Annotated in this window: 58 protein-coding genes (2 of these 58 cut by a window edge); 45 read left to right on the forward strand and 13 right to left on the reverse strand. The window is 54.4% G+C overall.

The window, feature by feature from the left end:
- The 9 genes from NA624_RS17685 to hisP form a co-directional block, all read left to right on the forward strand.
- Positions 1 to 117: the 3' portion of an APC family permease gene (locus NA624_RS17685; RefSeq protein ID WP_000072512.1), read on the forward strand. The gene continues 1305 nt to the left of window position 1, outside the view; 117 of the gene's 1422 nt are visible here — the last part of the coding sequence; its start codon lies off the left edge, out of view; it ends in the stop codon at positions 115 to 117.
- A 1-nt stretch (position 118) separates the two neighbouring features.
- On the forward strand, positions 119 to 1222 hold the full coding sequence (locus NA624_RS17690; RefSeq protein WP_000281907.1) for an alanine/ornithine racemase family PLP-dependent enzyme: 1104 nt from the start codon (positions 119 to 121) through the stop codon (positions 1220 to 1222).
- Between the two features lie 63 nt (positions 1223 to 1285).
- A complete protein-coding gene (locus NA624_RS17695) occupies positions 1286 to 2692 on the forward strand; it encodes an amino acid permease (protein ID WP_000380365.1) in 1407 nt (468 codons plus the stop codon).
- A gap of 26 nt (positions 2693 to 2718) precedes the next feature.
- On the forward strand, positions 2719 to 3288 hold the full coding sequence (locus tag NA624_RS17700) for a UbiX family flavin prenyltransferase (protein WP_000825685.1): 570 nt from the start codon (positions 2719 to 2721) through the stop codon (positions 3286 to 3288).
- 288 nt (positions 3289 to 3576) lie between these two features.
- Positions 3577 to 4359: a lysine/arginine/ornithine ABC transporter substrate-binding protein ArgT gene (argT, locus tag NA624_RS17705; RefSeq protein ID WP_000754418.1), complete on the forward strand. Its 783-nt coding sequence runs from the start codon at positions 3577 to 3579 to the stop codon at positions 4357 to 4359.
- 237 nt (positions 4360 to 4596) lie between these two features.
- On the forward strand, positions 4597 to 5379 hold the full coding sequence (gene hisJ / locus NA624_RS17710) for a histidine ABC transporter substrate-binding protein HisJ (protein ID WP_000731868.1): 783 nt from the start codon (positions 4597 to 4599) through the stop codon (positions 5377 to 5379).
- Between the two features lie 182 nt (positions 5380 to 5561).
- Positions 5562 to 6248 carry a histidine ABC transporter permease HisQ gene (locus NA624_RS17715; protein ID WP_000965498.1) on the forward strand — a complete coding sequence of 229 codons (687 nt, stop codon included), beginning with the start codon at positions 5562 to 5564 and terminating at the stop codon, positions 6246 to 6248.
- Positions 6245 to 6952, forward strand: coding sequence for a histidine ABC transporter permease HisM (gene hisM, locus NA624_RS17720; RefSeq protein WP_000569756.1), 708 nt, complete (start codon positions 6245 to 6247; stop codon positions 6950 to 6952). Before NA624_RS17715 ends, hisM begins: the two co-directional genes overlap by 4 nt.
- A 13-nt stretch (positions 6953 to 6965) precedes the next feature.
- Positions 6966 to 7739, forward strand: a complete 774-nt coding sequence (gene hisP, locus NA624_RS17725) for a histidine ABC transporter ATP-binding protein HisP (protein WP_001293591.1) — start codon at positions 6966 to 6968, stop codon at positions 7737 to 7739.
- Between the two features lie 51 nt (positions 7740 to 7790).
- Here hisP and NA624_RS17730 read toward each other — a convergent pair whose 3' ends face one another.
- Entirely contained in the window at positions 7791 to 8684 is an 894-nt protein-coding gene (locus tag NA624_RS17730; RefSeq protein WP_001166272.1) for a TIGR01777 family oxidoreductase, read from the reverse strand.
- Positions 8685 to 8809: 125 nt separating this feature from the next.
- A complete protein-coding gene (gene yfcG / locus NA624_RS17735) occupies positions 8810 to 9457 on the reverse strand; it encodes a GSH-dependent disulfide bond oxidoreductase (RefSeq protein WP_000566563.1) in 648 nt (215 codons plus the stop codon).
- Between the two features lie 142 nt (positions 9458 to 9599).
- Between yfcG and yfcF the strand changes: the two genes are divergently transcribed.
- The 3 genes from yfcF to yfcD are packed head-to-tail and all read left to right on the forward strand — an operon-like array spanning position 9600 to position 11462.
- A complete protein-coding gene (yfcF, locus tag NA624_RS17740; protein ID WP_000043010.1) occupies positions 9600 to 10244 on the forward strand; it encodes a glutathione transferase in 645 nt (214 codons plus the stop codon).
- Between the two features lie 55 nt (positions 10245 to 10299).
- Positions 10300 to 10851 (forward strand): phosphodiesterase, encoded by a 552-nt coding sequence (gene yfcE / locus NA624_RS17745; protein WP_000772458.1) that lies wholly within the window; start codon positions 10300 to 10302, stop codon positions 10849 to 10851.
- 56 nt (positions 10852 to 10907) lie between these two features.
- Positions 10908 to 11462, forward strand: coding sequence for an NUDIX hydrolase YfcD (gene yfcD / locus NA624_RS17750; protein ID WP_000230214.1), 555 nt, complete (start codon positions 10908 to 10910; stop codon positions 11460 to 11462).
- A gap of 5 nt (positions 11463 to 11467) precedes the next feature.
- Here the strand turns inward: yfcD and NA624_RS17755 are convergent, their stop codons facing one another.
- Positions 11468 to 12487 (reverse strand): LacI family DNA-binding transcriptional regulator, encoded by a 1020-nt coding sequence (locus NA624_RS17755; protein WP_000026949.1) that lies wholly within the window; start codon positions 12485 to 12487, stop codon positions 11468 to 11470.
- A 252-nt stretch (positions 12488 to 12739) separates the two neighbouring features.
- Between NA624_RS17755 and NA624_RS17760 the strand changes: the two genes are divergently transcribed.
- From NA624_RS17760 to NA624_RS17780, 5 genes are all read left to right on the forward strand, one after another.
- The gene (locus NA624_RS17760; RefSeq protein ID WP_000901810.1) at positions 12740 to 13183 is read left to right on the forward strand and encodes a PTS sugar transporter subunit IIA; all 444 of its coding nucleotides are present in this window, start codon (positions 12740 to 12742) and stop codon (positions 13181 to 13183) included.
- Positions 13184 to 13263: 80 nt separating this feature from the next.
- The gene (locus tag NA624_RS17765) at positions 13264 to 13536 is read left to right on the forward strand and encodes a PTS sugar transporter subunit IIB (RefSeq protein WP_000699818.1); all 273 of its coding nucleotides are present in this window, start codon (positions 13264 to 13266) and stop codon (positions 13534 to 13536) included.
- A 20-nt stretch (positions 13537 to 13556) separates the two neighbouring features.
- On the forward strand, positions 13557 to 14948 hold the full coding sequence (locus tag NA624_RS17770) for a PTS ascorbate transporter subunit IIC (protein ID WP_001522266.1): 1392 nt from the start codon (positions 13557 to 13559) through the stop codon (positions 14946 to 14948).
- Positions 14945 to 15775, forward strand: a complete 831-nt coding sequence (locus tag NA624_RS17775; protein ID WP_001103256.1) for a transketolase — start codon at positions 14945 to 14947, stop codon at positions 15773 to 15775. The genes NA624_RS17770 and NA624_RS17775 overlap by 4 nt, the downstream gene beginning before the upstream one ends.
- On the forward strand, positions 15768 to 16721 hold the full coding sequence (locus tag NA624_RS17780) for a transketolase family protein (RefSeq protein ID WP_000593026.1): 954 nt from the start codon (positions 15768 to 15770) through the stop codon (positions 16719 to 16721). Before NA624_RS17775 ends, NA624_RS17780 begins: the two co-directional genes overlap by 8 nt.
- A gap of 48 nt (positions 16722 to 16769) precedes the next feature.
- On the opposite strand, the gene yfcC is transcribed toward NA624_RS17780, so the two are convergent.
- The 3 genes from yfcC to ackA all read right to left on the reverse strand — a co-directional run bounded on the left by yfcC (position 16770) and on the right by ackA (position 21931).
- Positions 16770 to 18290, reverse strand: coding sequence for a putative basic amino acid antiporter YfcC (gene yfcC / locus NA624_RS17785; RefSeq protein ID WP_000117932.1), 1521 nt, complete (start codon positions 18288 to 18290; stop codon positions 16770 to 16772).
- Between the two features lie 217 nt (positions 18291 to 18507).
- Positions 18508 to 20652 carry a phosphate acetyltransferase gene (gene pta, locus NA624_RS17790; protein WP_000086690.1) on the reverse strand — a complete coding sequence of 715 codons (2145 nt, stop codon included), beginning with the start codon at positions 20650 to 20652 and terminating at the stop codon, positions 18508 to 18510.
- Positions 20653 to 20728: 76 nt separating this feature from the next.
- A complete protein-coding gene (gene ackA, locus NA624_RS17795; protein ID WP_000095689.1) occupies positions 20729 to 21931 on the reverse strand; it encodes an acetate kinase in 1203 nt (400 codons plus the stop codon).
- A 339-nt stretch (positions 21932 to 22270) separates the two neighbouring features.
- Between ackA and yfbV the strand changes: the two genes are divergently transcribed.
- The 4 genes from yfbV to NA624_RS17815 all read left to right on the forward strand — a co-directional run bounded on the left by yfbV (position 22271) and on the right by NA624_RS17815 (position 25876).
- Positions 22271 to 22726, forward strand: coding sequence for a terminus macrodomain insulation protein YfbV (yfbV, locus tag NA624_RS17800; protein ID WP_000106617.1), 456 nt, complete (start codon positions 22271 to 22273; stop codon positions 22724 to 22726).
- Between the two features lie 82 nt (positions 22727 to 22808).
- Complete coding sequence (locus NA624_RS17805) at positions 22809 to 23303, forward strand: YfbU family protein (protein ID WP_000426135.1); 495 nt, start codon at positions 22809 to 22811, stop codon at positions 23301 to 23303.
- Complete coding sequence (locus tag NA624_RS17810; protein ID WP_001555201.1) at positions 23296 to 23973, forward strand: sugar phosphatase; 678 nt, start codon at positions 23296 to 23298, stop codon at positions 23971 to 23973. The genes NA624_RS17805 and NA624_RS17810 overlap by 8 nt, the downstream gene beginning before the upstream one ends.
- Before the next feature lie 76 nt (positions 23974 to 24049).
- On the forward strand, positions 24050 to 25876 hold the full coding sequence (locus NA624_RS17815; RefSeq protein WP_001012861.1) for an SLC13 family permease: 1827 nt from the start codon (positions 24050 to 24052) through the stop codon (positions 25874 to 25876).
- A gap of 91 nt (positions 25877 to 25967) precedes the next feature.
- Here the strand turns inward: NA624_RS17815 and yfbR are convergent, their stop codons facing one another.
- A complete protein-coding gene (gene yfbR, locus NA624_RS17820; protein WP_000813882.1) occupies positions 25968 to 26567 on the reverse strand; it encodes a 5'-deoxynucleotidase in 600 nt (199 codons plus the stop codon).
- A 93-nt stretch (positions 26568 to 26660) separates the two neighbouring features.
- Positions 26661 to 27875, reverse strand: a complete 1215-nt coding sequence (alaA, locus tag NA624_RS17825; protein WP_000074540.1) for an alanine transaminase AlaA — start codon at positions 27873 to 27875, stop codon at positions 26661 to 26663.
- A gap of 931 nt (positions 27876 to 28806) precedes the next feature.
- Here alaA and lrhA point away from each other — a divergent pair.
- From lrhA to nuoN, 15 genes are all read left to right on the forward strand, one after another.
- Positions 28807 to 29745: a transcriptional regulator LrhA gene (lrhA, locus tag NA624_RS17830; protein ID WP_000606292.1), complete on the forward strand. Its 939-nt coding sequence runs from the start codon at positions 28807 to 28809 to the stop codon at positions 29743 to 29745.
- Positions 29746 to 29824: 79 nt separating this feature from the next.
- A complete protein-coding gene (locus NA624_RS17835) occupies positions 29825 to 29977 on the forward strand; it encodes an STM2329 family putative cytoplasmic protein (RefSeq protein ID WP_001121022.1) in 153 nt (50 codons plus the stop codon).
- Between the two features lie 394 nt (positions 29978 to 30371).
- Positions 30372 to 30815, forward strand: coding sequence for an NADH-quinone oxidoreductase subunit NuoA (gene nuoA, locus NA624_RS17840; protein ID WP_000062993.1), 444 nt, complete (start codon positions 30372 to 30374; stop codon positions 30813 to 30815).
- Positions 30816 to 30830: 15 nt separating this feature from the next.
- The gene (nuoB, locus tag NA624_RS17845) at positions 30831 to 31493 is read left to right on the forward strand and encodes an NADH-quinone oxidoreductase subunit NuoB (RefSeq protein ID WP_000386728.1); all 663 of its coding nucleotides are present in this window, start codon (positions 30831 to 30833) and stop codon (positions 31491 to 31493) included.
- 86 nt (positions 31494 to 31579) lie between these two features.
- Entirely contained in the window at positions 31580 to 33382 is a 1803-nt protein-coding gene (gene nuoC, locus NA624_RS17850) for an NADH-quinone oxidoreductase subunit C/D (protein WP_000247855.1), read from the forward strand.
- A 2-nt stretch (positions 33383 to 33384) separates the two neighbouring features.
- Entirely contained in the window at positions 33385 to 33885 is a 501-nt protein-coding gene (nuoE, locus tag NA624_RS17855; RefSeq protein WP_000545038.1) for an NADH-quinone oxidoreductase subunit NuoE, read from the forward strand.
- A complete protein-coding gene (nuoF, locus tag NA624_RS17860; RefSeq protein WP_000800048.1) occupies positions 33882 to 35219 on the forward strand; it encodes an NADH-quinone oxidoreductase subunit NuoF in 1338 nt (445 codons plus the stop codon). Before nuoE ends, nuoF begins: the two co-directional genes overlap by 4 nt.
- A 30-nt stretch (positions 35220 to 35249) precedes the next feature.
- On the forward strand, positions 35250 to 37976 hold the full coding sequence (nuoG, locus tag NA624_RS17865) for an NADH-quinone oxidoreductase subunit NuoG (RefSeq protein WP_001528469.1): 2727 nt from the start codon (positions 35250 to 35252) through the stop codon (positions 37974 to 37976).
- Positions 37973 to 38950 carry an NADH-quinone oxidoreductase subunit NuoH gene (nuoH, locus tag NA624_RS17870; protein WP_000118515.1) on the forward strand — a complete coding sequence of 326 codons (978 nt, stop codon included), beginning with the start codon at positions 37973 to 37975 and terminating at the stop codon, positions 38948 to 38950. Before nuoG ends, nuoH begins: the two co-directional genes overlap by 4 nt.
- A gap of 14 nt (positions 38951 to 38964) precedes the next feature.
- Positions 38965 to 39507 carry an NADH-quinone oxidoreductase subunit NuoI gene (gene nuoI / locus NA624_RS17875; RefSeq protein WP_000172747.1) on the forward strand — a complete coding sequence of 181 codons (543 nt, stop codon included), beginning with the start codon at positions 38965 to 38967 and terminating at the stop codon, positions 39505 to 39507.
- A gap of 10 nt (positions 39508 to 39517) precedes the next feature.
- Entirely contained in the window at positions 39518 to 40072 is a 555-nt protein-coding gene (nuoJ, locus tag NA624_RS17880; protein WP_000393522.1) for an NADH-quinone oxidoreductase subunit J, read from the forward strand.
- Positions 40069 to 40371: an NADH-quinone oxidoreductase subunit NuoK gene (gene nuoK / locus NA624_RS17885; RefSeq protein WP_000612687.1), complete on the forward strand. Its 303-nt coding sequence runs from the start codon at positions 40069 to 40071 to the stop codon at positions 40369 to 40371. The genes nuoJ and nuoK overlap by 4 nt, the downstream gene beginning before the upstream one ends.
- Entirely contained in the window at positions 40368 to 42209 is a 1842-nt protein-coding gene (gene nuoL, locus NA624_RS17890; RefSeq protein ID WP_001056582.1) for an NADH-quinone oxidoreductase subunit L, read from the forward strand. The genes nuoK and nuoL overlap by 4 nt, the downstream gene beginning before the upstream one ends.
- Before the next feature lie 76 nt (positions 42210 to 42285).
- The gene (gene nuoM / locus NA624_RS17895) at positions 42286 to 43815 is read left to right on the forward strand and encodes an NADH-quinone oxidoreductase subunit M (RefSeq protein ID WP_000926430.1); all 1530 of its coding nucleotides are present in this window, start codon (positions 42286 to 42288) and stop codon (positions 43813 to 43815) included.
- A 6-nt stretch (positions 43816 to 43821) separates the two neighbouring features.
- Complete coding sequence (gene nuoN / locus NA624_RS17900) at positions 43822 to 45279, forward strand: NADH-quinone oxidoreductase subunit NuoN (protein WP_000156669.1); 1458 nt, start codon at positions 43822 to 43824, stop codon at positions 45277 to 45279.
- A 140-nt stretch (positions 45280 to 45419) separates the two neighbouring features.
- On the opposite strand, the gene NA624_RS17905 is transcribed toward nuoN, so the two are convergent.
- Together NA624_RS17905 and rbn are read right to left on the reverse strand one after the other, a co-directional pair.
- Positions 45420 to 46424, reverse strand: coding sequence for a chemotaxis protein (locus NA624_RS17905; protein WP_000368564.1), 1005 nt, complete (start codon positions 46422 to 46424; stop codon positions 45420 to 45422).
- Between the two features lie 65 nt (positions 46425 to 46489).
- On the reverse strand, positions 46490 to 47407 hold the full coding sequence (gene rbn / locus NA624_RS17910; RefSeq protein WP_000419094.1) for a ribonuclease BN: 918 nt from the start codon (positions 47405 to 47407) through the stop codon (positions 46490 to 46492).
- 60 nt (positions 47408 to 47467) lie between these two features.
- Between rbn and NA624_RS17915 the strand changes: the two genes are divergently transcribed.
- The 9 genes from NA624_RS17915 to pmrD all read left to right on the forward strand — a co-directional run bounded on the left by NA624_RS17915 (position 47468) and on the right by pmrD (position 55750).
- Positions 47468 to 47929: a GNAT family N-acetyltransferase gene (locus NA624_RS17915; RefSeq protein ID WP_000568155.1), complete on the forward strand. Its 462-nt coding sequence runs from the start codon at positions 47468 to 47470 to the stop codon at positions 47927 to 47929.
- Positions 47930 to 47983: 54 nt separating this feature from the next.
- The gene (gene elaB / locus NA624_RS17920) at positions 47984 to 48289 is read left to right on the forward strand and encodes a stress response protein ElaB (RefSeq protein WP_001522308.1); all 306 of its coding nucleotides are present in this window, start codon (positions 47984 to 47986) and stop codon (positions 48287 to 48289) included.
- Positions 48290 to 48390: 101 nt separating this feature from the next.
- Complete coding sequence (gene menF, locus NA624_RS17925) at positions 48391 to 49686, forward strand: isochorismate synthase MenF (RefSeq protein WP_000555675.1); 1296 nt, start codon at positions 48391 to 48393, stop codon at positions 49684 to 49686.
- Positions 49687 to 49771: 85 nt separating this feature from the next.
- Entirely contained in the window at positions 49772 to 51442 is a 1671-nt protein-coding gene (menD, locus tag NA624_RS17930; RefSeq protein WP_000116398.1) for a 2-succinyl-5-enolpyruvyl-6-hydroxy-3-cyclohexene-1-carboxylic-acid synthase, read from the forward strand.
- Positions 51439 to 52197, forward strand: a complete 759-nt coding sequence (gene menH, locus NA624_RS17935) for a 2-succinyl-6-hydroxy-2,4-cyclohexadiene-1-carboxylate synthase (RefSeq protein WP_000979134.1) — start codon at positions 51439 to 51441, stop codon at positions 52195 to 52197. Before menD ends, menH begins: the two co-directional genes overlap by 4 nt.
- Positions 52198 to 52211: 14 nt before the next feature.
- Positions 52212 to 53069, forward strand: a complete 858-nt coding sequence (gene menB / locus NA624_RS17940; RefSeq protein ID WP_000640013.1) for a 1,4-dihydroxy-2-naphthoyl-CoA synthase — start codon at positions 52212 to 52214, stop codon at positions 53067 to 53069.
- The gene (gene menC, locus NA624_RS17945; protein WP_001255555.1) at positions 53069 to 54031 is read left to right on the forward strand and encodes an o-succinylbenzoate synthase; all 963 of its coding nucleotides are present in this window, start codon (positions 53069 to 53071) and stop codon (positions 54029 to 54031) included. The genes menB and menC overlap by 1 nt, the downstream gene beginning before the upstream one ends.
- On the forward strand, positions 54028 to 55395 hold the full coding sequence (menE, locus tag NA624_RS17950) for an o-succinylbenzoate--CoA ligase (RefSeq protein WP_000144653.1): 1368 nt from the start codon (positions 54028 to 54030) through the stop codon (positions 55393 to 55395). Before menC ends, menE begins: the two co-directional genes overlap by 4 nt.
- Before the next feature lie 97 nt (positions 55396 to 55492).
- Complete coding sequence (gene pmrD / locus NA624_RS17955; RefSeq protein WP_000455132.1) at positions 55493 to 55750, forward strand: signal transduction protein PmrD; 258 nt, start codon at positions 55493 to 55495, stop codon at positions 55748 to 55750.
- On the opposite strand, the gene arnF is transcribed toward pmrD, so the two are convergent.
- The 3 genes in view from arnF to arnT are tightly spaced (each overlapping or abutting the next) and all read right to left on the reverse strand, a layout consistent with a single transcriptional unit that may run on beyond the window.
- Positions 55745 to 56122, reverse strand: coding sequence for a 4-amino-4-deoxy-L-arabinose-phosphoundecaprenol flippase subunit ArnF (arnF, locus tag NA624_RS17960; RefSeq protein WP_000538694.1), 378 nt, complete (start codon positions 56120 to 56122; stop codon positions 55745 to 55747). The genes pmrD and arnF overlap by 6 nt on opposite strands.
- The gene (arnE, locus tag NA624_RS17965; RefSeq protein WP_000580688.1) at positions 56122 to 56457 is read right to left on the reverse strand and encodes a 4-amino-4-deoxy-L-arabinose-phosphoundecaprenol flippase subunit ArnE; all 336 of its coding nucleotides are present in this window, start codon (positions 56455 to 56457) and stop codon (positions 56122 to 56124) included. Before arnE ends, arnF begins: the two co-directional genes overlap by 1 nt.
- Positions 56454 to 56812, reverse strand: partial view of a lipid IV(A) 4-amino-4-deoxy-L-arabinosyltransferase gene (gene arnT / locus NA624_RS17970; RefSeq protein ID WP_000978043.1) — the 3' portion only. It continues 1288 nt past the right edge of the window; only the last 359 of its 1647 coding nucleotides appear in the window; the start codon falls outside the window, past its right edge; it ends in the stop codon at positions 56454 to 56456. The genes arnE and arnT overlap by 4 nt, the downstream gene beginning before the upstream one ends.

Consider the following 56812-nt stretch of genomic DNA (forward strand, 5'->3'; position numbering starts at 1 on the left):
TTCCAGTACGCCGGGAAAATTATTGGCGGAGCCGTGCTGGCGGTTGTCGTCGCGGAGTACATTTACCATCGGGCGCAGAAACGTAATGCCCGTTTAAGCATGGCGGGAGGAAAATAAAATGTATATGCCAGTTCTGGAAATAAATCTACGCAAGCTGGAAGAAAACGCCCGCACGGAAAAAGCTCTGCTGGCAAGCAGCGGTATTGACGTGATGGCTGTCAATAAAGTTTTTGACGGCTGCGTGGAAACCGCGCAGGCGGTGTTCAACGGCGGAATTACCGTTATTGCTGAATCACGAACCTATAATTTGAAAAAAATACGCGAGACAGGATGTACGACCTGCCTGTTACGCAGCCCGTGTCTGAGTGAAATCGAAGATGTGGTGCGCTACGCGGATATTAGTTTAAATAGCGAGCCGGTGGTATTACGGGCATTATCGCAGGAAGCCCAACGCCAGGGGAAAACGCATCAGGTATTACTGATGGTGGATATGGGCGATTTACGCGAGGGTATCTGGTTTGGTGAATATCAACGCATTCTTGAGACCGTGACTCTGATTACTGGTCTGCCCGGTCTGGAATTATATGGACTGGGCACCAACTTTAATTGTTACGGCACCGTGTTGCCAACGGTAAAAAATGGCGAGGATTTTCTGGCGCTGGCCGCCCGGCTGGAAGCCGACAGCGGTATTCCTGTCCGGCGGCTTTCTGCGGGAAACTGCACCAGCTATCACCTGCTGGATAAAGGTATCTGGCCGCAGGGGCTGAATCATCTGCGCATCGGCGGACTGCATGAATTCGGCATTGAATATGTGGACATGAAATACCTGAATGAATTTCACCACTCCGCAAAACCGGTCGATAAAGCCTGTTCCGATATGTATATCCTGGAAGCGGAAATCATCGAACTGAACAGTAAACCGACCGTCCCGGTCGGGGAGCTGGGCGTCGATGCCTTTTTGCAAAGTAAAACCTTTGTCGATCGTGGCATACGCCGACGCGCATTGCTGGCGTTTGGTCGTCAGGATGTGCCATCGGATAACTGTGTGCCATGCGACGACGCTATCACTATCTTAGGGCAAACCAGCGATCATACGCTGGTGGATATTGAAGATTGTCGTCAGTCGCTAAAAGTAGGCGATGTGGTTCGCTTTGAGCTGGATTATACGGGCCTGTTAATGGCCTGCCAGACCAAAGGCGTCGCCTGGAGGTTTACGCGTTAACGCATAACCGCCGCGGCTATGTCGCGGCGGCATCTTTGACCTCACGAAAGACAGGGAGTAACGATGGATACCCTGCAACAATCTTCGCCAGCAGAGCCTGAAGGCGGTCTGCGGCGTAACCTGAAGAAACGGCATCTGCTGATGATGTCGCTGGGCGGCACGATTGGCACCGGCTTATTTATCGGCATTGCCGAGCCGTTAAGCAGCGTCGGGCCGGCGGGAACCTTACTGGCCTATCTGTTTGCCGGAACCATTATGCTGGCGACGATGATGTGTCTTGGCGAATTATCATGCGCCTTTCCTCACTCCGGTTCATTTCAACATTACGCGCTGATGTTTATGCCGTCACCTTGCTGGAGCTATACCATTGGCTGGCTTTACTGGTTTAGCTGGGTCTTTTCCCTTGCGGCCGACCTCACTGCCGCAGGGTTTATTGCTCACCAGTTTTTCCCCGCGGTTCCGGTATATATGTTCTGCCTGGCGATTCTGCTCATCCTGACAGCCATCAATCTCACCTCCGCAAAAAGTTTTGGCGAATGCGAATACTGGCTTTCGGCCATTAAGGTCTTCGCGATCGTGCTGTTTATCTGCGCGGGCGGAGTCATGATCTACTCGCTAATGGGCCATAGTGACTGGCACCCGACGTTAAAAACAGACGGAATGTGGTTTCCCCACGGTTGGGAGCAAATTGTGGTCTGTATGACGATCGTGATTTACTCCTTCCAGGGGGTGGAACTGGTAGGAAATGCGGCAGGGGAGACCGAATCGCCGCACATTATTTTACCGAAGGTGATCCTGGGGATCGGTCTCAGAATCATTTTATTTTACGGCCTGGCGATTGCGGTGCTGGCGCTGGTCTATCCGTATGAACTGACGCCAAATGGACAAAGTCCCTTTGTATGGGTATTCTCCCACGCGGGCATTCCGGGGGCGGATACGCTGATGACGCTGGTGATCTTTTCCGCCGCGGTTTCTGCCGCTAACTCGGCCATTTACGCCAGTTCGCGTATGCTGTGGTCTATGGCGGGCGATCGCTTTGCGCCAGCCTGCTTTGGTAAAACGAACGGCGGCGGCGTGCCGGTGTATGCTATTTTAATCACGGCCTTGCTGGCGTTGGTGTCGTTGCTGACCCGCTATATTCCCGCACAGCAATTTTATTTATATCTGATCGCCAGTACCGGGCAGGTGGGTTGCCTGGCATGGATAACCATCGGATGGTGCCAGTATCGCTTCCGACAATCGGTGCGTAATGGAACGTACGCCAGCGATTTGCTACGCTATCGATCGCCGCTTTTCCCCTGGACGGCCCGATTTGTCATTATCACCAATTTTGCCATTATGGTCGGCACCTGGTTTAGTGAGCAAGGGGTAGTGATAATGTTGGTTGAGCTGGCTTTTATGATAGGGATTCTTTTGTCATGGTATCTCTTCAGACCCACTTTGAGCCGATTACGTAACACAGTGGGATGAACGGCGCTCGTAAACGGTAAGAGAACATGAAACGACTCATTGTAGGAATTAGCGGCGCCAGCGGAGCGATTTATGGCGTGCGCTTATTACAAATTTTGCGCGATGTCGATAGCGTGGAAACGCATCTGGTGATGAGCCAGGCGGCCCGGCAAACGCTGGCGCTGGAGACCCATTTTTCGCTGCGCGAGGTGCAGGCGCTGGCCGATGTGACGCACGATGTGCGCGACATTGCCGCCAGCATTTCCTCGGGCTCTTACCCGACAGCGGGAATGGTTATCTTGCCTTGTTCGATTAAAACGCTGTCGGGGATTGTCCACAGTTATACTGACGGACTGCTTACCCGCGCGGCGGATGTGATATTAAAAGAGCGGCGACCTCTGGTGCTGTGTGTGCGCGAAACGCCGCTGCATATCGGGCATTTGCGTTTAATGACCCAGGCCGCTGAGATAGGCGCGGTGATTATGCCGCCGGTTCCGGCTTTTTATCATCTTCCTCAGACGTTAGATGATGTTATAAATCAAACGGTTAACCGAGTTTTGGATCAGTTTGATATCCCCCTTCCGCACGATCTTTTTGTTCGCTGGCAGGGCGCATAGCGTTGTCTGTTTAGCGTGCATTATTGTCCCTGTTGCCCTGTTTCAGGGCAATTTTGTAACCGCGATCATATCCTCAACATTTAATTCGTTAAAAGCCGTCGAAACGCTGCGGTTCAACCGTCATACCTGCTATCTTCAACATCAGGACAATATTGCAACGTTTTATTAACAAATTTAACGTCGAATCGTTTTGCTGACGTGAAAATGGCATAAGACCTGCATGAAAAAGTCTGCAAACACACAACACCACGTAAAACATAAGAAAATAACGCTACTTGAGGGGTATGTATGAAGAAGACCGTTCTCGCTTTGTCTTTGCTGATAGGTCTGGGCGCGACGGCGGCCAGTTACGCCGCGCTTCCGCAAACGGTTCGTATTGGAACAGATACCACCTACGCGCCTTTCTCATCGAAAGATGCCAAAGGCGACTTTATTGGCTTTGATATCGATCTCGGTAATGAAATGTGTAAGCGTATGCAGGTGAAATGTACCTGGGTCGCCAGCGACTTTGATGCGCTTATTCCCTCACTAAAAGCGAAAAAAATTGATGCCATTATTTCATCGCTCTCTATCACCGATAAACGCCAGCAAGAAATTGCGTTTTCCGACAAACTTTACGCGGCGGATTCACGCCTGATTGCGGCAAAAGGGTCTCCCATTCAGCCGACGCTGGAATCGCTGAAAGGCAAGCATGTCGGCGTGCTGCAAGGGTCCACGCAAGAGGCTTACGCCAATGATAACTGGCGCACTAAAGGTGTGGATGTGGTGGCTTATGCCAACCAGGATCTTATCTATTCCGATTTAACCGCCGGTCGTCTGGATGCCGCATTGCAGGATGAAGTCGCCGCCAGCGAAGGATTCCTGAAGCAGCCAGCGGGCAAAGAGTATGCGTTTGCCGGTCCTTCCGTGAAGGATAAAAAATATTTTGGCGACGGGACGGGGGTTGGGCTGCGCAAAGACGATACCGAGCTAAAAGCCGCGTTTGATAAAGCGCTGACCGAACTGCGCCAGGACGGAACTTACGACAAAATGGCCAAAAAGTACTTCGATTTTAATGTCTACGGCGATTGAGAAAAGGGGATAACGCGCCGCGATGGGGAACTATCACGGTGCAAAATAGATGTTTTGCACCTTTTTGGTGCATAAGCCGTTGCGGAACAGGCACATAAATGCATACTTAATCGATTTTTATGCAAAATAAACCGGCTGACAAGGTAGAATGCTTTGCCTTGTCGGCCTGATTAATGGCACGATAGTCGCATCGGATCTGTAAAGATCTCCTGGAAAGACAGTCTGTTGAGGATAGTTATGAAAAAACTGGCGTTATCCCTTTCTCTGGTGCTGGCATTTTCCAGCGCTACCGCAGCATTTGCCGCTATTCCACAAAAGATTCGTATCGGTACCGATCCAACTTACGCACCGTTTGAATCCAAAAATGCACAAGGTGAATTGGTCGGCTTTGATATCGATCTGGCCAAAGAGCTGTGCAAACGTATCAACACACAGTGTACGTTCGTGGAAAACCCGCTGGATGCGCTGATTCCGTCTTTAAAAGCGAAGAAAATTGATGCCATCATGTCCTCGCTGTCCATCACTGAAAAGCGCCAGCAGGAAATCGCGTTTACCGACAAGCTTTACGCCGCTGATTCCCGTCTGGTGGTGGCGAAGAACTCTGATATTCAGCCGACCGTCGCGTCGCTGAAAGGCAAGCGCGTCGGCGTGCTACAGGGGACGACGCAGGAGACCTTCGGCAATGAGCACTGGGCGCCGAAAGGGATTGAGATCGTCTCTTACCAGGGGCAGGACAACATTTATTCCGATCTGACGGCGGGTCGTATTGATGCAGCGTTCCAGGACGAGGTCGCGGCCAGCGAAGGTTTCCTTAAACAGCCCGTCGGAAAAGACTATAAATTCGGCGGCCCGGCGGTGAAAGATGAGAAGTTATTCGGCGTAGGAACCGGTATGGGGCTGCGCAAAGAGGATAACGAGCTGCGCGAAGCGCTGAACAAAGCCTTTGCTGAAATGCGTGCTGACGGTACTTACGAAAAGCTGGCGAAAAAGTACTTTGATTTTGATGTTTATGGCGGTTAATCACCGTCGGTGCAGATAAAGCCCAAAGAATGTTGACTGTCTGCATTGCCTGATGGCGCTGTGCGTGTCAGGCCTACGGGGAGCATCGTAGGCCGGGCAAGGCGCAGCCGCCATCCGGCGTGATGTGAGGCAAAAATGCAAAAGAGACTTCTTACTTCACCACACACAACAGGACAGGCTGCATGTTGTACGGGTTTTCAGGCGTAATTTTACAGGGCGCGATCGTCACGCTGGAACTGGCGCTCAGTTCCGTTGTGCTGGCCGTGCTTATTGGTCTCGTCGGCGCGGGGGCGAAGCTTTCGCAAAACCGGGTAACGGGGCTTATTTTTGAAGGGTACACCACCCTGATTCGCGGGGTGCCGGATCTGGTCTTAATGCTGCTGATATTTTACGGATTGCAAATCGCGCTTAACGTGGTGACCGATTCGCTGGGTATCGACCAGATAGATATTGATCCGATGGTGGCCGGTATTATCACCCTTGGTTTCATCTACGGCGCCTATTTTACCGAAACCTTTCGCGGCGCGTTTATGGCGGTGCCGAAAGGCCATATCGAGGCGGCGACGGCTTTTGGTTTTACCCACGGGCAAACCTTCCGGCGGATTATGTTCCCGGCGATGATGCGTTACGCCCTGCCGGGGATCGGCAATAACTGGCAGGTGATACTCAAAGCGACGGCGCTGGTGTCGCTGCTGGGCCTGGAAGATGTCGTCAAAGCCACGCAGCTTGCCGGTAAAAGCACCTGGGAGCCTTTCTATTTTGCCGTGGTCTGTGGACTTATCTACCTGGTATTTACCACCGTTTCCAATGGTGTGCTGCTCTTACTTGAGCGTCGCTATTCCGTGGGCGTGAAGAGGGCCGATTTGTGATTGAGATCATTGAGGAGTACTGGAAATCCCTGCTGTGGACGGATGGCTATCGTTTTACCGGCGTGGCGATTACGCTGTGGTTGTTAATTTCATCGGTGGTGATGGGCGGTCTTCTGGCGGTGATTCTGGCGGTAGGCCGCGTTTCCAGTAATAAATTCATCCGTTTTCCCATCTGGCTGTTTACGTATATTTTTCGCGGCACGCCGCTGTACGTACAGCTACTGGTGTTCTATTCGGGGATGTATACGCTGGAGATAGTCAAAGGCACCGATCTTCTTAACGCGTTTTTCCGCAGCGGACTGAACTGTACCGTACTGGCGCTGACGCTGAATACCTGCGCGTACACCACGGAAATTTTCGCGGGGGCGATTCGTTCGGTACCGCACGGTGAAATTGAAGCGGCACGGGCCTATGGCTTCTCGTCATTTAAAATGTATCGCTGCATTATTTTGCCGTCGGCATTACGCATCGCCTTGCCTGCCTACAGCAACGAAGTGATTTTAATGCTGCACTCTACGGCGCTGGCGTTTACCGCGACGGTGCCGGATTTGTTGAAAATCGCCCGCGATATTAACTCAGCGACTTACCAGCCGTTTACCGCGTTTGGCATTGCCGCCGTGTTGTATTTACTCATTTCGTATGTCCTGATAAGCCTGTTCCGTCGGGCGGAAAGACGCTGGTTGCAGCACGTGTCCTCTAAATAATTCGAGTAACATGATGTCAGAAAATAAATTACACGTTATCGATTTGCACAAACGCTACGGCGGTCATGAAGTGCTGAAAGGGGTATCGCTGCAGGCCCGCGCCGGAGATGTGATTAGCATCATCGGCTCGTCCGGCTCCGGTAAAAGTACTTTTTTGCGCTGTATTAACTTCCTCGAAAAACCGAGCGAAGGCGCGATTATCGTGAACGGTCAGAACATTAATCTGGTGCGCGACAAAGACGGGCAGCTCAAAGTGGCGGATAAAAATCAGCTACGCTTGTTGCGTACCCGCCTGACGATGGTGTTTCAGCACTTTAACCTCTGGAGCCACATGACGGTGCTGGAAAATGTGATGGAAGCGCCGATTCAGGTACTGGGATTAAGCAAGCACGACGCGCGCGAGCGGGCGTTGAAATATCTGGCGAAGGTGGGGATTGATGAGCGCGCTCAGGGCAAATATCCCGTCCATCTCTCCGGCGGCCAACAGCAGCGCGTTTCTATTGCGCGCGCGCTGGCGATGGAACCTGACGTTTTACTGTTCGATGAACCCACTTCGGCGCTCGATCCTGAACTGGTCGGCGAAGTGTTGCGCATCATGCAACAACTGGCGGAAGAAGGCAAAACGATGGTGGTGGTCACGCATGAAATGGGCTTCGCTCGCCATGTCTCTTCGCACGTTATTTTTCTGCATCAGGGGAAAATTGAAGAAGAGGGCGATCCGGAGCAGGTGTTCGGCAATCCGCAAAGCCCGCGTTTACAGCAATTCCTGAAAGGCTCGCTGAAATAAAAGAGGCCCGGCGGCGCATCGCTTACCGGGCAGGATACGGCGCTTTGGGAACTAGCGAATCACATCCGCCAGCGCCTCTTCTAAATCATACCAGCGAAATGCGAATCCGGCGGCTTCAAGCCGTTTTGGCAGCGCCCGCTGTCCGCCCAGCACCAGCACTGACGACTCTCCCATCAATAAGCGAATTGCCGTCGCCGGAATGCGAATAATCGCCGGACGGCGCAGCGCGCGACCCAGCGCATGAGCAAAATGCTCATTATGGACGGGATACGGCGAGACCATATTGAAGGGACCGCGAAGATCGTTATCCAGCAGCCACAGGATGCCGTTGACCATATCGTCGATGTGAATCCAGGCCAGATATTGTCGACCATTACCCACCGGACCGCCGAGCCCGAGGCGAAACGGCGGAACCATTTTCCCCAGAATCCCGCCTTGCGGCGCCAGGACAACGCCGGTACGCAGCAGGCAGACGCGGGTCTGGTCGCTCTGCGCACGACAGGCAATCTGTTCCCAGCGGGCGCAAAGTTTATGCGTAAATTCGTTGTGCGGCGGCTCATCTTCAGTGACGACAGCGTCGCCCAGATCGCCGTAATAGCCCGTGGCGGAGCCGGATATCAACACCGAGGGCGGCGTTGCGCTGGCATGAATTAAATCCACCAACTTTTGCGTGATAGCCCAGCGGCTTTGGCACAACCGTTCTTTTTGTTGCGACGTCCAGCGCTTGTCGGCAATCGGTTCGCCCGCCAGATTGATGATGGCATCAATCTCATTGAGGTGCTCACGTTCCGCCAGCCCTTTCCATAATGTCACTCTGGAATCGAGAATCTGACGCGCGTTATCGGGATTGCGCGTAACGACCGTCACCTGATGCCCCAGTGTTAGCAGCCGGGGAATGAGATGACGCCCTATCAGGCCCGTACCGCCGGTAATCAGAATCTGCATATGACCTCCAGAGTAGGGAGGATTTCCTCTTCCCTAATGTCAGGTTTTTAATACGAATAAGGGTGCCGGACGCAGGTTTTTTCCGTGTATACACCTCTACATCATACATGATGTATGCTACCGCGTTACGCTTTCGTACTGTTACAGTGCAGTTGCGCTTGTAACAGTGCGCGCGCTGTCGCAGGACGCGTGCGAATGCGTTCAAACCAGTTATACACCGCCGGGTAGGTATCAAGATCGATTCGCTGACGCTGATGTGCGTTAACCCACGGCCAACTGGCGATATCCGCAATACTGTAGTGGTCGCCGCCCAGCCACGGGGAGGTTTCCAGGCGTTTATTCAGGACGTTGTATAAGCGTTGCGTTTCAACCTGATAGCGTTCAATCGCATAGGGGATGGCCTGCGGCGCAAAATGGTTAAAGTGATGATTCTGGCCCAGCATCGGCCCTAACCCGCCGACCTGCCAGAACAGCCATTGCAGTGTGGTATGGCGTTCACGCAGCTCCCCGCTAAGCAGTTTGCCGCTTTTTTCCGCCAGGTAGAGAAGAATTTCACCGGATTCAAAAAGACTAAGCGGTTGACCGCCGTCTGCCGGGGCGTGATCGACGATGGCAGGAATTTTATTATTGGGAGAGATAGCCAAAAAATCAGGGCGAAACTGATTGCCCTTGCTGATATCTACTTTTAGCAAACGATACGCCAGCTCCGCCTCTTCCAGAAACAGCGTTATTTTATGCCCGTTGGGCGTGGGGGCGTAGTAAAGGTCAATCATTTTGGCTCCTGCATGTGCGTAAAGAGTCTGGGCTGAATTAAGTATAGAAAGCCTCCTGATGTGTGTGAGTTTTCATCAGGTGACAGCAGGCGAAAGACGCTATATTTTGGGAAGAAACTTAATACGCCCTCAAGAGGACATTATGAGTAAGCCTGTTATTGTGCTGTGGTCGGATGCGAACTTTTTCTCTCCCTACGTCTTGTCCGCTTGGGTGGCATTACAAGAAAAAGGGCTTTCCTTTACTCTGAAAACCCGCGATCTGGACCAGGGAGAACATCTGCAACCTGGCTGGCGGGGATATGCGCTGACGCAGCGCGTACCGGTGCTTGAGGCCGACAATTTTGAGCTGAGCGAGTCGTCCGCTATTGCGGAATACCTGGAGGAGCGTTTCGCGCCGCCGCAGTGGGAGCGTATCTACCCGCACGATTTACAAAAACGCGCCCGCGCGCGACAGATTCAGGCGTGGCTACGCAGCGATTTACTGCCGCTTCGCGAAGAACGGCCTACCGACGTGGTGTTTGCCGGGGCGAAAAAAGCGCCGCTAAGCGAGGCTGGAAAAGCCAGTGCGGCAAAACTGTTTGCGACGGCTGAAGCGCTATTGGGGCAGGGGACGCAAAATTTATTTGGTGAATGGTGCATTGCCGATACCGATCTGGCATTGATGATCAATCGTCTGGCGCTGCATGGCGATGACGTGCCGGCATCGCTGGCGGCATATGCGACATTCCAGTGGCAGCGTGCTTCCGTACAGCGTTTTATTGCGCTTTCCTCGAAGCGTTCAGGCTGAAAATCTATTCATATTCCAGTATCATAACGCCGTTTTTCACAACGAGGAGTGAGCGATGAAACTGATGTTCGCATCGGACATTCATGGTTCTTTACCCGCCACGGAACGCGTGCTTGAGCGGTTCGCGCAAAGCGGCGCGCGTTGGCTGGTGATATTAGGCGACGTCCTTAACCACGGGCCGCGAAATGCGCTGCCTGAAGGCTATGCGCCCGCCCAGGTCGCCGAACGCCTGAACGCGGTGGCGACGCAAATCATTGCCGTGCGCGGCAACTGCGATAGCGAAGTGGATCAGATGCTGCTGCATTTCCCGATAACTGCGCCGTGGCAGCAAATATTGACGCAAGAGAGGCGGCTATTTTTAACGCATGGGCACCTCTTCGGGCCGACGAATCTGCCCGCTCTGCATACTGGCGATGTGTTGGTCTATGGTCATACGCATCTGCCGGTGGCGCAACAGCAGGAAGGACTGTATCACTTTAATCCTGGGTCAGTGAGCATCCCGAAAGGCGGGTATGCGGCAAGCTACGGTATTCTGGATGATAATGTGTTGAGCGTAATCGCACTCAATGATCAAAGTATCATTGCGCAGGTTGCAATTAACTCGTAATTTACCTCACAAACGTAAATGCGCCGTAAGAGCGCCAGAAATAAGAAGGTTTCCTGATGGTGGAACAGCGTCGTTTGGCAAGTACGGAATGGGTGGATATTGTGAATGAAGACAATGAAGTCATTGCACAGTCCAGCCGGGAACAGATGCGTGCGCAACGCTTACGGCATCGTGCGACGTATATCGTCGTTCATGATGGTATGGGTAAAATTCTGGTGCAGCGTCGTACCGAAACAAAAGATTTTTTGCCCGGTATGTTAGATGCTACCGCAGGCGGCGTGGTCCAGGCTGATGAGCAGCTACTGGAATCTGCCCGCCGCGAAGCGGAAGAAGAGTTGGGTATTGCAGGCGTGCCGTTTGCCGAACACGGTCTGTTTTACTTTGAAGACCCACATTGCCGGGTTTGGGGCGCTCTGTTTAGCTGCGTTTCCCACGGGCCTTTCGCGCTTCAGGAAGATGAAGTCAGCGAAGTGTGTTGGCTGACTCCGGAGGAGATCACCGCGCGCTGTGATGAGTTTACGCCGGACTCGCTCAAAGCGCTGGCGCTGTGGATGACCCGCAACGCCAAAAACGAAGCCGCGCTCCAGGAGAAACCGGAAGAGACGGAATAAGCGTTTTAGCAGCTTTCCCGCATACATAAACTGGAGGCGATGGATTTTCGATCGCTCCAGTTTCCCTGATTTAACCTTTCCAACAGCGCCCGTCCGGCTTCACTGCCAATCTTACGGTGCGGTACGGCCATGGTGGTTAACGGCGGCTGGCAGACCCGGCTGACATCGCTATCGCCAAACCCGACCACCGCTAAATCGTCCGGAACTTTGATCCGCCGTCGTTGGCACTCGTATAACGCGCCGCAGGCCAGCTCATCCGATACGCATACCAGCGCGTCCAGCTCCGGCCACGCCAGTAAAAACTCCGGCAGTTGCGACGCGCCGGTAGAAAAATTGGGCGGCAAGGCGGCATTAATCACCCGGTTTGGCGACATATGGTGGCGAAGCATCGCTTTGTACCAGCCGTGCAGATGTTGCTGAAAAATCCACTGCTCCTGATTGGCGCATAGCAGCCCGATATTCTGATAACCGCGCTGAATCAGCATTTCCGTCAGCTCATACATTGCCGCAACGTTATCAATACCGATATTCATATCAATAGGATCGCTGCGAATCGCGCCCATCTCCATCACCGGGATAGAGGCATTTTTCAGCCACTGGCGCACGGTAGTGCTATGTTCGACGCTAAGCAGAATCGCCGCGGCAATGTTGGAGGCCAGCAGCGTTTCGAGCAGCTTCTCCTCTTGTTCCACGCGATGCTGCGATTCCGCCAGCATAATCTGGTAGCCAGCGGGCTGTAAAATTTGTTGCAGCCCGGCGAACATTTCAGAACACCCCGCTTCCGCAAGGTTCGGTACGACCATCGCGATGGTGTGCGAGGAGGCAGACGCCAGCGCGCTGGCGGCGAGATTAGGCATATAGCCCAGCTCATGCACTGCCGCTTCGATTTTTTCCCGGAGTTTATCAGAGACCTGTTCCGGCGTGCGTAAGGCTCGTGATACGGTCATCGTGCCTACACCGGCAAGTTGGGCTACATCGGCGATAGTCACTTTACCGGTACTGCGCCGTTTACGGGGTATCGACATACAAATTCCTGCGTCATTACAACATGTTGAGATGCTTTTTTATTGTCGTTCTTTGCTTCGCATAATTGGCAGTATACGCCTTAAATCCGCTTTTTTGCTGTGATTTCACACCATGATTTTAATTTGATAGCGCTATCACAATTCTGAGTAATAGTCGCTGGTAGCGCTATCTTTGTGATAACGATCGCAGCTAATATCGAATGGCTTGAATAAAGTTTGTTCATAATTTCATACACCGTGGGGGCGAATAACATGCTGGGAACCTGGTTATCTGACGCAACCATCACGCTACAGGAGAGCGTGGAAACGTGGCCGCAGGCGCTGGAAATTTGCGGCAAACCCCTGCTGGACGCAGGTGTTATCGCACCGGAATACATTACGGCGATTGTTCAGCAGCACCAAAAGCTTGGGCCGTATTATGTATTAGCGCCAGGGTTAGCGATGCCGCATGCGAGGCCGGAAGAGGGGGCGAAAGGGTTAGGTTTATCGTTACTGAAACTACAGCGCGGCGTTTCATTTGGCGCAGACGAATTCGATCCGGTTGACATCATTATTATGCTGGCGGCGCCTGATAAGCACAGTCATATCGAAATGATATCGGCGCTGGCGGAATTATTTTCCAGTGATGTAGATATGGAAAAATTACATCAGGCAAAAAACCTGGAGGACATTAAAACGATTATTGACCGTTTCTGATTTTATTCCATTTTCTTGCGGTAAATAACATTACGCCCGTGCGTGATGCAGACCAACTCTACTTTTAAAAGGTGACAATAATGAAAATCATGGCAATTTGCGGTTCCGGCCTGGGTAGTAGTTTTATGGTAGAAATGAACATTAAAAAAGTATTAAAGAAACTCAATATTGACGCTGAAGTGGAACACTCCGATCTCTCATCGGCCACGCCCGGGGCCGCCGATCTTTTTGTAATGGCCAAAGATATTGCGGCCAGCGCTAGCGTACCGGAAAGCCAACTGGTGGTGATCAATAACATCATCGACATCAACGAACTGGAAACGCAGCTGCGCGCATGGTTCGCTAAACAATAATTATTGCTGGCGAGGTGGATATGTTTATCCTTGAAACGCTGAATTTTGTTGTTGATATTTTAAAAGTGCCATCGGTGCTTGTAGGGTTAATTGCGCTGATTGGTCTGGTGGCGCAGAAAAAAGCGTTTTCTGATGTGGTAAAAGGCACGATTAAAACTATTTTAGGTTTTATTGTGCTTGGCGGTGGCGCAACCGTACTGGTGGGTTCATTAAACCCGCTAGGGGGTATGTTTGAACACGCTTTTAATATTCAGGGCATTATTCCTAATAATGAAGCGATAGTTTCAATCGCGCTGGAAAAATATGGCGCGTCCACGGCGTTAATTATGGCATTTGGTATGGTGGCCAATATTGTCGTGGCGCGCTTTACGCGTCTTAAATATATCTTTTTGACCGGGCATCACACCTTTTACATGGCCTGTATGATTGGCGTAATCCTGACCGTGGCGGGGTTTGAGGGCGTAGGGCTGGTCTTCACCGGATCGCTGATCCTGGGGCTGGTGATGGCCTTCTTCCCGGCGTTGGCCCAACGTTATATGAGGCGGATTACCGGTACCGATGACATTGCGTTTGGTCACTTCGGTACCCTGGGATATGTGCTTTCCGGCTGGATTGGCAGCCTGTGTGGTAAAGGCTCCCGCTCCACGGAAGAGATGAACCTGCCGAAAAACCTCAGTTTTTTACGCGACAGTTCTATCTCGATTTCGCTGACCATGATGATTATCTATCTGATCATGGCAGTCAGCGCAGGGCGTGAGTATGTCGAAGCGACGTTTAGCGGCGGGCAAAACTATCTGGTGTACGCCATCATCATGGCAATCACCTTCGCCGCCGGCGTATTCATCATTCTGCAAGGCGTCCGTCTGATTCTGGCGGAAATTGTTCCGGCCTTTACCGGATTTTCAGAAAAACTGGTGCCAAACGCGCGTCCGGCGCTGGACTGCCCGGTGGTGTATCCCTATGCCCCTAACGCGGTACTGATTGGCTTCCTGTTCAGTTTTCTCGGTGGGCTGGTGGGGTTGTTCCTGCTTGGACAGATGAAGCTTGTGTTGATCCTGCCAGGCGTTGTGCCGCACTTCTTTACCGGCGCGACCGCAGGCGTCTTTGGCAATGCCACCGGCGGTCGCCGCGGGGCGATGATCGGCGCATTTGCTAATGGTCTATTAATCACTTTCCTGCCAGTGCTGTTACTGCCGGTTCTCGGCGCGATCGGCTTCGCCAATACCACGTTCTCGGATGCTGACTTTGGCGTAATCGGTATTTTGCTGGGTAACCTGGCGCGTTATCTGTCGCCGATGGCTATCACGGGGCTGGTGGTGGCGCTATTCGCGCTACTGGTGGCGTACAACGTGTTGGCCAAAAACAAAAAAGCGACTGCCGAAGTGCAGGAAAATAGCGGAGCGAAAGAATGAACGTAACCGAAATCACCCAACTGGCGCGCGACATTCGCGTCGCCACGCTCAAATCCTTAAACCATCTTGGCTTTGGTCACTATGGCGGCAGCATGTCGGTAGTGGAAACTCTGGCGGTTCTGTACGGCGCGGTGATGAAAATCGACCCTGCCGACCCGGACTGGCCGGAGCGCGATTACTTCGTGCTGTCGAAAGGCCATGCGGGCCCCGCGTTGTACAGTACCCTGGCGATTAAAGGCTATTTCCCGCTCGAAGAGCTGAATACGCTTAACCAGAACGGCACCCGTCTTCCCAGCCATCCGGATCGGCTAAAAACGCGCGGCGTGGACGCCACGACCGGCTCACTGGGACAGGGCATCTCTATTGCGGGCGGAATGGCTTTGTCGCATAAACTGGCGCGGCGACCCAACCGGGTATTTTGCATTGTCGGTGATGGGGAGCTCAATGAAGGGCAGTGCTGGGAGGCGTTTCAGTTTATTGCCCACCATCGTCTGAATAATCTGACCGTTTTCATTGACTGGAACAAACAGCAGCTTGACGGTGAGCTGGAGGAGATTATCAATCCATTCGATCTGGAAGGGAAATTCCGCGCGTTTGGTTTCGATGTCGTCACTGTCAAAGGCGATGATATCGCCGGACTACTGGCGGTGGTTCAGCCTGTGCCGCCCGCCGATGCCCAGCCACGGGTTGTGATCCTTGACAGCATTAAAGGGCAGGGGGTGCCATGCCTGGAGCAGTTAACGAATTCTCACCACTTACGCCTGACGGATGGCATGAAGCAGACGCTCAATGAGGCCATTCATCAACTGGAGGTCATGCATGATTAAGCTTGCGCCCGCAGGGCTTAAAGACGATATCGAAATGCGCAAAGTTTACGCCGGTTTTGTCGCCGGGCAGATTGAGGCCGGAAGCCCAATTATTGCGCTTGAGGCTGATTTAATGAGCTCAATGGCGATGGACAGCGTGGCGCGTGACTACCCGCAGCATGTCATTAACTGCGGTATTATGGAGGCGAATGTGATTGGCACTGCGGCGGGGCTGGCGCTGACCGGTCGTAAACCGTTTGTGCATACCTTTACCGCTTTTGCCAGCCGTCGCTGTTTTGATCAGCTCTTTATGGCGCTGGATTATCAGCGTAACAACGTCAAAGTGATCGCCTCCGATGCCGGAGTGACAGCGTGCCATAACGGTGGCACCCATATGTCTTTTGAAGATATGGGCATTGTTCGCGGGCTGGCGCACTCCGTAGTACTGGAGGTGACGGATGCGGTGATGTTCGCGGATATTTTACGCCAGCTAATGGACCTGGACGGTTTTTACTGGCTGCGTACCATCCGTAAGCAGGCGCGGAGTATCTATGCGCCAGGCTCTACCTTTACCATTGGCAAGGGCAACGTACTGCGCGAGGGCGATGATATTACGCTTATCGCCAACGGCATTATGGTGGCGGAGGCGCTGGAGGCGGCGCGCCAACTGGAGCAGGAAGGCGTGAGCGCCGCAGTCATTGATATGTTCACCTTAAAGCCTATCGATCGCATGTTGGTGAAAAACTACGCGGAAAAAACGCGGCGTATCGTCACGTGTGAAAACCACAGCATCCATAATGGACTGGGGTCAGCGGTGGCGGAAGTGCTGGTGGAAAACTGTCCGGTGCCGATGCGCCGTGTTGGCGTCAAAGAGCGTTATGGGCAGGTAGGAACGCAGGATTTCTTACAACAAGAGTACGGACTCACCGCCGAAGCGATTGTAGAAGCCGCGAAATCACTGCTTTAATCATGGCGATATTGCCGGATGGCGCTGATGCTCATCCGGCATTTTGGATCAATGATATCCCATCATCTGCGCGCCAATGACGACCACGCTGGACATAATAAACAGTAGTCCCAGCAGCGACGCCCCCACTTTCAGCCAGTTGCGAAAATCGACCCGGCACACGCCCAGCGTGGCCATCAGCGAGGCTGATGTCGGATAGATAATATGGCTGAAGCCATCGCCAAACTGGAAGGCCAGAACAGTCACCTGACGGTTAACACCGACCAGATCGCCGAGCGGCGCCAGTAATGGCATGGTTAACGCCGCCTGACCCGAACCGGACGTGACAAAGAAATTAAATACCGCCTGGAAGAGCAGCATAAACCAGGCGGCGATAGCATTATTAAGCCCGCTGATGCCATGCGCGATACTGTTAAGCAGCGTATTGAGCACGCTGGGTTCCCCGGCTTCGCCGTTGCCGACCAGCAGCAGAATGCCTTTGGCAAAACCCACCAGCAAGGCGGGCGCGATCATCATCCTCGCCCCTTCGGTGAATGAGGACGCCATCACGTTGACCGTCATACCGTTGAGGCGGAAGATAACGCCGATGAGGCCGATCACCACGCCCATGGTGAAAAACTGGCTGGCGATCTCCGGAATAAACCAGGCGTGGACAATCACACCCCAGACGACCCAAATCATTACGCCGGTCAGGACCAGCAGTACCAGCCAGTCACCGAAGGTGAAAGGGCGCTGGACGACTTCATCCTGCTGTTCGCGGAAATAGCGATCGGATTCGTGGACGCGGGAAAGCAGCGGATTCTTTTTCACGCGTGAGGCGTAGACCAGCGTAAAAACCAGCCCAATCAGCGTGGCGACAATCCAGACCACAATACGCAGCCCGGAGCCGGAAAGTACCGGCACGCCGGCAATCCCCTGGGCGACGACTACGCAGAAAGGGTTCATCCACGAACTGGCAAAGCCAATTTGGGTGGCGATATAGGTCACCAGGACGGTGGTAATGCTGTCATAGCCCAGCCTGACCATCAGCGGGGCTATGATAATTGCAAAGGCGACCGCCTCTTCGCCCATGCCAAATACGGCGCCCCCTAACGAAAAGAGGACAAATAGCACCGGAATAAACAGGACTTCGTTGCCCCGCGTGTGGCGAATAAGCGCCAGAATGCCGTTATCCACGGTGCCGGTACGCATCACGATGCCGAATGCGCCGCCAATCACCAACATAAACATAATGATGCCGACGGCCGTGCCGAATTTCGATCCGGATGTTAACCCTTCAAACGGAAAATTCATCAGTCCTGGTCTTTCATCGCCGGTAGTGAAAAATTGTACGCGATGATACTGCGCTTCCCCGGCCTCATTGGTCACAATGCGAAAAGAGTGCGGGTCGACGACTTTGCGGGTTTTTGTCTGGCCATCGACCTGATACTGCACTTCCTGGCTATCAAACATCCCAACGGGGACGACCCAGGTGGCGATACTGGTTAAAATGGCGACAAAAAAGATGATGACCAGCGTATCGGGCATTGCCCATTTTCTGGCTGTTTTTGATTCTGTAACGACAGACATGACAGACTATCCCTGTTGCAAAGCAAAGAGGCTAAGTATGAGAAGAAGGGAATAGTTATTCATTGATGCAGCGCAGTTAAGCAAAAAATTCCGCTTTGCAGGGTAAATAGCAGAATGCCGGATGGCGATGCTAACGCGTCTTATCCGGCCTACAACGGTATTTCACCTGTAGGCCGGACAAGGCGTTCACGCCGCCATCCGGCATTAGCTTTTACTGTTACTGCTGCTGTTGAGAAGCCTGGATCGCCGTCAGGGCGATGGTGTAGACGATATCGTCAACCAGCGCGCCACGGGACAGGTCGTTCACCGGCTTGCGCATACCCTGCAGCATCGGCCCGATGGAGATCAGGTCGGCAGAACGTTGCACCGCTTTGTAGGTGGTGTTACCGGTGTTCAGATCCGGGAAAATGAACACGGTAGCGCGACCCGCAACCGGCGAGTTCGGCGCTTTGGATTTCGCGACGTCAGCCATGACCGCGGCGTCGTACTGCAACGGACCGTCGATCATCAGGTCAGGACGTTTTTCCTGCGCCAGACGCGTCGCTTCACGTACTTTCTCTACGTCGCTGCCTGCGCCAGAGGTGCCGGTGGAGTAGGAGAGCATTGCCACACGCGGTTCGATGCCGAAGGCAATGGCGGAATCCGCAGACTGAATCGCGATTTCTGCCAGCTGCTCTGCAGTCGGGTCTGGGTTGATTGCGCAGTCGCCGTAAACGTAAACCTGCTCCGGCAGTAGCATAAAGAACACAGAAGAGACCAGGGAGCTACCCGGCGCCGTTTTAATAAGCTGCAGCGGCGGACGGATGGTGTTGGCGGTGGTATGAACCGCGCCGGAAACCAGACCGTCGACTTCGTCTTGCTCCAGCATCAGCGTGCCGAGCACCACGTTGTCTTCCAGCTGCTCGCGGGCAACCGGTTCGGTCATGCCTTTGCTCTTACGCAGCTCAACCAGGCGAGCGACATAGCTTTCACGCACCACTTCCGGATCGACGATTTCAATACCTGCGCCCAGCTCAACGCCCTGAGATGCCGCGACGCGGTTGATTTCATCCGGGTTGCCCAGCAGTACGCAAGTGGCGATGCCGCGTTCAGCGCAGATTGCCGCCGCTTTGACGGTACGCGGTTCGTCGCCTTCCGGCAGCACTACGCGTTTACCGGCTTTACGCGCCAGCTCAGTCAGTTGGTAGCGGAACGCCGGCGGAGAGAGACGACGGCTACGCTCGGAAGTGGCGGTCAGCGACTCGATCCAGTCAGCGTTAACGTAGTTCGCGACGTATTCCTGAACTTTCTCAATGCGCTCATGGTCATCAACCGGGACTTCCAGATTGAAGCTTTGCAGGCTCAGTGAAGTCTGCCAGGTGTTGGTGTTCACCATAAAGACCGGCAGACCGGTGGCGAATGCGCGTTCGCACAGTTTAGAAATGCGCGCGTCCATTTCATAGCCGCCGGTCAGCAGCAGGGCGCCGATTTCTACGCCGTTCATCGCGGCCAGGCAAGCTGCGACCAGTACGTCCGGACGGTCAGCGGAGGTCACTAACAACGAGCCTGCGCGGAAATGTTCCAGCATATGCGGAATACTACGCGCGCAGAACGTGACGGATTTAACGCGGCGGGTTTTGATATCGCCTTCGTTAATGATGGTGGCGTTCAGGTGACGCGCCATATCGATAGCGCGGGTCGCAATCAGGTCGAAGCTCCACGGCACCGCGCCCAGAACCGGCAGCGGGCTGGATTCCTGCAGTTTAGCTGGATCGATTTTGATCACCTGTGCTTTGGAAGAGTCGTCAAAGATCTCCGACAGATCCGGGCGAGTACGGCCTTGTTCATCAACCGGCGCATTCAGTTTGTTGATGATAACGCCGGTGATGTTGGTGTTTTTCGCGCCGCCGAAGCTGCTGCGCGTCAATTCGATACGCTCGTTCAGCTGTTCTGGCGTGTCGGTCCCCTGAGACATGACAAAAACGATTTCCGCATTCAGCGTTTTCGCGATTTCATAGTTCAGAGACTGAGCGAACTGATGTTTACGGGTCGGAACCAGACCTTCAACCAGCACCACTTCCGCGTCTTTGGTATTCGCATGGTAGTTCGCGATGATCTCTTCCATCAGCACGTCTTTCTGGTTGCTGGAGAGCAGAGATTCAACGTGGCTCATCTTCAGCGGTTCAGCCGCCGGCAGGGTAGAGTTCGCGCGAACGATAGTGGTGGTCTGGTCAGGCGCATCGCCGCCAGCGCGAGGCTGGGCGATAGGCTTAAAGACGCTCAGACGAACGCCTTTGCGTTCCATAGCACGGATGACGCCGAGGCTGACGCTAGTCAGGCCGACGCTGGTTCCGGTAGGGATCAGCATAATAATACGGGACACGGTTTATCCTCTTTCGTTACCGTCTTTTGGAGACGGGTTACAAAACAGCACCGCCAGCGAGGCTGGCGGTGTCAAATCAGGCAGTCAGACGGCTCGCGTCCTGCGCGATAACCAGTTCTTCGTTGGTTGGGATCACCACCGCCGGACGGGTACCTTCTTTGTTGATGAAACCAGATTTGCCGAAGCGGGCCGCCAGGTTACGTTCGTGGTCGACTTCAAAGCCCAGCACGCCCAGTTTACCCAGAGACAGTTCGCGAACCATCGCGGCGTTTTCACCGATACCGCCGGTGAACACGACTGCATCCAGACGACCGTCCATCAGAGCGGTGTAAGAACCGATGTACTTCGCCAGGCGGTGGCAGTAAACGTCCATCGCACGTTTAGCGTCTTCTTTGGTGGCGTAGTTGTCTTCAACATAACGGCAGTCGCTGGTCACTTCAGTCAGACCCAGCAGACCGGACTCTTTGGTCAGCATTTTGTTGATCTGATCCACGCTCATGCCCAGAGTGTCGTGCAGGTGGAAGATAATCGCAGGGTCGATATCGCCGGAACGGGTACCCATGACCAGGCCTTCCAGCGGGGTCAGACCCATAGAGGTATCCACGCATTTACCGTTACGGATAGCGGAAACAGAACCGCCGTTGCCCAGGTGGCAGGTGATAATGTTCAGTTCTTCTACCGGCTTGTTCAGCATTTTTGCCGCTTCCTGAGTTACATAGAAGTGGCTGGTGCCGTGTGCGCCATAGCGACGAACGCCGTGTTCTTTATACAGGCTGTACGGCAGGGCATACAGGTAAGATTCTTCCGGCATGGTCTGATGGAAGGCGGTGTCGAATACTGCAACGTTTTTATCTTTCAGCTGCGGGAAAGATTTCAGCGCTTCGGCGATACCAATCAGGTGAGCCGGGTTATGCAGCGGTGCGAAAGAGGCGGAATCTTTGATGCCCTGAATGACGGACTCATCAATGACTACGGAACTGGTATACTTCTCGCCGCCGTGTACGATACGGTGACCAATTGCAGTTAACTGCGCAGACAGTTCTGGTTTTTGTGCCAGAATAGTGTTAACGATAAAGTTCAGCGCTTCACTGTGAGCGGCGCCTGCACCTAAAGCCGCTTCTTGTTTACTGCCGTCCATTTTCCATTTGATGCGTGCTTCTGGCAGATGGAAACATTCGGCTAAACCAGAAAGGTATTCATCACCATTAACTGCATCAATAATTGCAAATTTCAGTGAAGAACTACCGCAGTTCAGAACCAGTACTAACTTACTCGACATGGAAGTACCTATTTATGATACGTGGCTAAAAAAACGTCAGTGAGCCATAGAGCGTAGCGCATGATAGCCCTGACATTTATGATTAACATCATGCGCAGGAGTTTTTTTGGGCATGATGGAAGAAATACCTTTGAGTCTATGCCATTTTGCGTATTTTTCAGCCAATGGCATACTATGTGTAATATTGACGACTCAATGATTTTAAACTACCGGCCTTTGACAGGCCGACACAGGATACCTGATAGTGGGTATCGAAGACAAAATGTTTTGAACGTTGTCCCTCGCAGTTGTTGTTTTGCACAAATTTTTTAAATTTTATATGTGAAGTTGAGGTAGGCCATGTCGACACCGGATAATCGCTCCGTAAATTTTTTTAGCTTATTTCGCCGGGGGCAGCACTACGCGAAGACGTGGCCGATGGAAAAACGGCTGGCGCCCGTTTTCGTCGAAAACCGCGTCATTCGTATGACGCGCTATGCCATACGATTTATGCCGCCTGTCGCCGTTTTTACATTATGCTGGCAGATAGCGCTGGGCGGTCAGTTAGGTCCGGCCGTGGCGACCGCCCTGTTCGCCCTGAGCTTGCCTATGCAGGGATTATGGTGGTTAGGGAAACGTTCCGTGACGCCGTTGCCGCCTTCAATCCTTAACTGGTTTTACGAAGTTCGCGGTAAATTGCAGGAGGCTGGACAAGCGCTGGCGCCGGTAGAAGGAAAGCCGGATTACCAGGCATTAGCTGACACGCTTAAGCGCGCCTTCAAACAACTGGATAAAACTTTCCTGGATGATTTGTAATTGACCCCGGATTACGCATATAAAAGAAGGCATACCAATGCCTTCTTTTTTTCATCGCCATAGCGTGATACAGGAGTTCAAAATGGAAATGACCAACGCGCAACGTCTGATTTTGTCTAACCAGTACAAAATGATGACGATGCTCGATCCCACCAACGCCGAGCGTTACCGTCGCTTACAAACAATTATTGAACGCGGCTACGGCCTGCAGATGCGCGAGCTGGATCGCGAGTTTGGCGAGCTGACGGAAGAGACCTGTCGTACCATCATCGATATTATGGAGATGTACCATGCGCTGCACGTCTCCTGGACCAACCTCAAAGATACGCAAGCCATCGACGAACGTCGCGTCACCTTCCTGGGGTTTGACGCTGCGACGGAAGCGCGTTACCTCGGCTATGTCCGTTTTATGGTGAATATAGAAGGACGCTACACTCACTTTGACGCCGGGACGCACGGCTTTAATGCCCAGACGCCGATGTGGGAAAAATACCAGCGGATGTTGAATGTCTGGCATGCCTGCCCGCGTCAGTACCACCTGAGCGCGAATGAAATCAATCAAATCATTAATGCCTGAGGAGGCTCGCGTGCAGTGTAAAGGTTTTCTGTTTGATCTGGATGGAACGTTGGTTGACTCATTACCTGCCGTCGAACGCGCGTGGTGTAGCTGGGCCGATCGTTTTAACCTTGCTCATGATGAGGTGCTGGGCTTTATTCATGGCAAACAGGCGATCACCTCGTTGCGGCATTTTATGGCGGGTAAATCGGAGGCGGAAATTGCCGCTGAGTTTACGCGCCTGGAGCAAATAGAAGCCACTGAAACCGCAGGGATCACCGCGCTGCCGGGGGCAGTCGATTTACTCAATCACCTGAATAAAGCGGGCATTCCGTGGGCTATCGTCACCTCCGGTTCAATGCCGGTCGCGCGTGCGCGCCATCAGGTCGCGGGCCTTCCAGCGCCAGAGGTGTTTGTCACCGCCGAACGAGTCAAACGCGGCAAACCGGAGCCGGATGCGTATTTGCTGGGCGCACAACTGCTTGGCCTGGCCCCTCAGGAGTGCGTCGTAGTAGAAGATGCCCCGGCTGGCGTGCTGTCCGGACTGGCTGCGGGCTGCCACGTCATTGCGGTCAATGCGCCGGCCGACACGCCGCGTCTGGCGGATGTTGATTTTGCGTTGGATAGCCTGACGCAATTATCGGTCGCTAAACAACCAAACGGCGATGTGGTGGTGTTAAGAAAGACCTGATCATGATATCGCCCCGCTTTGGCGGGGCATATTTATGGCAGAATCTCGTTATCTTCTCATCTGACAAGGATATGTTGTGAACGGTGAATTGATTTGGGTTCTCTCTTTACTGGCGATTGCCGTCGTGTTGTTTGCGACGGGCAAAGTACGTATGGATGCGGTGGCTTTATTCGTCATTGTTGCTTTTGTCCTTAGCGGTACCTTGACCCTTCCGGAAGCCTTCTCCGGCTTTAGCGATCCGAATGTCATTCTTATCGCCGCCTTATTTATTATTGGCGACGGCCTCGTGCGCACCGGCGTTGCTACGGTGGTCGGTACCTGGCTGGTTAAAATGGCGGGCAGCAGTGAAATCAAAATGCTGGTTTTACTGATGATCACTGTCGCCGGACTTGGCGCTTTCATGAGTTCAACCGGCGTGGTGGCGATTTTTATCCCCGTTGTTCTTAGCGTTTCTATGCATATGCAGACCTCGCCTTCGCGCCTGATGATGCCGCTGAGTTTTGCCGGGCTTATCAGCGGAATGATGACGCTGGTGGCGACGCCGCCGAACCTGGTGGTTAACAGTGAACTGCTGCGTGAAGGCCTGCACGGGTTCAACTTTTTTAGCGTGACGCCGCTGGGGGTAGTGGTGTTGGCGCTCGGCATTGTTTATATGCTGGTGATGCGCTTCATGCTAAAAGGCGATGCGCCCGGACAACAGGCCGGTAAGCGGCGCACTTTCCGCGATCTTATCCGCGAGTACCGTCTGACGGGGCGCGCTCGCCGTCTGGCGATTCGCCCCGGTTCGCCGATGGTGGGACAGCGACTGGACGACCTTAAACTGCGCGAACGTTACGGCGCCAATGTCATCGGCGTTGAACGCTGGCGGCGCTTTCGGCGGGTTATCGTCAATGTGAACGGCGTATCGGAGTTTCGCGCTCGCGACGTTCTGCTGATTGATATGTCGGCGGCGGAGGTTGACCTCAGAGAGTTCTGCGCCGAGCAACTGCTGGAACCGATGGTATTGCGAGGAGAATATTTTTCCGATCAGGCGTTGGATGTCGGGATGGCGGAAATTTCGCTTATTCCGGAGTCTGAACTGATTGGCAAGTCGGTGCGTGAAATCGCCTTCCGTACACGTTACGGGCTGAATGTGGTCGGCCTGAAACGCGACGGCGTCGCGCTGGAAGGGTCGCTGGCCGATGAGCCGTTATTGATGGGCGATATCATTCTGGTCGTGGGGAACTGGAAGTTAATCAGCCTGCTGGGGCAAAAAGGCCGCGACTTTGTGGTGCTGAATATGCCGGTCGAGGTCAGCGAAGCCTCGCCGGCGCACAGCCAGGCGCCGCACGCCATTTTCTGCCTGGTACTTATGGTGGCGCTGATGTTGACCGATGAAATTCCCAACCCGATCGCGGCGATTATCGCCTGCCTGCTGATGGGAAAATTTCGCTGTATTGATGCTGAAAGCGCGTATAAAGCGATCCACTGGCCGAGTATTATCTTGATTGTGGGTATGATGCCGTTTGCGCTGGCGTTGCAAAAAACCGGCGGCGTCTCTCTGGTCGTGCAAGGGTTAATGGATATCGGCGGCGGCTATGGGCCGTATATGATGCTGGGATGCCTGTTCGTGCTGTGCGCCGTCATAGGACTGTTCATTTCTAACACGGCAACGGCGGTGCTGATGGCGCCGATTGCGCTGGCGGCGGCGAAATCGATGGGGGTGTCGCCCTATCCGTTTGCGATGGCGGTGGCGATGGCGGCCTCCGCCGCCTTTATGACGCCGGTTTCATCGCCGGTCAATACTCTGGTTCTGGGGCCGGGAAACTATAGCTTTAGCGATTTTGTGAAGCTTGGCGTGCCGTTCACGCTTATTGTGATGGCGGTTTGTATTGTGATGATTCCGATGTTGTTTCCGTTTTAACCCCAGACAGGAAAAGGCCTGATGGCGCTGCGCTTATCAGGCCTACGGGAAGAACGGTAGGCCGGATAAGGCGTTAGCCGCCATCCGGCAACTAAAGCGGTGAATCCTGGCTTATCTCGTCAAGAGAAAGATGGAAACTTGGTACGAACACCGCCATAAAATAGTCCATCTCCTGGCTGCGACGTAATTCCAGCGTTTTTTCCAGCCGCGTTTTTGCCAGGCCAAACTCATTGTTTCCCGCCGATAGCTCCTCCAGGCATTTCAGGTAGGCGCAAAGCGCATCGGCCTGTTTTACGATTGCCTGTTCTTCTTCGCTCCAGGCATTCTCATCAATAAGCGGTGCGAAAATATCGCGCAATTCATCCGGCGCCATATCAACCAGCTTTTGCTGGGCGATTTTTTCGATCGCTTTATATTCCTGGGCTATCTGGGAATTAAAATATTTTACCGGCGTCGGCAGATCGCCGGTCAGTACTTCCGAGGCATCATGATACATCGCCAGAAGCGCGATGCGTTCAGCATTGAGCTGACCGCCAAATTTACGGTTTTTTATCGCCGCCAACGCATGGGCGACCATCGCCACCTGCAGACTATGTTCGGAGACGTTTTCCGTACGCACGTTACGCATCAGCGGCCAGCGGTTAATCAACTTCATGCGGGAGAGATGGGCGAAAAAATGGCTCTGCTTCATAGATTACCTTTTGTTTTCACTGCGGCAGACTTCATTGTGCGGGGAGGGAGATGAAGATGCAATTCAGGCTACCGAAGTAGCCTGAATTTAAGATTATTGATGGTAACCTGAGAGGAAACGCCCAAAACGGTTGATGGCCATCTCCAGGTCATCTTCACGCGGTAGCGTCACAATGCGGAAGTGATCCGGCCACGGCCAGTTAAAGGCGGTACCTTGCACCAGCAGCACCTTTTCCTGTAGCAGGAAGTCCAGCACCATCTTCTGGTCATCGTGAATATTAAAACGTTTAGCGTCGATCCTGGGGAACATGTACAACGCGCCGCGCGGTTTTACGCAGGAAACGCCGGGGATATCGTTAATCAACTCCCAGGCGCGGTTACGCTGTTCATACAGTCGGCCGCCCGGCAGAATAAATTCGCTAATGCTTTGATAGCCGCCGAGCGCGGTCTGAATAGCATGTTGCGCCGGGACGTTGGCGCACAGGCGCATTGAGGCTAACATCTCCAGTCCTTCAATATAGCCCTTCGCATGTTTTTTCGGCCCGTTCAGCACCATCCAGCCCTGGCGGAAGCCGGCGACGCGATAGGTTTTAGACAACCCATTAAAGGTGATGGTCAGCAGATCAGGCGCCAGTGCGGCGATAGAGTGATGCTCGGCATCGTCATAGAGAATCTTGTCATAAATTTCATCGGCGAAGATGATGAGATTATGCTCGCGCGCAATGTTGACAATTTCCATCAACAATTCTTTAGAATAGACGGCGCCAGTAGGGTTGTTTGGATTAATAATGACAATACCACGCGTACGTGGGGTGATTTTGGCGCGGATATCGTCAAGGTCCGGGAACCAGTCGGAAGATTCATCGCAAAGATAATGTACCGCCTTGCCGCTGGAGAGCGATACCGCCGCTGTCCATAACGGATAATCGGGCGCGGGAACCAGCATTTCATCGCCACTGTTAAGCAACGCCTGCATCGCCTGAACGATCAGCTCGGAAACGCCGTTACCGATATAGATATCTTCCACGGTTACATCGCGCATTCCACGGGCCTGATAATGCTGCATAATTGCTTTACGGGCGGAATAAAGCCCTTTCGAGTCGCAATATCCTTGCGCCGTCGGCAAATTACGAATGACATCGACCAGAATTTCGTCCGGCGCTTCGAATCCGAAGGGGGCGGGGTTGCCGATATTCAGTTTAAGAACTTTATTACCTTCTTCCTCAAGGCGTTTCGCTTCTTTCAGAACGGGGCCACGAATGTCATAACAGACATTTTCGAGTTTGCTGGATTTTTCAATGGGGGACATGAATCTTGACCTTTTAGCTGTTATTGCCACTCCCTGCCGTGGAAGTCAGCACGAAACAATGTACTCCCACGACGGTGAGTTTTGAAGAGTGAACAGAAGAAGATTTTGTTTATTTTTAACGCGCTTTCGTACTGTTTAAAACTTCATAAAATCATTTGGTTAGATGCATTTTCTATTTTTGTCTGTATGTATAGTGTTTTATTCTATGTGATTGCTCGTACTGTGGTTTTTTATGTTGTTAGAAATTATCTGTTTTATGAGAGATAAGCATTCATCATTAGTGTCGCGCTGGCTATTTCGGAAATACTGAGTATTAAAGGTAAAATGAGAAGGTTAGACCTTTCCGGCGGCGGGGGGTGTGAAACTATTGTTAAGTATAATTAATGAATGGTAGAAATCTTAATTAATTATTATTTAATATTTAAAAAGCATTTACTAAAGTCGTAATAATATCTTTCTGGTCCGATTAGTATAACATATCCTAGGTTAAGATTATTCGTAATAATACTTATAAATATAGCGGTTTTAGGTTAAGATAATGATCCGAAACGGGGGCGTAGTCTGCGTTGTCTGCTAATTATCATGACGCGATTTTATACATAACCTATTGTTCAATATATTGTTTTTGTATCTGTGCGTCTCGGTAAACTATTTGACGCTGTTACAAGATTTACACGTCCATCATTAGCAGAAATCTGTAGACGCCTAAAGGTATGACACATTCTCTTTGATATATCCCGATCAGTTGCATTTGGTATTATATCAGTAAGTAAGAGAAGTGTTTTGGTCGTATTTTCAATTACATTCTAACATTTACCTGGGTAACCAGGCGGTACTGCGAAGGATGCACATTACAAATGGAATTGCTTGTTTCTGAATGCACAGCATTAACCAGGTCAGCCCGATATGACCCGCCAGTAAGTGAAAAATTATGATAAATGCAAATCGTCCGATAATTAACCTCGATCTCGATCTGCTGAGAACGTTCGTGGCCGTTGCCGATCTGAACACCTTCGCCGCGGCGGCGGCGGCGGTATGTCGTACTCAGTCTGCGGTCAGTCAGCAAATGCAGCGTCTTGAGCAACTCGTGGGAAAGGAATTGTTCGCCCGCCATGGCCGTAACAAACTTTTGACCGAACACGGTATCCAGCTTCTGGGGTACGCCAGAAAAATCCTGCGTTTTAATGATGAGGCGTGTTCATCATTAATGTTCAGTAATCTTCAGGGAGTGTTAACAATCGGCGCTTCTGATGAATCAGCTGATACTATCCTGCCTTTTTTGCTTAGCCGAATCAGCTCGGTTTATCCGAAACTCGCGCTTGATGTACGGGTAAAACGCAACGCCTATATGGTGGACATGGTTAAATCGCAGGAAGTAGATTTGGTGGTGACGACTAACCAACCTCATTCGCTGGACTGTCTGAATTTGCGGACCTCGCCCACCCATTGGTATTGTGCGGCTGAGTATGTTTTGCAAAGGGGAGAGCCCGTACCATTAGTCCTGCTGGACGATCCCAGCCCATTCCGCGATATGGTGCTGGAGACGCTAAATGCAGCGGGTATTCCCTGGCGGCTGGCCTATGTGGCGTCTACATTACCGGCGGTACGCGCGGCCGTTAAAGCTGGTCTTGGCGTAACGGCTCGACCTGTCGAAATGATGAGTCCCGACCTTCGCGTGCTGGGCGTCGCAGACGGATTACCGCCTTTGCCGGATACGGAATATCTGTTGTGCCGCGATCCCAATAGCCAGAACGAGCTGGCGATGGTGATTTTCCATGCGATGGAAAGCTATCAAAACCCATGGCATTACAACCAGTTTTCTGCAGAGGGCGGAGATGATCCGCTGATGGTGGAAGGGGGTTTTGAGTAGCTCGCAGGCAAAAGGCGCTAAGTCGTAAATGTAAAAAAGAGCCGCTGGCGATGAAAAAACGCTCAGTGGCTCTTTTTTTGTGCCCATCTGTACGCGCTTAACCGCACAAATTGTAAAAGTTGCGGTAAATCAGCCAGTAGCGATTCGCAGTTCAATGTGGGTAAAAAATAACCAGAACATCCATTTTATGAATTTGCATGTTAAAAAACTAGAGAAATTGTTGCTGTTTTAGGGGGTGAATTAACAAAAGCGTGTCACAGATCAAGAAAATACTCCCATTTAGGGGGAGGCATCTTCACAAATTCCTGTCAAAATAGGTGTGTGTTATTTCTTTTGCTTCACAACGGACACGATTCAACAACATAAAATCCCCCCTGGTCGAAGAGTCATTTTCTCCAGGATGGCACTTAATGTTAATGATGATGAATTGATGTAAATTAATGTGAAGGAACTTTTGTTAAAGTTGACAAAAGGTTATAGAAAGGAGTAAAAAACCACATCAATTAGCTGTTTTTATCATTTTCTACAGTAATTGTAGGGTTTTTTTTATTCCTCCCCATGAATCGATGTGGCGCCCATCTGCCGTAAAGAGCAGAGAAACTGGCGCTACTTTTGATGAGTAAGCAATGAGTATGTCAACATCCACTGAAGTCATCGCTCATCACTGGGCATTCGCTATCTTTCTTATCGTTGCCATTGGCCTGTGCTGCCTGATGCTGGTAGGCGGTTGGTTTTTGGGCGGTCGCGCACGCGCGAGGCACAAGAACGTTCCGTTTGAATCAGGTATCGACTCGGTCGGCACCGCCCGCTTACGCTTGTCTGCCAAGTTTTACCTGGTAGCCATGTTCTTCGTTATCTTCGACGTTGAAGCGCTGTATCTGTTCGCATGGTCGACTTCTATCCGCGAAAGCGGCTGGGTTGGCTTTGTGGAAGCTGCAATTTTTATTTTTGTGTTACTGGCTGGTCTGGTTTATCTGGCGCGTATTGGCGCGTTGGACTGGACGCCCGCGCGTTCACGCCGCGAGCGTATGAACCCGGAAACGAACAGTATCGCTAATCGTCAACGCTAACCGCGAGGCATTAAGATGGATTATACGCTCACCCGCATAGATCCTAACGGTGAGAATGACCGTTACCCCCTGCAAAAACAGGAGATCGTAACTGACCCCCTGGAGCAGGAAGTTAACAAAAACGTGTTCATGGGCAAACTGCATGACATGGTTAACTGGGGCCGTAAAAACTCAATTTGGCCCTACAACTTCGGCCTTTCTTGCTGCTATGTAGAGATGGTGACCTCTTTTACCGCAGTGCATGACGTCGCCCGTTTCGGCGCGGAAGTGCTGCGTGCGTCGCCACGTCAGGCTGACCTGATGGTGGTGGCCGGTACCTGCTTTACCAAAATGGCCCCGGTTATTCAGCGTCTGTATGACCAAATGCTGGAGCCAAAATGGGTCATTTCTATGGGCGCCTGCGCCAACTCCGGCGGCATGTACGATATTTATTCGGTAGTGCAGGGCGTTGATAAGTTTATCCCGGTGGATGTGTATATCCCTGGCTGTCCGCCGCGTCCGGAAGCGTATATGCAGGCGTTGATGCTGCTGCAAGAATCGATTGGCAAAGAGCGCCGTCCGCTCTCATGGGTGGTGGGCGATCAGGGCGTGTATCGCGCCAATATGCAGCCAGAACGCGAACGTAAACGCGGCGAGCGTATTGCCGTCACGAACCTGCGTACCCCGGACGAGATTTAATTTGCGCCTGTCGGCAGCAGCACTTCACTTCGCTAACCACTATTTTAATAGCGCGAAGCACTGCCGACCACCACGGACCATTTGCAATGGTGAACAATATGACCGACTTAACCGCGCAAGACGCTGCATGGAGTACCCGCGATCATCTTGATGATCCGGTTATCGGCGAACTGCGCAACCGTTTTGGGCCGGATGCCTTTACCGTTCAGGCGACCCGCACCGGTATCCCCGTTGTTTGGGTCAAGCGTGAACAACTACTGGAGGTTGGCGATTTCTTAAAGAAACTGCCGAAACCTTACGTCATGCTGTTTGACTTACACGGCATGGATGAACGCCTGCGTACGCACCGTGACGGGTTACCCGCCGCGGATTTTTCCGTTTTCTACCACCTGATTTCCATTGAGCGTAATCGCGATATCATGCTCAAGGTGGCGTTGTCTGAAAACGACCTGCGCGTGCCGACCTTCACTAAACTTTTCCCTAACGCCAACTGGTACGAGCGTGAGACCTGGGAGATGTTTGGTATTGATATCGAAGGCCACCCGCACCTGACGCGCATCATGATGCCGCAAACCTGGGAAGGCCATCCGTTGCGTAAAGATTATCCGGCGCGCGCGACCGAATTCGACCCGTTTGAGCTGACCAAAGCCAAGCAGGATCTGGAGATGGAAGCGCTGACCTTTAAGCCGGAAGACTGGGGGATGAAGCGCGGGACTGACAACGAGGACTTTATGTTCCTCAACCTCGGCCCGAACCACCCGTCTGCGCACGGTGCGTTTCGTATTATCCTGCAACTTGACGGCGAAGAAATCGTCGATTGCGTGCCGGATATCGGCTATCACCATCGCGGCGCCGAAAAAATGGGCGAGCGCCAGTCCTGGCATAGCTACATTCCCTATACCGACCGTATCGAATACCTCGGTGGTTGCGTCAATGAAATGCCGTACGTGTTGGCGGTAGAAAAGTTGGCAGGGATCACCGTCCCGGATCGTGTGAACGTCATCCGCGTGATGCTCTCCGAACTGTTCCGCATTAACAGTCATCTGCTGTACATCTCGACCTTTATTCAGGACGTCGGCGCGATGACGCCGGTCTTCTTTGCCTTTACCGACCGGCAGAAAATTTATGACCTGGTGGAAGCCATTACCGGTTTCCGTATGCACCCGGCCTGGTTCCGTATCGGCGGCGTCGCGCACGACTTGCCGCGCGGTTGGGATCGCCTGCTGCGAGAGTTCCTTGAGTGGATGCCGAAGCGTCTGGATTCTTACGAGAAAGCCGCGCTGCGTAACACCATTCTGAAAGGGCGTTCGCAGGGCGTTGCCGCTTACGGCGCGAAAGAAGCGCTGGAGTGGGGCACCACCGGCGCAGGGCTGCGCGCGACCGGGATCGACTTCGACGTGCGTAAATGGCGTCCATACTCTGGCTACGAAAACTTTGACTTTGAAGTGCCGGTGGGCGGCGGTGTTTCCGACTGCTATACCCGCGTGATGTTGAAAGTGGAAGAGCTGCGCCAGAGTCTGCGCATTCTTCAGCAGTGCCTCGATAACATGCCGGAAGGCCCGTTCAAAGCGGATCACCCGCTGACCACGCCGCCGCCGAAAGAGCGCACGCTGCAACATATCGAAACCCTGATCACCCACTTCCTGCAGGTCTCCTGGGGCCCGGTGATGCCGGCGCAGGAGTCCTTCCAGATGGTGGAAGCGACGAAGGGGATTAACAGTTACTACCTGACCAGCGACGGCAGCACTATGAGCTACCGTACCCGCGTGCGCACGCCGAGCTTTGCGCACCTGCAGCAGATTCCCTCGGCGATCCGCGGTAGCCTGGTTTCCGACCTGATTGTCTATCTGGGTAGTATCGATTTTGTTATGTCAGATGTGGACCGCTAATTATGCACGAGAATCAACAACCACAAACCGAGGCTTTTGAGCTGAGTGCGGCAGAGCGTGAAGCGATAGAGCACGAGAAGCACCACTACGAAGACCCGCGTGCGGCGTCCATTGAAGCGCTGAAAATCGTTCAGAAGCAGCGTGGCTGGGTGCCGGACGGCGCGATCTACGCTATTGCCGATGTGCTGGGTATTCCGGCGAGCGACGTCGAAGGCGTCGCCACATTCTACAGCCAGATCTTCCGTCAGCCGGTCGGTCGCCACGTGATTCGCTACTGCGACAGCGTGGTGTGCCATATCACCGGCTATCAGGGGATTCAGGCCGCGCTGGAAAAAAATCTCAACATCAAACCGGGGCAGACGACCTTTGATGGTCGCTTTACGCTGCTGCCGACCTGCTGCCTGGGGAATTGCGATAAAGGGCCGAACATGATGATTGATGAGGATACTCACAGCCATCTGACCCCGGAAGCCATTCCTGAACTACTGGAGCGGTATAAATGAAAAACGTTATCCGTACTCCCGAAACCCACCCGCTGACCTGGCGTCTGCGCGATGACAAACAGCCGGTCTGGCTGGATGAATATCGTAGCAAAAACGGCTACGAAGGCGCGCGTAAGGCGCTGACCGGCCTGTCTCCGGATGAAATCGTCAGCCAGGTAAAAGACGCCGGTCTGAAAGGGCGCGGCGGCGCGGGCTTTTCCACCGGTCTGAAGTGGAGCCTGATGCCGAAAGATGAATCCATGAACATCCGTTACCTGCTGTGTAACGCCGATGAAATGGAGCCGGGCACCTATAAAGACCGTCTGCTGATGGAACAGCTGCCGCACCTGCTGGTGGAAGGTATGCTGATCTCCGCGTTCGCGCTGAAAGCGTATCGTGGTTACATCTTCCTGCGCGGCGAATATATCGAAGCGGCTGTACATCTGCGCCGTGCGATTGCTGAAGCAACCGAGGCCGGGCTGCTTGGCAAAAATATCATGGGCACCGGGTTCGACTTTGAACTGTTTGTCCACACCGGGGCAGGGCGTTACATCTGTGGTGAAGAAACGGCGCTGATTAACTCCCTCGAAGGCCGCCGCGCGAACCCACGCTCCAAGCCGCCCTTCCCTGCGACCTCCGGCGTATGGGGCAAACCGACCTGTGTGAATAACGTCGAAACGTTGTGCAACGTCCCGGCAATCCTCGCCAACGGCGTGGAGTGGTACCAGAACATTTCGAAAAGCAAAGATGCGGGTACCAAGCTGATGGGCTTCTCAGGCCGCGTGAAGAATCCGGGCCTGTGGGAATTACCGTTCGGCACCACCGCGCGCGAGATCCTCGAAGACTACGCGGGCGGTATGCGCGATGGCCTGAAATTCAAAGCCTGGCAGCCGGGCGGGGCGGGAACCGACTTCCTGACCGAGGCGCATCTTGACCTGCCGATGGAGTTCGAAAGCATCGGTAAAGCAGGCAGCCGTCTGGGCACCGCGCTGGCGATGGCGGTAGACCACGAAATCGGCATGGTATCGCTGGTGCGTAACCTGGAAGAGTTCTTTGCCCGCGAATCCTGCGGCTGGTGTACGCCATGCCGCGACGGGTTGCCGTGGAGCGTGAAAATTCTACGCGCGCTGGAGCGTGGCGAAGGCCAGCCGGGGGATATCGAGACACTTGAGCAACTGTGTCGTTTCCTCGGACCGGGTAAAACCTTCTGCGCGCATGCGCCGGGCGCGGTTGAGCCACTGCAAAGCGCAATTAAGTATTTCCGCGAAGAATTCGAAGCTGGCATCAAGCAGCCGTTCAGCAATACCCATTTAATCAATGGTATTCAGCCGAACCTGCTCAAAGAGCGCTGGTGAGTTAACGATTTTTAATTTGGAAGCATGCTAATGGCTACGATTCATGTAGACGGCAAAGAATACGAGGTCAACGGCGCGGACAACCTGCTACAGGCATGTCTGTCCCTCGGCCTTGATATTCCGTATTTTTGCTGGCACCCGGCGCTGGGAAGCGTCGGTGCTTGCCGCCAGTGTGCGGTGAAGCAATACCAAAACGCGGAAGATACGCGTGGTCGCCTGGTGATGTCCTGTATGACGCCAGCCACCGACGGTACCTTTATCTCTATTGACGACGAAGAAGCGAAACAGTTCCGTGAAAGCGTGGTGGAGTGGCTGATGACTAACCACCCGCACGACTGTCCGGTTTGTGAAGAGGGCGGTAACTGCCATCTTCAGGATATGACCGTGATGACGGGTCATAGTTTCCGTCGCTACCGTTTCACCAAACGTACCCACCGCAACCAGGATCTGGGGCCGTTCATCTCTCACGAAATGAACCGCTGCATCGCCTGCTACCGTTGTGTGCGTTACTACAAAGATTATGCCGACGGCACCGATCTGGGCGTCTATGGCGCGCATGACAACGTCTACTTCGGGCGTCCGGAAGACGGTACGCTGGAAAGCGAATTCTCCGGTAACCTGGTCGAGATTTGCCCGACCGGCGTCTTCACCGATAAAACGCATTCCGAGCGTTACAACCGTAAATGGGACATGCAGTTTGCGCCGAGCATCTGCCAGCAGTGTTCCATCGGCTGTAACATCAGCCCGGGCGAGCGCTATGGCGAACTGCGCCGTATCGAAAACCGTTACAACGGTACCGTTAACCACTACTTCCTCTGCGACCGCGGTCGTTTCGGCTATGGCTATGTGAACCTGAAAGACCGTCCGCGTCAGCCGGTTCAGCGCCGTGGCGATGACTTTATTACTCTCAACGCCGAGCAGGCGATGCAGGGCGCGGCGGATATTCTGCGCCAGTCGAAGAAAGTGATCGGTATCGGTTCGCCACGCGCCAGCATTGAGAGCAACTTTGCGCTGCGTGAGCTGGTTGGTGCGGAAAACTTCTACACCGGTATCGCGCGCGGCGAGCAGGAACGTCTGCAACTGGCGCTGAAAGTGTTGCGTGAAGGCGGAATTTACACCCCAGCGCTGCGGGAAATCGAATCTTATGACGCGGTACTGGTATTGGGCGAAGACGTTACCCAGACCGGCGCGCGCGTTGCGCTGGCGGTACGCCAGGCGGTGAAAGGTAAAGCGCGTGAAATGGCGGCGGCGCAGAAAGTAGCCGACTGGCAGATTGCGGCCATCCTTAACATCGGCCAGCGTGCCAAACATCCGCTGTTCGTGACCAACGTGGACGGCACCCGTCTGGATGATATCGCCGCCTGGACCTATCGCGCGCCGGTGGAAGATCAGGCGCGCCTGGGCTTTGCGATTGCTCATGCGCTGGACAATACAGCGCCTGCGGTTGACGGTATCGACAGCGACTTACAAAACAAAATTGATGTCATTGTGCAGGCGTTGGCCGGCGCGAAAAAACCGCTGATTATCTCCGGCACTAACGCCGGTAGCAGTGAGGTGATTCAGGCGGCCGCCAACGTGGCGAAAGCGCTGAAAGGCCGTGGCGCCGACGTCGGTATTACTATGATTGCTCGTTCCGTGAACAGCATGGGGCTGGGTATGATGGGCGGCGGTTCGCTTGATGATGCGTTGGGCGAGCTGGAAACCGGCAGTGCGGACGCGGTGGTGGTGCTGGAAAACGATCTCCACCGTCATGCAAGCGCTACGCGCGTGAACGCTGCGCTCGCCAAAGCGCCGCTGGTGATGGTGGTTGACCATCAGCGCACGGCGATTATGGAAAACGCGCATCTGGTGCTTTCCGCGGCAAGCTTCGCCGAAAGCGATGGTACGGTCATCAACAACGAAGGCCGCGCGCAGCGCTTCTTCCAGGTTTATGATCCGGCCTACTACGATAACAAGACGATTATGCTGGAAAGTTGGCGCTGGCTGCATTCACTGCACAGCACCGTCGAAAACCGCGAAGTGGACTGGACTCAGCTTGACCACGTGATCGACGCGGTCATTGCCGCCATGCCGCAATTTGCCGGTATTAAAGACGCCGCGCCGGATGCGACCTTCCGCATTCGTGGGCAGAAGCTGGCGCGCGAACCGCATCGTTACAGCGGTCGTACCGCAATGCGCGCCAATATCAGCGTGCACGAACCACGTCAGCCGCAGGATAAAGACACCATGTTCGCCTTCTCAATGGAAGGGAATAACCAACCGACTGCCCCGCGATCTGAAATTCCGTTCGCCTGGGCGCCGGGCTGGAACTCCCCGCAGGCGTGGAACAAATTCCAGGATGAAGTGGGCGGCAAACTGCGTCACGGCGATCCGGGCGTGCGTTTGATTGAAGCGACTGAGGGCGGTCTGGATTATTTCACTACCGTGCCGGCAAGCTTCCAGGCGCAGGACGGTCAGTGGCGTATTGCGCCGTATTACCACCTGTTTGGCAGCGACGAATTGTCTCAGCGTTCTCCGGTCTTCCAGAGCCGTATGCCGCAGCCGTATATCAAACTTAACCCGGCGGATGCCGCGAAGTTGGGTGTCAATGCCGGGACGCGCGTCTCCTTTAGCTACGATGGCAATACGGTGACGCTGCCGGTTGAAATCTCTGAAGGGTTAGCGGCAGGGCAGGTAGGGCTGCCGATGGGTATGCCTGGCATCGCGCCGGTTCTGGCTGGCGCGCGTCTTGAGGATCTGCGGGAGGCGCAACAATGAGTTGGATTACACCGGATCTGATTGAGATCCTGCTGAGCATTCTCAAAGCGGTGGTGATTCTGCTGGTGGTCGTCACCTGCGGGGCCTTCATGAGCTTTGGCGAACGTCGTCTGCTGGGTCTGTTCCAGAACCGTTATGGACCAAACCGCGTTGGCTGGGGCGGCTCGCTCCAGCTGGTCGCGGACATGATCAAGATGTTCTTTAAAGAAGACTGGATCCCGAAATTCTCGGATCGCGTCATCTTTACCCTGGCGCCGATGATCGCGTTTACTTCGCTGCTGCTCTCCTTCGCCATTGTGCCGGTTAGCCCTAATTGGGTGGTGGCCGATTTAAACATCGGGATTTTGTTCTTCCTGATGATGGCCGGTCTGGCGGTTTACGCGGTGCTGTTCGCCGGTTGGTCGAGCAACAACAAATACTCGCTGCTGGGCGCGATGCGCGCGTCTGCCCAGACGGTGAGCTACGAAGTGTTCCTTGGTCTTTCCCTGATGGGCGTGGTGGCGCAGGCCGGTTCATTTAATATGACCGATATCGTCAATAACCAGGCGCATCTGTGGAACGTGATTCCGCAATTCTTTGGGTTTGTTACTTTCGCCATCGCGGGCGTAGCGGTCTGTCACCGTCACCCGTTTGACCAGCCGGAAGCCGAGCAGGAACTGGCGGACGGTTACCACATCGAATATTCCGGTATGAAATTCGGTCTATTCTTCGTGGGGGAGTACATCGGTATCGTCACCGTTTCCGCGCTGATGGTAACGCTGTTCTTCGGTGGCTGGCATGGCCCGTTCTTACCGCCATTCGTCTGGTTCGCGCTGAAAACCGCGTTCTTCATGATGATGTTCATTTTGATTCGTGCGTCGTTACCGCGTCCGCGTTATGACCAGGTAATGTCCTTCGGCTGGAAAGTTTGCCTGCCGCTGACGCTCATCAACTTGCTGGTAACGGCGGCTGTCATTCTGTGGCAGGCGCAATAAGGGACACAAAGACCATGACCTTAAAAGAATTATTAGTAGGTTTCGGCACTCAGGTACGCAGTATCTGGATGATCGGCCTGCATGCGTTCGCCAAACGCGAAACGCGGATGTATCCGGAAGAGCCGGTCTATTTACCGCCCCGTTACCGTGGCCGTATCGTGCTCACGCGCGACCCGGACGGTGAAGAGCGCTGCGTTGCCTGTAACCTGTGTGCGGTAGCCTGTCCGGTAGGCTGTATCTCTCTGCAAAAAGCGGAGACCAAAGATGGCCGCTGGTATCCGGAGTTTTTCCGCATTAACTTCTCACGCTGCATCTTCTGCGGCCTGTGCGAAGAAGCGTGCCCGACCACGGCGATTCAGTTGACCCCGGACTTCGAACTGGGCGAATACAAACGTCAGGATCTGGTGTACGAAAAAGAGGATCTGCTGATTTCCGGTCCGGGCAAATACCCGGAATATAACTTCTACCGGATGGCGGGTATGGCAATCGACGGCAAAGATAAAGGCGAAGCAGAGAACGAAGCCAAGCCTATCGACGTCAAGAGCCTGTTACCGTAAGGAGAGGGCAATGGAATTCGCTTTTTATATCTGTGGCCTGATAGCCATCCTCGCGACCCTGCGAGTGATCACCCATACCAATCCGGTACACGCGCTGTTGTATCTGGTGATATCGCTATTGGCGATTTCCGGGGTGTTCTTTTCGCTGGGCGCTTATTTTGCCGGTGCGCTGGAAATTATCGTCTACGCAGGCGCCATCATGGTGCTGTTTGTGTTCGTGGTGATGATGCTCAACCTCGGCGGCAGCGAAATCGAACAGGAACGCCAGTGGCTGAAACCGCAGGTGTGGATTGGTCCGGCGGTTTTGTCGGCCATTATGCTGGCGGTTATTGTGTACGCCATTCTGGGCGTTAACGACCAGGGCATCGACGGCACGCCGATTAGCGCGAAAGCGGTGGGCATCACGCTGTTCGGGCCTTATGTTCTGGCGGTGGAACTGGCGTCGATGCTGCTGCTGGCAGGCCTGGTGGTGGCGTTCCATGTCGGTCGTGAAGAGCGTGCGGGTGAAGTGCTAAGCAACCGCGCCGATGACCGCGCGAAAAGAAAAACGGAGGAGCGCGCATGATCCCCTTAACACACGGACTGATCCTCGCTGCGATTTTATTCGTCCTGGGTTTAACCGGTCTGGTTATCCGCCGCAATCTGCTGTTTATGCTGATCGGGCTGGAAATCATGATTAACGCCTCCGCGCTGGCCTTTGTGGTCGCCGGGAGCTACTGGGGCCAGACCGATGGTCAGGTGATGTACATTCTCGCCATCAGCCTTGCGGCTGCGGAAGCGAGTATTGGACTTGCGCTGTTGCTGCAACTCCATCGCCGTCGCCAGAACCTGAACATCGATTCAGTAAGTGAGATGCGTGGATGAACATGCTTGCCTTAACCATTATTCTGCCATTGATTGGCTTTGTACTGCTGGCGTTCTCTCGCGGACGCTGGTCGGAAAATCTCTCCGCGACCATTGGCGTGGGCTCCGTTGGTCTGGCGGCGTTGGTGACAGCGTTTGTCGGGATGGATTTCTTCGCCAACGGCAAACAGGCGTTCAGCCAGCCGCTGTGGACGTGGATGTCGGTCGGTAACTTCAACATCGGTTTTAACCTGGTGCTGGACGGCCTGTCGCTGACCATGCTCTCTGTGGTCACCGGCGTCGGCTTCCTGATCCACATGTTCGCGTCCTGGTACATGCGTGGAGAAGAGGGTTACTCCCGCTTCTTCGCTTATACCAACCTGTTTATCGCCAGCATGGTTGTTCTGGTGCTGTCCGATAACCTGCTGTTGATGTACCTCGGCTGGGAAGGCGTGGGCCTGTGCTCTTATCTGTTGATCGGCTTCTATTACAGCGATCCGAAGAATGGCGCAGCGGCAATGAAAGCCTTCGTGGTGACCCGTGTCGGTGACGTATTCCTCGCCTTCGCGCTGTTCATCCTCTACAACGAACTGGGCACGCTGAACTTCCGCGAAATGGTCGAGCTGGCGCCAGCGCACTTTGCTGACGGCAACAACATGCTGATGTGGGCGACGCTGATGCTGCTGGGCGGCGCGGTCGGTAAATCTGCGCAGCTTCCGTTGCAGACCTGGCTTGCCGACGCGATGGCCGGCCCGACGCCGGTCTCCGCGCTGATCCACGCCGCTACCATGGTGACCGCCGGTGTCTACCTGATCGCTCGTACCCATGGTTTGTTCCTGATGACCCCGGAGATTCTGCATCTGGTGGGCATTATCGGGGCGATTACGTTGGTCATGGCGGGTTTCGCCGCGCTGGTGCAGACCGACATCAAACGCGTGCTGGCCTATTCCACCATGAGCCAGATTGGCTACATGTTCCTGGCGCTGGGCGTACAGGCGTGGGATGCGGCAATTTTCCACCTGATGACGCACGCCTTCTTTAAAGCGCTGCTGTTCCTGGCGTCCGGCTCGGTAATTCTGGCCTGCCATCACGAACAGAACATCTTTAAGATGGGCGGTCTGCGTAAGTCGATTCCACTGGTGTATGCCTGCTTCCTGGTGGGGGGCGCGGCGTTGTCGGCGCTGCCGCTGGTCACTGCGGGCTTCTTCAGTAAGGATGAGATCCTGGCTGGCGCGATGGCGAACGGTCATATCAATCTGATGGTGGCGGGTCTGGTCGGCGCGTTCATGACCTCCCTGTACACCTTCCGGATGATTTTCATCGTCTTCCACGGTAAAGAACAAATTCACGCTCATGCAGGGAAGGGGATTACCCACCATCTGCCGCTGATTGTCCTGATGATTCTGTCTACCTTTGTTGGCGCGCTGATTGTGCCGCCATTGCAGGGGGTGCTGCCGCAGACAACTGAACTGGCGCATGGTCGCGTCATGACGCTGGAAATTACCTCTGGCGTAGTGGCGATTGCCGGCATCCTGATTGCCGCATGGCTGTGGCTGGGTAAACGCACGCTGGTGACGTCGATCGCCAACAGCGCGCCGGGCCGTCTGCTGGGGACCTGGTGGTATAACGCCTGGGGCTTTGACTGGCTGTACGACAAAGTATTCGTCAAGCCATTCCTCGGTATCGCCTGGCTGCTGAAGCGCGACCCGCTTAATGCGTTGATGAACATTCCGGCTATCCTTTCCCGTTTTGCAGGCAAAGGCCTGGTACTGAGCGAGAACGGTTATTTGCGCTGGTATGTGGCATCCATGAGCATCGGCGCGGTTGTGGTGCTGGCGCTGCTGATGGTACTGCGTTGATCGTAAAGTGAATTTTATCCAAATTCGTTGAAAATCAGGCCTCTGTCAGAGGCCTTAAAAAGGAATAAAAATCGCCATGTTACTACCCTGGCTAATATTGATTCCCTTTATCGGCGGCTTTCTGTGCTGGCAGACCGAACGCTTTGGCGTGAAGGTGCCGCGCTGGATAGCGCTGATTACCATGGGGCTGACGCTGGCGCTCGGTCTGCAATTGTGGTTGCAGGGCGGCTACTCACTGACGCAATCCGCCGGTATTCCACAGTGGCAATCTGAATTTGTCCTGCCGTGGATCCCGCGTTTTGGCATCTCTATCCATCTGGCGCTCGACGGACTGTCGCTGCTAATGGTGGTGCTGACCGGCCTGCTCGGCGTTCTGGCGGTGCTTTGCTCCTGGCGAGAAATCGAAAAATATCAGGGCTTCTTCCACCTGAACCTGATGTGGATCTTAGGCGGCGTTATCGGCGTGTTCCTGGCTATCGACATGTTCCTGTTCTTCTTCTTCTGGGAAATGATGCTGGTGCCGATGTACTTCCTGATAGCGTTGTGGGGCCACAAAGCTTCTGACGGGAAAACGCGTATCACGGCGGCGACCAAGTTCTTCATCTACACCCAGGCGAGTGGTCTGGTGATGCTGATTGCCATCCTGGCGCTGGTCTTTGTGCACTACAACGCGACCGGCGTGTGGACTTTCAACTATGAAGAGCTGCTGAACACGCCGATGTCCCACGGTGTGGAATATCTGCTGATGCTGGGCTTCTTCATCGCCTTCGCGGTGAAAATGCCGGTGGTGCCGCTGCATGGCTGGCTGCCAGATGCGCACTCCCAGGCGCCGACCGCCGGTTCCGTCGACCTGGCCGGTATCTTGCTGAAAACCGCCGCTTACGGTCTGCTGCGTTTCTCCCTGCCATTGTTCCCGAACGCGTCGGCGGAGTTTGCGCCGATCGCCATGTGGCTGGGCGTTATCGGCATTTTCTACGGCGCGTGGATGGCCTTTACCCAATACGACATCAAGCGCCTGATTGCCTATACCTCCGTTTCGCATATGGGCTTCGTGCTGATCGCTATCTACACCGGCAGCCAACTGGCGTACCAGGGCGCGGTGATTCAGATGATTGCGCACGGTTTGTCCGCAGCCGGTCTGTTCATTCTGTGTGGCCAGTTGTACGAACGTCTGCATACGCGTGACATGCGTATGATGGGCGGCCTGTGGGGCAAGATGAAGTGGTTGCCTGCGCTCTCCATGTTCTTTGCGGTGGCGACGCTCGGGATGCCGGGCACCGGTAACTTTGTCGGCGAATTTATGATTCTGTTCGGCAGCTACCAGGTGGTGCCGGTGATTACCGTTATCTCCACCTTTGGGTTGGTATTCGCCTCTGTATACTCGCTGGCGATGCTGCATCGCGCTTACTTTGGTAAAGCGAAGAGCCAGATTGCCAGCCAGGAACTGCCAGGGATGTCGCTGCGCGAGCTGTTTATCATTCTGTTGCTGGTGGTGCTTCTGGTACTGCTTGGCTTCTATCCGCAGCCGATTCTGGATACCTCGCATTCTGCGATGAGCAACATCCAGCAGTGGTTTGTTAATTCTGTTACTACTACAAGGCCGTAAATCGCCATGACAATAACTCCACAACACCTGATTGCGCTGCTACCGCTGCTGATCGTCGGCTTGACGGTGGTGGTTGTGATGCTCTCCATTGCGTGGCGACGCAATCACTTCCTCAATGCCACGCTGTCGGTCATTGGGCTTAACGCTGCTCTGGTTTCGCTTTGGTTTGTCGGCCAGGCCGGGGCAATGGACGTCACGCCGCTGATGCGCGTTGACGGCTTTGCGATGCTCTACACCGGGCTGGTGCTGCTGGCGAGCCTCGCCACCTGTACCTTTGCCTACCCGTGGCTGGAAGGCTATAACGATAACCAGGAAGAGTTCTACCTGCTGGTGTTAATCGCCAGCCTGGGGGGAATTCTGCTGGCGAACGCTAACCATCTGGCGGCGCTGTTCCTTGGTATTGAACTGATCTCGCTGCCGCTGTTCGGCCTGATTGGTTATGCTTTCCGCCAGAAACGCTCGCTGGAAGCCAGTATCAAATACACCATCCTCTCCGCCGCCGCCTCGTCTTTCCTGCTGTTCGGGATGGCGCTGGTCTATGCGCAGTCCGGCAACCTGTCTTTCGAAGCGCTCGGTAAGAGCCTCGGCGATGGTATGCTGCACGAGCCGTTGCTGCTGGCGGGCTTTGGCCTGATGATTGTCGGTCTGGGCTTTAAACTCTCTCTGGTGCCGTTCCACCTGTGGACGCCAGACGTATACCAGGGCGCGCCTGCGCCGGTTTCCACCTTCCTGGCGACGGCGAGCAAAATCGCTATCTTCGGCGTGGTGATGCGTCTGTTCCTCTATGCGCCGGTAGGCGACAGCGAAGCGGTACGCGTGGTGCTGGGCATTATCGCCTTTGCCTCTATCATCTTTGGTAACCTGATGGCGCTGAGCCAGACCAACATCAAACGTCTGCTCGGTTACTCTTCTATCTCTCACCTCGGCTACTTGCTGGTGGCGCTGATTGCCCTGCAGAGCGGCGAGATGTCGATGGAAGCGGTTGGCGTTTACCTGGCCGGTTATCTGTTCAGCAGCCTCGGCGCGTTTGGCGTGGTCAGCCTGATGTCCAGCCCGTTCCGCGGCCCGGATGCCGATTCCCTGTACTCTTACCGTGGTCTGTTCTGGCACCGTCCGGTTCTTGCCGCAGTGATGACGGTGATGATGCTGTCGCTGGCAGGTATCCCGATGACGCTGGGCTTTATCGGCAAATTCTACGTGCTGGCGGTCGGCGTTCAGGCCAGTCTGTGGTGGCTGGTCGCCGCCGTGGTGGTGGGTTCCGCGATTGGTTTGTACTACTACCTGCGCGTTGCGGTGAGTCTCTACCTGCACGCGCCGCAGCAACCGGGACGCGACGCGCCGACAAACTGGCAGTACAGCGCGGGTGGGATCGTGGTGCTGATCTCCGCGTTGCTGGTGTTGGTACTGGGCGTCTGGCCGCAGCCGCTGATTAGCCTTGTGCAGTTAGCGACGCCGTTGATGTAAACAATAAGTAAAAACGAAAAACCCGCTTCACGAAGCGGGTTTTTTATTATCTGATGTAATACGTTGAAATAACTATGGATTGTAGGCCGGATAAGGCGCTTGCGCCGCCATCCGGCAGGTAAGGTCTCAGCGACCGGAATTTAACTTAGCAACTGCCGGCTTACCAACGGGCCGCTGACGTTTTGCGCCGCGCGCTCCATCACTTCCTGTATCACTGAAGAGAGTTCATTGATTTCAAATTTGGCGACGTAGCCGTCGGCCTTTACCTTACGCACATGATCTTCGTTGGCGCTGCCGGAAAGGGAAGAGTGAATAACGACCGGGATCTTTTTCAGCCGTTCATCGGTTTTAATTTTACGCGTTAACGTAAAGCCATCCATCTCCGGCATCTCAAGATCTGTCAGGACCAGCGCGATTTTCTCGCTAATTGGCTTACCTTCGGCCTCCGCTTCCTGCGCCAGTTGCTGGATTCTCTCCCATGCATCCTTGCCGGTCACATGCATCTGATGCGGAATTCCCATTGCGTTCAGCCCTTTTTCCAGCATCGCGCGGGCGACTTTGGAGTCTTCCGCCACAATGGCTACCGCGCCTGGGGTAATATAAAATTTATTGGTCTTCAGATTGGTGGCGCGCAGATCGTGGCTGGAGGGGACAATATCATAAAGGATCTGCTCAACGTCGAGCACCAGCGCCAGGTTGTTGGTTTCTTTGTTGTCATCCAGGCAGGCAATACTGGTGATGTAGCGACCGTTGACGGCTTTCTCGGCGGTATGCACCTGCTGCCAGTCAAGACGCATAATATTTTCTACCGACTCGACGGCAAATGCCTGTACGCTGCGCGCATATTCGGTGATCAGCAAAATATTCAGCCCGGTTTCCGGCTTGCAGCCCGCTACCGCTGGCAAATCAATCACCGGAATGACCTGATCCCGAATATTGACCATGCCCAATAGCGGCGCTTTCATGCCTGCCGGGCGCGTAAAGGCGGGCATCGGTACGATTTCGCGCAGCTTAAATACATTGATGCCGAACAGCTCTGACTTCTGTTCATGCAGCGATGTACCAAGACGGAATAACAGCAGCTCAAAACGGTTTGACAGGGTTAAATTCGCCCTGTCATCAATATCTTTCTGAAAATTGTCCATCCTCACCTCATTATGAAAGCCTGCCTTTTTTAGTGTTATCGGCAATGAGGACAAAAAATGGAGCGCTAAACCGGGAAAACAGAAAAATCGTAAGCCAGTTCCGTCGCCGGGAAAATAGCGCGGCATTCCGCCAGTAAGCGCTGACAGCCTTTATCGTCATAGCGTGAGCTAATATGGGTCATGATCAGCCGACCGACGTCAGCTTCCCGCGCCAGCGTCGCGGTTTGACGGGTGGAGCTGTGTCCGCGAGCGTTGGCTTTCTCCTCCATTGACGCATCCAGCGTGGTTTCATGTACCATCACATCCACGCCTTGCGCCAGCGCGAGGGCGGCCTCGCAGGGCGCGGTATCGCCGAAAATCGCCACTGATTTCCCGGCCACGGCGGGAGCAAGGTAGTCGGCGCCATTGATCTGCCTTCCATCGGCAAGCGTGACGGTTTTTCCTGCCTTCAACGCCTGAAACAGCGGGCCGGGCGTAACGCCTGCGGCTTTTAACGCCCTGGCATTCAGCGCGCCAGGCTTGTCATGTTCAACAACGCGATATCCGTAGCACTCCAGTGGATGCTCCAGCCTGAACGCGGTCACTTTACGCAGACCGTCGTCAAGAATATCGCCTGCGCTAATTTCTTCAATTTGCAACGGAAAATCGGTCCATGAACCGCTAAGGCGCAGTGTGGTTGCAATAAACTCACGCACGCCTTGAGGCCCGTATACGGTTAGCGGATGGGGATTCCCCGCCATCGACCGGCTGCATAGCAGACCCGGCAGGCCAAACAGATGATCTCCGTGAAGATGGCTGATAAAAATGCGCTCAAGCTTACCGGGATGAAACGCGGTATTAAGCATTTGATGCTGTGTCCCTTCGCCGCAATCAAAAAGCCATACTCCCGGCTGCGTTGGATGTTGCAGATGTAATAAAATTGCCGTTACATTGCGTGAGCGCGTGGGAACGCCTGCGGACGTACCTAAAAAAATTAATTCCATCTTGTCCATACACGTTTGGTTATCGTTTAACCCAAGATTACCACAACACAGGAGCGCATCATGATTGACTGGCAGGATCTCCACCATAGCGAACTTACCGTTCCTCAACTTTACGCGTTACTCAAATTGCGCTGCGCGGTCTTTGTGGTAGAACAGCGCTGTCCTTACCTGGATGTGGATGGCGATGATTTAGTCGGCGACAATCGGCATATTCTGGGCTGGCATCAGGATGAGCTGGTGGCGTATGCGAGGATTCTGAAAAGCGATAACGAATCAGACCCGGTTGTTATTGGCCGGGTGATCGTCAGCGATGCCTGGCGAGGGGCGAAACTGGGCCAGCAATTAATGGCGAAAACGCTGGAATCTTGTGGGCGGCACTGGCCGGATAAGCCGCTATATCTGGGGGCGCAGGCGCATCTGCAACCTTTTTATGCGCGGTTTGGTTTTATTCCGGTCACCGATGTTTATGACGAAGATGGCATTCCGCACCGGGGAATGGCGCGGGAGGTTCATCAGGCATAAACCGAAACCGTTGACTATAGTTAGGAGCAGGTGTTAACACAACGGAGAATGAGAATGTCATATCAATTTGGTGAATCACGTGTTGATGATGATCTGACTTTGCTCAGCGAAACGCTGGAAGAGGTTTTACGTTCCTCAGGCGATCCCGCCGATCAAAAATACATTGAGCTGAAAGCCCGCGCGGAACAAGCGCTGGAAGAGGTGAAAAACCGCGTAAGCCACGCGTCGGATAGCTATTATTACCGGGCAAAGCAGGCCGTTTATAAAGCGGATGACTACGTTCATGAAAAACCCTGGCAGGGTATTGGCGTAGGCGCGGCGGTAGGACTGGTACTTGGACTGCTGCTGGCGCGGCGCTAAATCCCTCCCACTGAACAGAATTGCAACCCTCCCTAAATGAGGTACTGCTTTTTTAGGGCAGTACCCCGTATAATGTGGGGTTTTTAACAGGGAGGGTCCGCGTGCATTCTATTACTACTGCGCTGGAAAATCTGACGCGTCAGCTATCGCAAGAGATACCGGCGACGCCAGGGCTTTGCGTTTTCGATGCGCCTTTCCCTTTAAACGATGCCTTCGATGCATTGAGCTGGCTGGCCAGCCAGTCATCCTTTCCGCAATTCTACTGGCAACAGCGCAATGGCGACGAAGAAGCTGCCGTTCTCGGGGCAATCACCGTTTTTTCATCGCTCGATCTGGCGCAACGGTTTTTACGTCAGCACGCGCAGCCTGACCTGCGTATTTGGGGGCTGAATGCGTTCGAGCCGAAAGAGGGCTACTTATTGCTGCCGCGGCTGGAGTGGCGACGTAGCGGTGGTACGGCGACCTTACGCTTACATCTGCACAGTGACGTTTCGCTACGCGATGATGCGCGCCAGGCGAAAGCGTTTCTCGCTTCTCTGGTCGGTATTAAGCCTGTTCCGGCGCTGCGCCTTTCGCTCACGAGCGAACAGCACTGGCCGGACAAAGACGGTTGGGTGAAGCTGATTCAGCAGGCCACCCACACCATTGCGCAAGAGGCGTTTGATAAAGTTGTGCTGGCGCGGGCCACCGACTTACAATTCTCCCGTCCGGTCAATGCCGCCGCGATGATGGCGTCCAGTCGTCGTTTAAATCTCAACTGCTACCACTTTTTTATGGCCTTTTCCGCCGATACCGCCTTTCTGGGATCATCGCCGGAGCGGCTCTGGCGGCGGCGTGAAACGGCGCTACGTACCGAAGCGCTGGCTGGGACGGTGGCGAACCATCCGGATAACCATAAAGCCTGGCAGCTTGGCGAATGGTTAATGAAAGACGATAAAAACCAGCGAGAAAATATGCTGGTTGTCGAAGACATCTGCCAGCGACTGCAAAACTGCACCCACTCGCTGGATGTGCTGCCGCCGCAGGTGCTCAGACTGCGCAAGGTACAGCATTTGCGCCGCTGTATCTGGACGGCGCTTAATCAGGCGGACGACACGCTCTGCCTGCACCAGTTACAGCCTACCGCAGCGGTCGCGGGGATCCCTCGTGAACCCGCGCGTTGTTTTATAGAACAACATGAGCCGTTCGAACGTGAATGGTATGCCGGGTCGGCAGGCTATCTCTCCACGCGGCAAAGTGAGTTTTGCGTGACGTTACGTTCAGCCAAAGTGACGGCCAATGTGGTGCGATTGTATGCCGGCGCGGGAATCGTCCGCGGCTCCGATCCGGAACAGGAATGGCAGGAAATAGATAATAAAGCGGCCGGGTTACGTACCTTATTGCAGATGGATGTGTAATGAGTCACATATTCCCGACCCATATCAATAATCCATTTTTGCAGCTCTTTATACTTAGTCCCAATGATTGATACCGGACAAACTCATGTCAGTAAGTGCATTTAACCGGCGCTGGGCGGCGGTCATCCTGGAAGCCTTAACCCGTCATGGCGTCAGGCATGTTTGTATCGCCCCTGGTTCCCGTTCCACGCCGCTCACGTTGGCGGCGGCAGAGAATCCTGCTTTTATTCACCATACGCACTTTGATGAGCGTGGGCTTGGTCATCTGGCGTTAGGGCTGGCGAAAGTCAGCCAACAGCCTGTTGCCGTTATTGTCACTTCAGGTACCGCCGTGGCGAACCTCTATCCGGCCTTGATTGAGGCGGGGCTGACGGGCGAGAAGCTTATTTTACTTACCGCCGATCGCCCGCCGGAGCTGATTGACTGCGGCGCCAACCAGGCGATCCGTCAGGCGGGGATGTTTTCCTCGCACCCCTCCCAAACTCTGTCGTTGCCGCGTCCCACGCAGGATATTCCGGCGCGCTGGCTGGTGTCGACCATCGATAATGCGCTCGCCATGCTTCATGCGGGCGCTCTGCACATTAACTGTCCTTTTGCCGAACCGCTGTATGGCGATATGAATGACACCGGCCTGGTCTGGCAGCAGCGTCTCGGCGACTGGTGGCAGGATGAAAAACCCTGGCTGCGCGAAGCGCGTCGACTGGCAAGCGACAAACAGCGCGACTGGTTCTTCTGGCGACAAAAACGCGGCGTCGTCGTCGCCGGGCGTATGAGCGCGGAAGAAGGCAAAAAAGTGGCGCAGTGGGCGCAAACTCTGGGATGGCCATTAATTGGCGACGTATTGTCGCAAACCGGGCAGCCGCTGCCGTGCGCCGACCTGTGGCTCGGCAACGCCAAAGCGGTGACCGAACTGCAGCAGGCGCAAATTGTCGTCCAGCTTGGCAGTAGCCTTACCGGAAAACGCTTACTGCAATGGCAGGCAACCTGCGAGCCGGAAGAGTATTGGGTAATCGACAATATTGAAGGTCGTCTGGACCCGGCGCACCATCGTGGACGCAGACTGATAGCGAAAATCGCCGACTGGCTGGAGATGCATCCGGCGGAAAAACGTAAACCGTGGTGTGTAGAGATCCCGCGTCTGGCGGAACTGGCGTGGCAACGGGTGGTCGCGCAGCGAGACACCTTTGGCGAAGCACAGCTGGCGCACCGTATCCGCGACTATCTGCCGGAGCAGGGGCAATTGTTCGTGGGCAATAGTCTGGTGGTGCGTCTGATCGACGCGCTGTCGCAGTTGCCGGCTGGCTATCCGGTATACAGCAATCGCGGGGCGAGCGGCATTGACGGCCTGCTTTCCACAGCGGCGGGCGTGCAGCGCGCCAGCGCCAAATCGACGCTGGCTATCGTCGGCGATTTATCCGCGCTGTACGATCTTAACGCGCTGGCGTTACTACGTCAGGTATCCGCGCCGTTTGTGTTGATTGTGGTCAACAATAACGGCGGGCAGATCTTTTCCCTGCTGCCGACGCCGCAAAGCAAACGTGAGCGCTTTTATTTGATGCCGCAAAACGTCCATTTTGACCATGCGGCCGCCATGTTTAACCTGCGCTATCATCGCCCGGAAAACTGGGAAGAACTGGAGTCTGCGCTGGCTGGCGCGTGGCGAACCCCGGCGACGACGGTGATTGAGCTGGTGGTAAACGATACGGACGGCGCGCAGACGTTGCAGCAACTTTTGGCTCAGGTAAGCCATCTATGATGTTGCACGCGCAGCACATGCCCGGACAGCCTGGGGCGCCCTCGCTGGTTTTCCTGCACGGTTTTTCTGGCGATTGCCGTGAATGGCAGCCGGTTGGCGAACAGTTTCACGGCTGTTCGCGGCTCTATATTGACTTACCGGGACATGGCGGATCTGCGGCTATTCCGGTCGGCGGATTTGCCGATGTCATCAGATTACTGCGCGCTACGTTAATTAGTTACAACATACTAAAGTTCTGGTTGGTGGGATACTCTCTTGGAGGCCGGGTGGCGATGATGGCAGCCTGCCAGGGAATACCAGGCCTGTGCGGCCTGGTGGTCGAAGGCGGTCATCCGGGGCTGCAAAATGAACAGGCGCGCGCTGAAAGACGATTGTCCGACGGGCGCTGGGCAGAGCGTTTTCGTCGTGAACCCCTGACTGAGGTTTTTCACGACTGGTATCAGCAGCCGGTGTTCGCCTCGCTGACGGCGCAGCAAAGGCAGGCGCTGACGGCGCTGCGTAGCCAGAATAACGGCGAAACGCTGGCTGCGATGCTGGAGGCGACATCGCTTGCCGCCCAGCCGGATTTACGCGAGGCGCTCAACGCGCTGGCATTTCCGTTTTATTATTTATGTGGCGAACGCGACAGCAAATTCCGCGCCCTGGCGCAGGAAGTGGCGGCGACATGCCATGTTATTCGTAACGCCGGACACAACGCGCATCGGGAAAACCCCGCTGGCGTGGTAGACAGTCTGGCTCAGATTCTGCGTCTCTGACTAAAGGACACACTATGATCTATCCTGATGAAACAATGCTTTACGCACCGGTAGAATGGCACGACTGCTCGGAGGGTTACACCGACATTCGTTATGAAAAATCCACCGACGGTATTGCAAAAATCACTATTAATCGTCCGCAGGTGCGCAATGCATTTCGTCCGTTGACCGTCAAAGAGATGATTCAGGCGCTGGCGGATGCCCGTTACGACGACAACGTGGGCGTGATTATTCTGACCGGCGAAGGCGATAAAGCGTTTTGCGCGGGCGGCGACCAGAAGGTGCGCGGCGATTACGGCGGTTATCAGGATGACTCCGGCGTGCATCACCTGAACGTGCTGGATTTCCAGCGCCAGATTCGCACCTGTCCAAAACCGGTTGTCGCGATGGTCGCGGGGTATTCCATCGGCGGTGGTCATGTGCTGCACATGATGTGCGACCTGACCATCGCGGCGGAAAACGCCATCTTCGGCCAGACCGGTCCGAAAGTCGGCTCCTTTGACGGCGGCTGGGGCGCTTCATATATGGCGCGTATCGTTGGTCAGAAGAAAGCGCGTGAAATCTGGTTCCTGTGCCGCCAGTACGATGCGCAACAGGCGCTGGATATGGGCCTGGTCAACACCGTGGTTCCGCTGGCGGATCTGGAAAAAGAGACCGTGCGCTGGTGCCGCGAAATGTTGCAAAACAGTCCGATGGCGCTGCGTTGCCTGAAAGCGGCGCTGAATGCCGATTGTGACGGTCAGGCGGGTCTACAGGAGCTGGCGGGCAACGCTACCATGCTGTTCTACATGACCGAAGAAGGGCAGGAAGGCCGTAACGCCTTTAACCAGAAGCGTCAGCCTGACTTCAGCAAATTCAAACGGAACCCATAATGCGTAGCGCGCAGGTATACCGCTGGCAGATCCCCATGGACGCGGGGGTGGTTCTGCGCGACAGGCGGTTAAAAACTCGCGACGGGCTGTATGTTTGTCTGCGTGACGGCGAGCGTGAAGGGTGGGGAGAGATCTCTCCGCTGCCGGGGTTCAGTCAGGAAACGTGGGAAGAGGCGCAGACGGCGCTCCTGACATGGGTGAACGACTGGCTTCAGGGGAGCGAGGGATTACCGGAGATGCCTTCGGTCGCGTTTGGTGCAAGCTGCGCGCTGGCGGAACTGACTGGCGTCTTGCCGGAGGCGGCGGACTATCGCGCCGCGCCGTTATGCACTGGCGATCCTGACGATTTGGTGCTGCGGCTTGCCGATATGCCCGGTGAGAAAATCGCTAAGGTCAAAGTGGGTCTCTATGAAGCGGTACGTGACGGCATGGTGGTTAATTTGCTGCTGGAGGCGATCCCGGATCTGCATCTGCGTCTGGATGCGAATCGCGCCTGGACGCCGCTAAAAGCCCAACAGTTCGCAAAGTATGTTAATCCGGACTACCGCGCTCGTATCGCCTTTCTCGAAGAACCGTGTAAGGCGCGGGATGATTCCCGCGCCTTTGCCCGTGAAACCGGTATCGCGATTGCCTGGGACGAAAGTCTGCGCGAAGCGGATTTCACCTTTGAAGCCGAAGAGGGCGTCAAGGCTGTGGTTATCAAACCTACGCTGACCGGATCGCTTGATAAAGTGCGTGAGCAAGTCGCCGCCGCCCATGCGTTGGGACTGACGGCGGTCATCAGCTCTTCGATCGAGTCCAGCCTCGGCCTGACGCAACTGGCGCGGATTGCCGCCTGGTTGACGCCGGGAACGCTGCCTGGACTGGATACCTTACATCTGATGCAGGCGCAACAGGTTCGCCCCTGGCCCGGTAGCGCGTTGCCTTGTCTGAAGCGTGATGAGCTGGAACGACTGTTATGACATTCACGGACTGGCCGTGGCGCCACTGGCGTCAGGTTCGCAGTCAGGCGCCCGCTCTGCGCCTGAACGATGAAGTGCTAAGCTGGCGCGCCCTCTGTGAGCGTATTGATGCGCTGGCGGATGGGTTTGCCGCGCAGGGCGTACGGGAGGGCGACGGTGTCCTGCTGCGCGCCGGGAATCAGCCGCGCACTCTGTTGGCATGGCTTGCGCTGATGCAGTGCGGCGCGCGGGTTCTGCCCGTCAACCCGCAGTTGCCCCAGACGTTGCTGGAGGCGCTGTTACCGGAGTTAACGCTGCGTTTTGCGCTGACACTGGAAGGCGAAAACGTATTTTCCGGGTTAACCGCGTTGCAGATACAAAAGAGTACAGCGGCGTATGCCGTGGCCTGGCAACCGCAGCGTCTGGTTTCTATGACGCTGACATCGGGTTCCACAGGATTGCCAAAAGCGGCTGTACATACGTGCCAGGCGCATCTTGCCAGCGCGCAGGGGGTGCTTTCGCTAATGCCGTTTGGCCCTCAGGATGACTGGCTGCTATCGCTGCCGCTGTTTCATGTATCCGGGCAGGGTATTATGTGGCGTTGGCTCTTCGCCGGGGCGCGCATGACGGTACGCGATAAGCAACCGCTGGAGCAGATGCTGGCAGGGTGTACTCATGCTTCGCTGGTGCCGACGCAGCTATGGCGGTTGCTGGCGAATCGGGCGGCGGTGACGCTAAAAGCCGTTTTGCTCGGCGGCGCGGTGATTCCGGTTGAACTCACCGACCAGGCCAGCAAACAAGGGATTCGCTGCTGGTGCGGGTATGGGCTCACGGAGTTCGCGTCTACGGTATGCGCCAAAGAGGCCGATGGTTCGGATGATGTGGGCGCGCCGCTCCCCGGCAGAGAGATCAGAATCGTCGATAATGAAGTCTGGCTGCGTGCCGCCAGTATGGCAGAAGGTTACTGGCGTGATGGCAAGCTGATCCCGCTGGTTAATGACGAGGGCTGGTTTGCCACGCGCGATCGCGGCGAGCTGAACCACGGCAGGCTAACCATCGCCGGGCGGCTGGACAACCTGTTCTTTAGCGGCGGCGAAGGCATTCAGCCGGAGGAAGTCGAACGCGTTATTAACGCGCATCCGCTGGTGCAACAAGCCTTCGTCGTGCCGGTAGAAGATAAAGAGTTTGGTCATCGTCCCGTTGCGGTTGTGGAGTATGCATCGCAGGCCGGAGACGTGAACCTCGCTGAATGGGTCCGTGATAAGCTGGCGCGTTTTCAGCAGCCGGTTCGCTGGCTAACGCTGCCGTCAGAACTGAAAAACGGAGGGATTAAAATATCTCGCCGTGCGCTCCAGCAGTGGGTGTGTGAGAGCTGTAAAAATTAATGTTAGGTTAATATACAACCATTCCATCGCTATTGCCGTTTTGTTTATCCGTTGATGTGTAACGTGTTATGAACAATCAGCGTGAAACGGGGGCGCTATGGAATGGTTGGTTAAGAAATCGCATTATGTCAAAAAGAGGGCGTGCCATGTTCTGGTGCTGTGCGATAGCGGCGGTTCGCTAAAAATGATCGCCGAGGCGAATTCCATGATATTACTGAGTCCCGGCGATATCCTGTCGCCTTTACAGGATGCGCAGTATTGTATTAATCGGGAAAAACACCAGACCTTAAAAATCGTTGATGCACGCTGTTATTCCTGCGACGAATGGCAGCGGTTGACGCGCAAGCCTTCATGATCTGGCGGGCAGAAAAATCAGCATTACCCCCGCCATAATACACAATACGCCGAGCATCGCTTTTAGGCTGAAGGCGCCTTGCAAACCGGGTAACAGCATTGAGGCTACCCAGACAAGCACATAGCTGAGACTCAGCAGCGCATAGGCTTTGCTGAGCGCGAGCGTGTGTAATGTTTTCTGCCAGCAGAAGACGGAAACCAGATACCCCGCCAAACCGGCGAATAGCGCCAGGGTCGCGGCATTAAATGCGCCCAGTCCGGAAATAAACGCCAGTGGATGCGCTATCGATGGCAGCCGCATCATGGCGAATCCTAAACTCAACTGGGCGAGGGAGGCAATCGCAACGCTTATCAGTCCCCACATTACGCCCATTATGCCGCACTCCCCAGAATGATAATGCCGCTGATAATCAATGCGACGCCCAACCAGTGGCGGGGCGGAACCTGTTCATGCCAGATTTTCCATGCCGCCAACGTGACCCAGACAAAATTCAGACTCAACATCGGGTAAGCAATTCCCACCGGCAGGGTTTGTAGCACCAGCAGCCACAGCACCATCGCTGCACCCATGCATATCAGCGCCAGGCCCAGCCACAGCATCAGGTGGCGGCGGCGTCCGCCTGTCGTCAATGGCCGTGTCGCTTGCTTCTGGCAGAGCTGACCGCCAACGCTGAGCAGACTGGCAAGCACCAGAACGACGCCGATCATTTAGGCCGATACTGAATTAACACCAGACGCCCCTGATAATCAATATTGTCCGCAGGGGGAAGGGAAAGAGCGCTGATGTCTTCATCTTTGGCTATTGAAAGTACTAGCGTAATAATGCCCTCCTGACGATGCTGGTTGAGCCAGGCGTTAAAATCGTCGGCTTTAACGAATTTATCCTGCACATCAGGATAGCTAAGACCATACCTGAGTTCGCCCGCGTGTCCGTAGAGCATAATATCGTCTCGTTTCAGACTCCAGGCCAGCCCGGCGGCGACGCCCACGTTGTCGACAAGAATATAGCGGCTTGATGCCAAAGGCGCCTGGGTCATTTCGACAAAAAACTGTGGCTGTTTGG

It is taken from the genome of Salmonella sp. NW38, from assembly GCF_051807745.1.
Taxonomy (GTDB): Bacteria; Pseudomonadota; Gammaproteobacteria; order Enterobacterales; family Enterobacteriaceae; genus Salmonella; species Salmonella enterica.

What these genes read in the sequence shown, in the direction of transcription:
- NA624_RS17690 (WP_000281907.1), top strand. Translation starts at nt 119, where the DNA reads ATGTATATGCCAGTTCTGGAAATAAATCTACGCAAGCTGGAAGAAAAC.
- NA624_RS17695 (WP_000380365.1), top strand. Translation starts at nt 1,286, where the DNA reads ATGGATACCCTGCAACAATCTTCGCCAGCAGAGCCTGAAGGCGGTCTG.
- NA624_RS17700 (WP_000825685.1), top strand. Translation starts at nt 2,719, where the DNA reads ATGAAACGACTCATTGTAGGAATTAGCGGCGCCAGCGGAGCGATTTAT.
- argT (WP_000754418.1), top strand. Translation starts at nt 3,577, where the DNA reads ATGAAGAAGACCGTTCTCGCTTTGTCTTTGCTGATAGGTCTGGGCGCG.
- hisJ (WP_000731868.1), top strand. Translation starts at nt 4,597, where the DNA reads ATGAAAAAACTGGCGTTATCCCTTTCTCTGGTGCTGGCATTTTCCAGC.
- NA624_RS17715 (WP_000965498.1), top strand. Translation starts at nt 5,562, where the DNA reads ATGTTGTACGGGTTTTCAGGCGTAATTTTACAGGGCGCGATCGTCACG.
- hisP (WP_001293591.1), top strand. Translation starts at nt 6,966, where the DNA reads ATGTCAGAAAATAAATTACACGTTATCGATTTGCACAAACGCTACGGC.
- NA624_RS17730 (WP_001166272.1), bottom strand. Translation starts at nt 8,684, where the DNA reads ATGCAGATTCTGATTACCGGCGGTACGGGCCTGATAGGGCGTCATCTC.
- yfcG (WP_000566563.1), bottom strand. Translation starts at nt 9,457, where the DNA reads ATGATTGACCTTTACTACGCCCCCACGCCCAACGGGCATAAAATAACG.
- yfcF (WP_000043010.1), top strand. Translation starts at nt 9,600, where the DNA reads ATGAGTAAGCCTGTTATTGTGCTGTGGTCGGATGCGAACTTTTTCTCT.
- yfcE (WP_000772458.1), top strand. Translation starts at nt 10,300, where the DNA reads ATGAAACTGATGTTCGCATCGGACATTCATGGTTCTTTACCCGCCACG.
- yfcD (WP_000230214.1), top strand. Translation starts at nt 10,908, where the DNA reads ATGGTGGAACAGCGTCGTTTGGCAAGTACGGAATGGGTGGATATTGTG.
- NA624_RS17755 (WP_000026949.1), bottom strand. Translation starts at nt 12,487, where the DNA reads ATGTCGATACCCCGTAAACGGCGCAGTACCGGTAAAGTGACTATCGCC.
- NA624_RS17760 (WP_000901810.1), top strand. Translation starts at nt 12,740, where the DNA reads ATGCTGGGAACCTGGTTATCTGACGCAACCATCACGCTACAGGAGAGC.
- NA624_RS17765 (WP_000699818.1), top strand. Translation starts at nt 13,264, where the DNA reads ATGAAAATCATGGCAATTTGCGGTTCCGGCCTGGGTAGTAGTTTTATG.
- NA624_RS17770 (WP_001522266.1), top strand. Translation starts at nt 13,557, where the DNA reads ATGTTTATCCTTGAAACGCTGAATTTTGTTGTTGATATTTTAAAAGTG.
- NA624_RS17775 (WP_001103256.1), top strand. Translation starts at nt 14,945, where the DNA reads ATGAACGTAACCGAAATCACCCAACTGGCGCGCGACATTCGCGTCGCC.
- NA624_RS17780 (WP_000593026.1), top strand. Translation starts at nt 15,768, where the DNA reads ATGATTAAGCTTGCGCCCGCAGGGCTTAAAGACGATATCGAAATGCGC.
- yfcC (WP_000117932.1), bottom strand. Translation starts at nt 18,290, where the DNA reads ATGTCTGTCGTTACAGAATCAAAAACAGCCAGAAAATGGGCAATGCCC.
- ackA (WP_000095689.1), bottom strand. Translation starts at nt 21,931, where the DNA reads ATGTCGAGTAAGTTAGTACTGGTTCTGAACTGCGGTAGTTCTTCACTG.
- yfbV (WP_000106617.1), top strand. Translation starts at nt 22,271, where the DNA reads ATGTCGACACCGGATAATCGCTCCGTAAATTTTTTTAGCTTATTTCGC.
- NA624_RS17805 (WP_000426135.1), top strand. Translation starts at nt 22,809, where the DNA reads ATGGAAATGACCAACGCGCAACGTCTGATTTTGTCTAACCAGTACAAA.
- NA624_RS17810 (WP_001555201.1), top strand. Translation starts at nt 23,296, where the DNA reads ATGCCTGAGGAGGCTCGCGTGCAGTGTAAAGGTTTTCTGTTTGATCTG.
- yfbR (WP_000813882.1), bottom strand. Translation starts at nt 26,567, where the DNA reads ATGAAGCAGAGCCATTTTTTCGCCCATCTCTCCCGCATGAAGTTGATT.
- alaA (WP_000074540.1), bottom strand. Translation starts at nt 27,875, where the DNA reads ATGTCCCCCATTGAAAAATCCAGCAAACTCGAAAATGTCTGTTATGAC.
- lrhA (WP_000606292.1), top strand. Translation starts at nt 28,807, where the DNA reads ATGATAAATGCAAATCGTCCGATAATTAACCTCGATCTCGATCTGCTG.
- nuoA (WP_000062993.1), top strand. Translation starts at nt 30,372, where the DNA reads ATGAGTATGTCAACATCCACTGAAGTCATCGCTCATCACTGGGCATTC.
- nuoB (WP_000386728.1), top strand. Translation starts at nt 30,831, where the DNA reads ATGGATTATACGCTCACCCGCATAGATCCTAACGGTGAGAATGACCGT.
- nuoC (WP_000247855.1), top strand. Translation starts at nt 31,580, where the DNA reads ATGGTGAACAATATGACCGACTTAACCGCGCAAGACGCTGCATGGAGT.
- nuoE (WP_000545038.1), top strand. Translation starts at nt 33,385, where the DNA reads ATGCACGAGAATCAACAACCACAAACCGAGGCTTTTGAGCTGAGTGCG.
- nuoF (WP_000800048.1), top strand. Translation starts at nt 33,882, where the DNA reads ATGAAAAACGTTATCCGTACTCCCGAAACCCACCCGCTGACCTGGCGT.
- nuoG (WP_001528469.1), top strand. Translation starts at nt 35,250, where the DNA reads ATGGCTACGATTCATGTAGACGGCAAAGAATACGAGGTCAACGGCGCG.
- nuoH (WP_000118515.1), top strand. Translation starts at nt 37,973, where the DNA reads ATGAGTTGGATTACACCGGATCTGATTGAGATCCTGCTGAGCATTCTC.
- nuoI (WP_000172747.1), top strand. Translation starts at nt 38,965, where the DNA reads ATGACCTTAAAAGAATTATTAGTAGGTTTCGGCACTCAGGTACGCAGT.
- nuoJ (WP_000393522.1), top strand. Translation starts at nt 39,518, where the DNA reads ATGGAATTCGCTTTTTATATCTGTGGCCTGATAGCCATCCTCGCGACC.
- nuoK (WP_000612687.1), top strand. Translation starts at nt 40,069, where the DNA reads ATGATCCCCTTAACACACGGACTGATCCTCGCTGCGATTTTATTCGTC.
- nuoL (WP_001056582.1), top strand. Translation starts at nt 40,368, where the DNA reads ATGAACATGCTTGCCTTAACCATTATTCTGCCATTGATTGGCTTTGTA.
- nuoM (WP_000926430.1), top strand. Translation starts at nt 42,286, where the DNA reads ATGTTACTACCCTGGCTAATATTGATTCCCTTTATCGGCGGCTTTCTG.
- nuoN (WP_000156669.1), top strand. Translation starts at nt 43,822, where the DNA reads ATGACAATAACTCCACAACACCTGATTGCGCTGCTACCGCTGCTGATC.
- NA624_RS17905 (WP_000368564.1), bottom strand. Translation starts at nt 46,424, where the DNA reads ATGGACAATTTTCAGAAAGATATTGATGACAGGGCGAATTTAACCCTG.
- rbn (WP_000419094.1), bottom strand. Translation starts at nt 47,407, where the DNA reads ATGGAATTAATTTTTTTAGGTACGTCCGCAGGCGTTCCCACGCGCTCA.
- NA624_RS17915 (WP_000568155.1), top strand. Translation starts at nt 47,468, where the DNA reads ATGATTGACTGGCAGGATCTCCACCATAGCGAACTTACCGTTCCTCAA.
- elaB (WP_001522308.1), top strand. Translation starts at nt 47,984, where the DNA reads ATGTCATATCAATTTGGTGAATCACGTGTTGATGATGATCTGACTTTG.
- menD (WP_000116398.1), top strand. Translation starts at nt 49,772, where the DNA reads ATGTCAGTAAGTGCATTTAACCGGCGCTGGGCGGCGGTCATCCTGGAA.
- menH (WP_000979134.1), top strand. Translation starts at nt 51,439, where the DNA reads ATGATGTTGCACGCGCAGCACATGCCCGGACAGCCTGGGGCGCCCTCG.
- menB (WP_000640013.1), top strand. Translation starts at nt 52,212, where the DNA reads ATGATCTATCCTGATGAAACAATGCTTTACGCACCGGTAGAATGGCAC.
- menC (WP_001255555.1), top strand. Translation starts at nt 53,069, where the DNA reads ATGCGTAGCGCGCAGGTATACCGCTGGCAGATCCCCATGGACGCGGGG.
- menE (WP_000144653.1), top strand. Translation starts at nt 54,028, where the DNA reads ATGACATTCACGGACTGGCCGTGGCGCCACTGGCGTCAGGTTCGCAGT.
- pmrD (WP_000455132.1), top strand. Translation starts at nt 55,493, where the DNA reads ATGGAATGGTTGGTTAAGAAATCGCATTATGTCAAAAAGAGGGCGTGC.
- arnF (WP_000538694.1), bottom strand. Translation starts at nt 56,122, where the DNA reads ATGGGCGTAATGTGGGGACTGATAAGCGTTGCGATTGCCTCCCTCGCC.
- arnE (WP_000580688.1), bottom strand. Translation starts at nt 56,457, where the DNA reads ATGATCGGCGTCGTTCTGGTGCTTGCCAGTCTGCTCAGCGTTGGCGGT.